Annotated in this window: 56 protein-coding genes (1 of these 56 running past the window's edge); 19 read left to right on the forward strand and 37 right to left on the reverse strand. The window is 52.0% G+C overall.

What is annotated here, in order from left to right; all coding sequences use genetic code 11:
* Nucleotides 1-214 precede the first annotated feature (214 nt).
* Both F3F93_RS09670 and F3F93_RS09675 read right to left on the reverse strand, forming a co-directional pair.
* On the reverse strand, nucleotides 215-1,342 hold the full coding sequence (locus F3F93_RS09670) for an aminotransferase class V-fold PLP-dependent enzyme (protein ID WP_176958979.1): 1,128 nt from the start codon (nucleotides 1,340-1,342) through the stop codon (nucleotides 215-217).
* Between the two features lies 1 nt (nucleotide 1,343).
* Nucleotides 1,344-1,829, reverse strand: a complete 486-nt coding sequence (locus tag F3F93_RS09675; RefSeq protein ID WP_176958980.1) for a YajQ family cyclic di-GMP-binding protein — start codon at nucleotides 1,827-1,829, stop codon at nucleotides 1,344-1,346.
* A 122-nt stretch (nucleotides 1,830-1,951) separates the two neighbouring features.
* Here F3F93_RS09675 and F3F93_RS09680 point away from each other — a divergent pair, with 122 nt between their 5' ends.
* From F3F93_RS09680 to F3F93_RS09730, 11 genes are all read left to right on the forward strand, one after another.
* The gene (locus F3F93_RS09680) at nucleotides 1,952-3,415 is read left to right on the forward strand and encodes a peptidoglycan DD-metalloendopeptidase family protein (protein WP_241697081.1); all 1,464 of its coding nucleotides are present in this window, start codon (nucleotides 1,952-1,954) and stop codon (nucleotides 3,413-3,415) included.
* 3 nt (nucleotides 3,416-3,418) lie between these two features.
* Complete coding sequence (locus F3F93_RS09685; protein WP_176958981.1) at nucleotides 3,419-4,396, forward strand: KpsF/GutQ family sugar-phosphate isomerase; 978 nt, start codon at nucleotides 3,419-3,421, stop codon at nucleotides 4,394-4,396.
* The gene (locus F3F93_RS09690) at nucleotides 4,396-4,962 is read left to right on the forward strand and encodes an HAD family hydrolase (RefSeq protein WP_176958982.1); all 567 of its coding nucleotides are present in this window, start codon (nucleotides 4,396-4,398) and stop codon (nucleotides 4,960-4,962) included. Before F3F93_RS09685 ends, F3F93_RS09690 begins: the two co-directional genes overlap by 1 nt.
* A gap of 10 nt (nucleotides 4,963-4,972) precedes the next feature.
* A complete protein-coding gene (gene lptC / locus F3F93_RS09695; RefSeq protein WP_176958983.1) occupies nucleotides 4,973-5,545 on the forward strand; it encodes an LPS export ABC transporter periplasmic protein LptC in 573 nt (190 codons plus the stop codon).
* A complete protein-coding gene (locus F3F93_RS09700; protein ID WP_176958984.1) occupies nucleotides 5,545-6,024 on the forward strand; it encodes an LptA/OstA family protein in 480 nt (159 codons plus the stop codon). The genes lptC and F3F93_RS09700 overlap by 1 nt, the downstream gene beginning before the upstream one ends.
* The gene (lptB, locus tag F3F93_RS09705) at nucleotides 6,021-6,752 is read left to right on the forward strand and encodes an LPS export ABC transporter ATP-binding protein (protein WP_176958985.1); all 732 of its coding nucleotides are present in this window, start codon (nucleotides 6,021-6,023) and stop codon (nucleotides 6,750-6,752) included. Before F3F93_RS09700 ends, lptB begins: the two co-directional genes overlap by 4 nt.
* 118 nt (nucleotides 6,753-6,870) lie before the next feature.
* Nucleotides 6,871-7,500, forward strand: coding sequence for a flavin prenyltransferase UbiX (locus tag F3F93_RS09710; protein WP_176958986.1), 630 nt, complete (start codon nucleotides 6,871-6,873; stop codon nucleotides 7,498-7,500).
* Nucleotides 7,497-8,129, forward strand: a complete 633-nt coding sequence (locus F3F93_RS09715; RefSeq protein ID WP_176958987.1) for an SH3 domain-containing protein — start codon at nucleotides 7,497-7,499, stop codon at nucleotides 8,127-8,129. The genes F3F93_RS09710 and F3F93_RS09715 overlap by 4 nt, the downstream gene beginning before the upstream one ends.
* A gap of 3 nt (nucleotides 8,130-8,132) precedes the next feature.
* Nucleotides 8,133-8,390: an accessory factor UbiK family protein gene (locus F3F93_RS09720; protein ID WP_176958988.1), complete on the forward strand. Its 258-nt coding sequence runs from the start codon at nucleotides 8,133-8,135 to the stop codon at nucleotides 8,388-8,390.
* A gap of 131 nt (nucleotides 8,391-8,521) precedes the next feature.
* Nucleotides 8,522-10,081 carry a YifB family Mg chelatase-like AAA ATPase gene (locus tag F3F93_RS09725; RefSeq protein WP_176958989.1) on the forward strand — a complete coding sequence of 520 codons (1,560 nt, stop codon included), beginning with the start codon at nucleotides 8,522-8,524 and terminating at the stop codon, nucleotides 10,079-10,081.
* 102 nt (nucleotides 10,082-10,183) lie between these two features.
* A complete protein-coding gene (locus tag F3F93_RS09730) occupies nucleotides 10,184-10,513 on the forward strand; it encodes a PilZ domain-containing protein (protein WP_176958990.1) in 330 nt (109 codons plus the stop codon).
* A 61-nt stretch (nucleotides 10,514-10,574) separates the two neighbouring features.
* Here the strand turns inward: F3F93_RS09730 and F3F93_RS09735 are convergent, their stop codons facing one another.
* Nucleotides 10,575-11,642: a cytochrome-c peroxidase gene (locus F3F93_RS09735; RefSeq protein WP_347239245.1), complete on the reverse strand. Its 1,068-nt coding sequence runs from the start codon at nucleotides 11,640-11,642 to the stop codon at nucleotides 10,575-10,577.
* A gap of 98 nt (nucleotides 11,643-11,740) precedes the next feature.
* Between F3F93_RS09735 and F3F93_RS09740 the strand changes: the two genes are divergently transcribed.
* The 3 genes from F3F93_RS09740 (at nucleotide 11,741) to F3F93_RS09750 (ending at nucleotide 16,085) form a co-directional block, all read left to right on the forward strand.
* Entirely contained in the window at nucleotides 11,741-12,160 is a 420-nt protein-coding gene (locus tag F3F93_RS09740) for a Fur family transcriptional regulator (protein ID WP_176958991.1), read from the forward strand.
* Between the two features lie 21 nt (nucleotides 12,161-12,181).
* Nucleotides 12,182-12,595, forward strand: coding sequence for a hypothetical protein (locus F3F93_RS09745; protein WP_176958992.1), 414 nt, complete (start codon nucleotides 12,182-12,184; stop codon nucleotides 12,593-12,595).
* Nucleotides 12,596-12,674: 79 nt separating this feature from the next.
* Nucleotides 12,675-16,085: a PAS domain S-box protein gene (locus F3F93_RS09750; protein ID WP_176958993.1), complete on the forward strand. Its 3,411-nt coding sequence runs from the start codon at nucleotides 12,675-12,677 to the stop codon at nucleotides 16,083-16,085.
* Here the strand turns inward: F3F93_RS09750 and F3F93_RS09755 are convergent, their stop codons facing one another.
* From F3F93_RS09755 to F3F93_RS09815, 13 genes are all read right to left on the reverse strand, one after another.
* A complete protein-coding gene (locus F3F93_RS09755) occupies nucleotides 16,086-16,502 on the reverse strand; it encodes a hypothetical protein (protein WP_176958994.1) in 417 nt (138 codons plus the stop codon).
* A gap of 19 nt (nucleotides 16,503-16,521) precedes the next feature.
* Entirely contained in the window at nucleotides 16,522-17,175 is a 654-nt protein-coding gene (locus F3F93_RS09760) for a hypothetical protein (RefSeq protein WP_176958995.1), read from the reverse strand.
* 36 nt (nucleotides 17,176-17,211) lie between these two features.
* Complete coding sequence (locus tag F3F93_RS09765; RefSeq protein ID WP_176958996.1) at nucleotides 17,212-17,553, reverse strand: hypothetical protein; 342 nt, start codon at nucleotides 17,551-17,553, stop codon at nucleotides 17,212-17,214.
* A gap of 18 nt (nucleotides 17,554-17,571) precedes the next feature.
* Entirely contained in the window at nucleotides 17,572-17,973 is a 402-nt protein-coding gene (locus F3F93_RS09770; RefSeq protein WP_176958997.1) for an OsmC family protein, read from the reverse strand.
* 88 nt (nucleotides 17,974-18,061) lie between these two features.
* A complete protein-coding gene (locus F3F93_RS09775; RefSeq protein ID WP_176958998.1) occupies nucleotides 18,062-18,262 on the reverse strand; it encodes a DUF2892 domain-containing protein in 201 nt (66 codons plus the stop codon).
* Between the two features lie 71 nt (nucleotides 18,263-18,333).
* Nucleotides 18,334-18,672 carry a rhodanese-like domain-containing protein gene (locus F3F93_RS09780; protein ID WP_241697082.1) on the reverse strand — a complete coding sequence of 113 codons (339 nt, stop codon included), beginning with the start codon at nucleotides 18,670-18,672 and terminating at the stop codon, nucleotides 18,334-18,336.
* Nucleotides 18,672-19,094: a rhodanese-like domain-containing protein gene (locus tag F3F93_RS09785; protein ID WP_176959000.1), complete on the reverse strand. Its 423-nt coding sequence runs from the start codon at nucleotides 19,092-19,094 to the stop codon at nucleotides 18,672-18,674. Before F3F93_RS09785 ends, F3F93_RS09780 begins: the two co-directional genes overlap by 1 nt.
* A 79-nt stretch (nucleotides 19,095-19,173) precedes the next feature.
* Nucleotides 19,174-19,572 carry a rhodanese-like domain-containing protein gene (locus tag F3F93_RS09790; RefSeq protein ID WP_176959001.1) on the reverse strand — a complete coding sequence of 133 codons (399 nt, stop codon included), beginning with the start codon at nucleotides 19,570-19,572 and terminating at the stop codon, nucleotides 19,174-19,176.
* Between the two features lie 143 nt (nucleotides 19,573-19,715).
* Nucleotides 19,716-19,934, reverse strand: coding sequence for a YgaP-like transmembrane domain (locus F3F93_RS09795; protein WP_176959002.1), 219 nt, complete (start codon nucleotides 19,932-19,934; stop codon nucleotides 19,716-19,718).
* 25 nt (nucleotides 19,935-19,959) lie between these two features.
* Complete coding sequence (locus F3F93_RS09800; RefSeq protein WP_176959003.1) at nucleotides 19,960-23,262, reverse strand: efflux RND transporter permease subunit; 3,303 nt, start codon at nucleotides 23,260-23,262, stop codon at nucleotides 19,960-19,962.
* Nucleotides 23,262-24,287 (reverse strand): efflux RND transporter periplasmic adaptor subunit, encoded by a 1,026-nt coding sequence (locus F3F93_RS09805; protein ID WP_176959004.1) that lies wholly within the window; start codon nucleotides 24,285-24,287, stop codon nucleotides 23,262-23,264. Before F3F93_RS09805 ends, F3F93_RS09800 begins: the two co-directional genes overlap by 1 nt.
* The gene (locus F3F93_RS09810; RefSeq protein WP_176959005.1) at nucleotides 24,284-25,660 is read right to left on the reverse strand and encodes a TolC family protein; all 1,377 of its coding nucleotides are present in this window, start codon (nucleotides 25,658-25,660) and stop codon (nucleotides 24,284-24,286) included. The genes F3F93_RS09805 and F3F93_RS09810 overlap by 4 nt, the downstream gene beginning before the upstream one ends.
* A complete protein-coding gene (locus tag F3F93_RS09815) occupies nucleotides 25,660-25,989 on the reverse strand; it encodes a metalloregulator ArsR/SmtB family transcription factor (RefSeq protein ID WP_176959006.1) in 330 nt (109 codons plus the stop codon). Before F3F93_RS09815 ends, F3F93_RS09810 begins: the two co-directional genes overlap by 1 nt.
* A gap of 95 nt (nucleotides 25,990-26,084) precedes the next feature.
* Between F3F93_RS09815 and F3F93_RS09820 the strand changes: the two genes are divergently transcribed.
* Together F3F93_RS09820 and F3F93_RS09825 are read left to right on the forward strand one after the other, a co-directional pair.
* Complete coding sequence (locus F3F93_RS09820; RefSeq protein ID WP_176959007.1) at nucleotides 26,085-27,002, forward strand: ATP-binding cassette domain-containing protein; 918 nt, start codon at nucleotides 26,085-26,087, stop codon at nucleotides 27,000-27,002.
* Complete coding sequence (locus F3F93_RS09825; RefSeq protein WP_176959008.1) at nucleotides 26,999-27,775, forward strand: ABC transporter permease; 777 nt, start codon at nucleotides 26,999-27,001, stop codon at nucleotides 27,773-27,775. Before F3F93_RS09820 ends, F3F93_RS09825 begins: the two co-directional genes overlap by 4 nt.
* Before the next feature lie 950 nt (nucleotides 27,776-28,725).
* On the opposite strand, the gene F3F93_RS09830 is transcribed toward F3F93_RS09825, so the two are convergent.
* Entirely contained in the window at nucleotides 28,726-29,256 is a 531-nt protein-coding gene (locus F3F93_RS09830) for a response regulator (RefSeq protein ID WP_176959009.1), read from the reverse strand.
* Between the two features lie 233 nt (nucleotides 29,257-29,489).
* Here F3F93_RS09830 and F3F93_RS09835 point away from each other — a divergent pair, with 233 nt between their 5' ends.
* Nucleotides 29,490-29,972 (forward strand): cytochrome c, encoded by a 483-nt coding sequence (locus F3F93_RS09835; RefSeq protein ID WP_176959010.1) that lies wholly within the window; start codon nucleotides 29,490-29,492, stop codon nucleotides 29,970-29,972.
* 175 nt (nucleotides 29,973-30,147) lie between these two features.
* Here F3F93_RS09835 and F3F93_RS09840 read toward each other — a convergent pair whose 3' ends face one another.
* The 10 genes from F3F93_RS09840 to F3F93_RS09885 form a co-directional block, all read right to left on the reverse strand.
* A complete protein-coding gene (locus F3F93_RS09840; RefSeq protein ID WP_176959011.1) occupies nucleotides 30,148-30,312 on the reverse strand; it encodes a hypothetical protein in 165 nt (54 codons plus the stop codon).
* Between the two features lie 39 nt (nucleotides 30,313-30,351).
* Nucleotides 30,352-31,809 (reverse strand): FAD-dependent oxidoreductase, encoded by a 1,458-nt coding sequence (locus F3F93_RS09845; RefSeq protein ID WP_176959012.1) that lies wholly within the window; start codon nucleotides 31,807-31,809, stop codon nucleotides 30,352-30,354.
* Between the two features lie 246 nt (nucleotides 31,810-32,055).
* Nucleotides 32,056-32,433, reverse strand: coding sequence for a fluoride efflux transporter CrcB (gene crcB / locus F3F93_RS09850; protein WP_176959013.1), 378 nt, complete (start codon nucleotides 32,431-32,433; stop codon nucleotides 32,056-32,058).
* A complete protein-coding gene (locus tag F3F93_RS09855) occupies nucleotides 32,430-33,746 on the reverse strand; it encodes a replication-associated recombination protein A (protein ID WP_347239246.1) in 1,317 nt (438 codons plus the stop codon). The genes crcB and F3F93_RS09855 overlap by 4 nt, the downstream gene beginning before the upstream one ends.
* Before the next feature lie 16 nt (nucleotides 33,747-33,762).
* The gene (locus F3F93_RS09860; RefSeq protein WP_176959014.1) at nucleotides 33,763-34,878 is read right to left on the reverse strand and encodes an outer membrane protein transport protein; all 1,116 of its coding nucleotides are present in this window, start codon (nucleotides 34,876-34,878) and stop codon (nucleotides 33,763-33,765) included.
* A 9-nt stretch (nucleotides 34,879-34,887) separates the two neighbouring features.
* Nucleotides 34,888-35,571, reverse strand: a complete 684-nt coding sequence (locus tag F3F93_RS09865) for an outer-membrane lipoprotein carrier protein LolA (RefSeq protein ID WP_176959015.1) — start codon at nucleotides 35,569-35,571, stop codon at nucleotides 34,888-34,890.
* Nucleotides 35,568-37,769, reverse strand: a complete 2,202-nt coding sequence (locus F3F93_RS09870; RefSeq protein ID WP_176959016.1) for a DNA translocase FtsK — start codon at nucleotides 37,767-37,769, stop codon at nucleotides 35,568-35,570. The genes F3F93_RS09865 and F3F93_RS09870 overlap by 4 nt, the downstream gene beginning before the upstream one ends.
* An 11-nt stretch (nucleotides 37,770-37,780) precedes the next feature.
* Nucleotides 37,781-39,439, reverse strand: a complete 1,659-nt coding sequence (locus F3F93_RS09875; protein WP_176959017.1) for a ribonuclease J — start codon at nucleotides 39,437-39,439, stop codon at nucleotides 37,781-37,783.
* Between the two features lie 96 nt (nucleotides 39,440-39,535).
* Nucleotides 39,536-40,117, reverse strand: coding sequence for an orotate phosphoribosyltransferase (gene pyrE / locus F3F93_RS09880; protein ID WP_176959018.1), 582 nt, complete (start codon nucleotides 40,115-40,117; stop codon nucleotides 39,536-39,538).
* Between the two features lie 300 nt (nucleotides 40,118-40,417).
* Nucleotides 40,418-42,937 carry a PAS domain S-box protein gene (locus tag F3F93_RS09885; protein ID WP_176959019.1) on the reverse strand — a complete coding sequence of 840 codons (2,520 nt, stop codon included), beginning with the start codon at nucleotides 42,935-42,937 and terminating at the stop codon, nucleotides 40,418-40,420.
* Between the two features lie 285 nt (nucleotides 42,938-43,222).
* Here F3F93_RS09885 and lptG point away from each other — a divergent pair, with 285 nt between their 5' ends.
* A complete protein-coding gene (lptG, locus tag F3F93_RS09890) occupies nucleotides 43,223-44,281 on the forward strand; it encodes an LPS export ABC transporter permease LptG (RefSeq protein WP_176959020.1) in 1,059 nt (352 codons plus the stop codon).
* A gap of 113 nt (nucleotides 44,282-44,394) precedes the next feature.
* Here the strand turns inward: lptG and F3F93_RS09895 are convergent, their stop codons facing one another.
* Complete coding sequence (locus F3F93_RS09895; RefSeq protein ID WP_176959021.1) at nucleotides 44,395-45,168, reverse strand: inositol monophosphatase; 774 nt, start codon at nucleotides 45,166-45,168, stop codon at nucleotides 44,395-44,397.
* Nucleotides 45,169-45,372: 204 nt separating this feature from the next.
* On the opposite strand from F3F93_RS09895, the gene F3F93_RS09900 reads away from it, so the two are divergent.
* A complete protein-coding gene (locus F3F93_RS09900) occupies nucleotides 45,373-47,493 on the forward strand; it encodes an ATP-binding protein (protein WP_176959022.1) in 2,121 nt (706 codons plus the stop codon).
* Nucleotides 47,494-47,500: 7 nt separating this feature from the next.
* Here the strand turns inward: F3F93_RS09900 and truA are convergent, their stop codons facing one another.
* The 9 genes from truA to miaA form a co-directional block, all read right to left on the reverse strand.
* The gene (gene truA / locus F3F93_RS09905; RefSeq protein ID WP_176959023.1) at nucleotides 47,501-48,301 is read right to left on the reverse strand and encodes a tRNA pseudouridine(38-40) synthase TruA; all 801 of its coding nucleotides are present in this window, start codon (nucleotides 48,299-48,301) and stop codon (nucleotides 47,501-47,503) included.
* A complete protein-coding gene (locus F3F93_RS09910) occupies nucleotides 48,289-49,005 on the reverse strand; it encodes a hypothetical protein (RefSeq protein ID WP_176959024.1) in 717 nt (238 codons plus the stop codon). Before F3F93_RS09910 ends, truA begins: the two co-directional genes overlap by 13 nt.
* Nucleotides 49,006-49,030: 25 nt before the next feature.
* Nucleotides 49,031-52,231: a FimV/HubP family polar landmark protein gene (locus F3F93_RS09915; RefSeq protein WP_176959025.1), complete on the reverse strand. Its 3,201-nt coding sequence runs from the start codon at nucleotides 52,229-52,231 to the stop codon at nucleotides 49,031-49,033.
* Nucleotides 52,232-52,264: 33 nt separating this feature from the next.
* Complete coding sequence (locus F3F93_RS09920) at nucleotides 52,265-53,302, reverse strand: aspartate-semialdehyde dehydrogenase (RefSeq protein ID WP_176959026.1); 1,038 nt, start codon at nucleotides 53,300-53,302, stop codon at nucleotides 52,265-52,267.
* Nucleotides 53,299-54,381: a 3-isopropylmalate dehydrogenase gene (gene leuB / locus F3F93_RS09925; RefSeq protein ID WP_176959027.1), complete on the reverse strand. Its 1,083-nt coding sequence runs from the start codon at nucleotides 54,379-54,381 to the stop codon at nucleotides 53,299-53,301. The genes F3F93_RS09920 and leuB overlap by 4 nt, the downstream gene beginning before the upstream one ends.
* A gap of 2 nt (nucleotides 54,382-54,383) precedes the next feature.
* On the reverse strand, nucleotides 54,384-54,842 hold the full coding sequence (gene nrdR / locus F3F93_RS09930; RefSeq protein ID WP_176959028.1) for a transcriptional regulator NrdR: 459 nt from the start codon (nucleotides 54,840-54,842) through the stop codon (nucleotides 54,384-54,386).
* Between the two features lie 31 nt (nucleotides 54,843-54,873).
* Nucleotides 54,874-56,133: a serine hydroxymethyltransferase gene (gene glyA / locus F3F93_RS09935; protein ID WP_176959029.1), complete on the reverse strand. Its 1,260-nt coding sequence runs from the start codon at nucleotides 56,131-56,133 to the stop codon at nucleotides 54,874-54,876.
* A 161-nt stretch (nucleotides 56,134-56,294) separates the two neighbouring features.
* Nucleotides 56,295-57,599, reverse strand: coding sequence for a GTPase HflX (gene hflX, locus F3F93_RS09940; protein WP_176959030.1), 1,305 nt, complete (start codon nucleotides 57,597-57,599; stop codon nucleotides 56,295-56,297).
* On the reverse strand, nucleotides 57,596-57,671 hold the final stretch of the coding sequence (miaA, locus tag F3F93_RS09945) for a tRNA (adenosine(37)-N6)-dimethylallyltransferase MiaA (protein WP_176959031.1). 845 nt of this gene lie beyond the right edge of the window; 76 of the gene's 921 nt are visible here — the last part of the coding sequence; the start codon falls outside the window, past its right edge — the gene reads right to left on this strand; its stop codon occupies nucleotides 57,596-57,598. The genes hflX and miaA overlap by 4 nt, the downstream gene beginning before the upstream one ends.

Here is a 57,671-nt window from a genome sequence, read left to right on the forward strand (position 1 = left end):
AGACTCTGCCTGCTGCTCGGGTTTACCAATCTGCTACGCGGTCGAAGCCTGGGCTATACAGGATAGGTTTGCCCGAAAAACGGATAAACCACCCGATCAAAGCCAATCAGGCGATGATCGGGGGATACAAATAAGCAAGTTTGCCAAAATTCGCGCTCGAAACAGGGGCGAGGAAAAATAATCAGGGGTTATTCAGAGCATCCCTAAGTTTGCATTAATCCAAAATTGGGCGCAAACGAACCTCAAAACCACTCATATCGGAATAGAAATGTGGGGAAAATCGAATGCCGCCAGAGCGATTGGCGCAGATCACACCTTCGGCCATCAGGTTACGATAGAGTTCTGCATGTCCATCTCTGTTCAACCCATGTTTACGGAATGTGACGATGCCTGCAAATCGCCCCTTCTCTGATGGGGAAATCAGTTCCAGTTCCACTTTCGAATCCACCCAATCTATAAGTTGCTGTGCATTATCTAGAATGGCCTTTTCAACCACATCCATGCCGATCTCTTCAAACAGGGAGAGGCTGGCATTAAGCGCATAGATACCGAGCATGTTGGGACTACCCGGTTCAAAGCGGCGTGCAGATTTGGCAGGTGTCCAATCCTCAGCGTCAAACTCCCCTGCCCGCTCGACCATATGCCAGCCAAATTGTGAGAGTTTGAGCTTCTCGCGCGCCTCAGGCCGGGAGTAGAAAACGGCCAACCCTTCCGGGCCAAGCATCCATTTATGGCCATCGGCGACCACAAAATCGGCATGGCAGGCCTGCGCATCAAATTCGATCGCTCCCAAGCTCTGAATGGCATCAACACAGAAGAGGACATTCTGATCGTGACAGAACTGGCCCAATCGATTCAGATCCATACGCAGGCCGGTGCCGTACTGCACGGAGCTTACAGAGAGCAGCCGTGTCTTCTCATCACACAAAGCGAGCATGGCAGCTTCCGGATCATCAACCGAGATGTCTGCCAGCCGCAGCTCAACGCCACGCTCTTTCAACGACTCCCAGACAATACGATTAGAGGGGAATTCCTGATTGCTGGTTACGATATTGTCGCCTGCCTGCCAATCCAAGCCATAGGCGATCAGGGAGAGTGCTTCGGATGTATTTTTACTCAGCGCAATATCATCGACTGAATCGGCGTTAATCAGTCGTTTAAGCCTGCCCCTAAGTTCACGCTCGACCTTCAACCACTCCAGATAACCAGCCGCACCTCGATGCATATTCTCATCGGCAAAAGCCTTAACAGCCTCAGCCGTTCTTTTTGGCCAGACCCCGACTGCGGCATGGTTAAGATAGAGAAGGTCTTTATCGAGAGGAAACTCCGCGCCGAGATTCAAATTAATCCCTGAAATTGGTGAATGAGAGAGGTCTGTCTGACTCCACGCCTTTTACCAGTGCCATGGCAGCCTGCAGGTCATCGCGTTTCTTGCCGGTCACGCGCACCTGATCACCCTGAATAGAGGCCTGCACCTTCATCTTCTCATCTTTGATCTTTTTGACGATCTTTTTAGCCAGTTCGGTGCTGACACCCTGCTTGATACTGATCTCCTGCCGTTTGGTGCCACCACTGGCATCCTGCGGATCGCCATACTCAAGACATGAAGGTTCAAGATTACGACGCACCAGCTTGGCACGCAGAAGCTCTGTTACGGTGTTAAGTTTATTGATGTCATCACCAACCACGGTGATACCTTTATCGCTCAGTTCGATGCTGGCCTTGGAGCCCTTAAAATCGTAGCGCGTGGTGATCTCCTTGACCACCTGATTCACCGCATTACTCATCTCCTGCATATCGGTTTCACTGACAATATCAAAACTTGGCATTTCTACTCCCTGGGAACAATATGGATCGGGCTGGAAACAGCCACCCTGAAAGCAAAATCATGCCCTCTGAAGCTTTGACAAGCAATGCGCCACACTTAAGATGCAGCAATCAGGAGGATTCTTTGCCGAACGCATTTCATAATGATTTTTCTGACCGGGTCTCATCGGAACAGCCAACCGGTTCGAATCGTCGTCGAAGAAACAGAAAGGGACGCTCTTACAGGCTTCCTGCGCGCCCCTCCCTGCCTAAACTGTCAAAGCTTTCTCTGCGCCTGCCAAAACTCTCATTGCAGGGAAAGATGCCATCGTTTGGCAGGCTGCCTCGCATCCCCTCTCCCGGCTGGTTCCCGCTTATCGGTGCCGGAATCGGCTTTGCCGCCATCATGCTCTTTGTCAGCACAGGCAGTCAGGATGTGGATGCCAATGTCTCTATTCCTCAGGAGGAGTGGGTCTCACCCACGCTGCTTCCTGAAGCTGAAGAGCTCATTAATAGTACAACCACCACCCTGAAAAGCGGTGATAATGCGATCTCGGCGCTTGTTCGCCTCGGCTTTGACCACTCGACAAGCCATTTTCTCATCAGCAAAGCCAATGCGGCCTATAAACTGAAAAACATTCGTGCCGGGCAAAGTTTTAAACGCGTAGACAGCAGTAGCAGCACCGATATCTACTACAATGTCAGTGGTGAAAAACGACTGCACCTTCAGAAAGAGAACAGCAGCACCGCTCAGTGGCAGGCTACACTTGATGAGCGCACTGTTTACAGCCGCGAACGTTTTGCCTCCGGAACCATTAAAGACAGCCTCTTTGCTTCAGCTGAAACAGCCGGCATGGATCAGCGCACCACCATGAATCTTGTTGATATCTTTGCATGGGATATCGATTTCGCCCGTGACCTGCGCAATGGCGACAGCTTTCAGGTGGTTTATGAAGAGCGCTATGATGATGAGGGCAAGATGCTGGAGAGCAGCATTCTGGCTGCTGAGTTCACCAATCAGGGCAATCAGTTCAGGGCCGTTCGTTACGAACAGGCCAATGGCAAAATCGACTACTTTACGCCGGAAGGCAAAAGCATGCGCAAGGCCTACCTGAAAGCTCCGGTTAAGTTCTCTCGCATCTCATCAACATTCAAAACCAAGCGTAAACATCCGGTGCTCGGTTATACCCGTGCCCATCGCGGCGTTGATTACGCCGCGCCAAGTGGCACACCGATTCATGCTATTGGCGATGGTTTTGTCACCTTTGTCGGCTGGAAAAACGGTTATGGCAACTTTGTGGAGCTTCGCCATAACAATCGCAACCACACCACCAGTTATGCGCATATGCGCAGTTATGCCAAGGGACTAAAAAGAGGTATGAAGGTACGTCAGGGCAAAATCATCGGTTATGTCGGCATGACCGGCCTGGCCACCGGCCCGCATCTGCATTTTGAGTTCCGCTCTCGTGGGCGGGCAGTCAACCCTTTAACAGTGAAACATCCACCGGCGCAGCCGGTGGCGACAACAGAGAGGCAGCGCTTTCAGGCACAAACCGCCCCGCTACTGGCCAGCCTGAAAGAGAACCCCGTACAGCTTGCCTGGGATTAAAAGATGAGTGTGACAGACAACGCGCAAGCGTGGCTTGAGAAAGCCACAGAAGTGCTGAATATTGAAATCGATGCCCTGGTAACCCAGCGCGATGCCCTGGATGAGAGCTTTGTGCATGCCGTTGATACCATCCTGAATATCGAAGGGCGACTTGTTGTGCTCGGCATGGGTAAATCCGGCATCATTGCTAAAAAGATCGCTGCCACCTTTGCCTCAACCGGCACACCGGCCTTCTTCGTCCATGCTGCTGAAGCACAGCATGGCGATCTCGGTATGATTACCGGCTCTGATGCCGTACTGGCACTTTCGCACAGTGGTGAGACCAGAGAGGTGTGCGGCCTGCTACCGGAGATCAAACGCCGTGGTGCAAAGGTGATTGCCATTACCGGCAATACCAGCTCTACGCTGGCTTTGCATGCCGACACTGTTCTGCATATTCCGGTTACCCGTGAAGCCTGCCCGCTGAATCTCGCTCCCACCGCCTCGACCACGGCCACACTGGCCCTTGGCGATGCGCTGGCGGTGGTAATCCTCAAACAACGCGGTTTTAAAGAGGAGGATTTTGCCCGTGTGCATCCGGCCGGCAGCCTTGGTAAAAAACTGCTGCGTGTGGCTGATGTGATGCATCAGGGCGATGAACTTCCGATGGTCCGGCATGATGCCAAGCTGCGTGAAGCAATCATGGAGATCAGCAGGCATCGGCTGGGTATTACCGGCATCAGCGACAATGGCACGCTGATCGGCTGCCTCAGTGATGGTGATCTGCGCCGCATTCTGGAGTCCGGCCATATGGATCTTGATGCGCCGGTTCGCGAACTGATGCACGCTAATCCGATGAAAATTGAGTCCGGCAAGCTGGCCAGTGTGGCGCTGCACCTGATGGAAGAGCAGAAGATCATGGTGCTGTTTGTCTATGAAGAGAAGCCGGAGAACATCGTCGGCATTGTGCATATGCATGACATTCTGCAGGGAGGCATATGATGGCTGCACACAAAGGCTTTGATTTCCCGTTTGAGAAAGCAGCCGATATTCGCATGCTGATCCTTGATGTTGATGGCGTCATGACCGACGGCTCCATCATCATGGATAAAAATGGCGATGAGCATAAAGCGTTTAATGTACGTGATGGCCATGGCATCAAAATGATCCAGCGGGCAGGCATCCAGATCGCCATCATCACCGGCCGCAGCTCCCCTGTTGTTCAGGCCCGCGCATCTGACCTGGGTATCGAATATGTGATTCAGAAGTGTCTGAATAAAGCCGAAGGACTGGCCAGACTGGAGCAGGAGTCAGGTGTTGCTGCAGCTCACTGCGCCATGATGGGCGATGATGTCATTGATCTGCCACCGATGTACAAGTGTGGCTTGAGTCTGGCTCCTTCCGACGCGCACATCTCTGTTGCGAATTATGTTGACTGGATTTCAGATAACCCGGGTGGAGGCGGTGCCATACGCCAGGCCGCTGAAGCGCTGCTGATCGCTCAAAACTGTTGGAATGAGATAGTTTTTAAACGTTACAACGTTACCCCGGAAGATTGCGGCTGGTAACCGGATACTGATGCAGCAACGAATATGGTCATGGGTGAAATGGGCAAGCCTCGCTGTTTCGGTGGGCAGTGTTGTGCTGGCGATAGCACTAATGTGGCTTGCCGGTCCTGCTGAGGTTGAGACAGCAACCCAAACAGTTGAACGCCCGAAAACCGAGGTGGAGAGTCCGGTTATTGTTGAGCGCAAGGATGGTGAAGTCATCTGGCAGTTACGGGCTGCAGAGGCTAAACAACAGCTCGACGGCATGATGCATCTGATTGATCCGGTACTTATACTCTTTACCCAGCAGGGGCGTGAAGTGACTATCGAAGCTCAACAGGCATGGCTTGAACCGATCGAGAGAAATATCCAGTTTCAAGGTCAGGTGAATGTCCGCTATGAAGTATGGACGATGTTAAGTGAGTCACTGGTTTATAATAGTGCCCTGGATGAGATTCATGTGCCTGAGAAATTCACCATCAAAGGCAAAACGATATCGGCCAGAGGAAAAGGTATGCGCTTGAATCGTAACAGCGAAAAGATCAATGTTGATCAGGGAATCTGGATTCAGGACAGCGATCCACAATGGCAGGGAGTGAAATAGTGATCCGAATTCTGGTAGTTACAGCTTTATCTCTGCTTCCGACCCTGCTTTGGGCAGGGCCGGTGGAGATCGCTTCCGACAAGATGGTTTTCATGCATAAAAGCGAACGCGCTGAGTTTATCAACAACGTGCACATGAAACGGGATGATTTTGAACTCTATTGCGACAAACTTGTCGCCTTCTATAAAAACAGCAAACTCGAGCGCGCCGAAGCCAGCGGTCATATTCGTCTGATTCAGAAAGAGATTACAGGAAGATCTGACAAGGCGATTCTCGATCAAACAAACAACACCCTTACGTTGATCGGAAATGCGGTCCTGGAGCAACCGGGTGGCCGTATTGAAGGCGAAACTATCGTCCATAACATGAATCGCGAAGAGACCTCTGTTCAGTCGGCTAAGGGGGGAAGAACACACATGACGATTGATGCAGACGAGCCGGGGAAATCTACCCTGCCAATACCGGATGTGACAAAATGAGCAGCGTCCATCACCTATCGGCACGTGGTCTGTGTAAAAGTTACCGCAAAAAACAGGTGGTCTCGGGTGTTGATATCGATCTCTTCTCCGGTGAGTGCATCGGCCTGCTTGGCCCCAACGGCGCGGGCAAAACCACCAGTTTTTACATGGTTAGCGGGCTGATCAGCGCCGATAGTGGCCAGGTTTCACTCGATGATCTCGATATTACCCGCCAACCGATGCATCTAAGGGCACGCAGTGGCATTGGCTACCTGCCTCAGGAGGCGAGCATCTTCCGCAAACTGACGGTAGAGGAGAACCTGCTTGCTATCTTTGAAACACTGGATTTACCCGACATACAGATTGAAGAGGAGCTGGAGAATCTGCTGATCGATCTGGGCATTGAGGGTGTAAAGAATCAAAAGGCCTACACCCTTTCAGGGGGACAGCGGCGGCGCACTGAAATTGCCCGGGCACTGGTAACCAAACCGCGCTTCCTACTTCTCGACGAGCCATTTGCCGGCGTCGATCCGATTGCTGTTGAAGATATTCAGGCCATCATTGCCGAGCTCAAAAACAAGGGTATCGGCGTGCTGATTACCGACCATAACGTTCGCGACACACTCTCTATTTGTGATCGTGCATACCTGATGAGTGCCGGTGAAATTATCGTCCACGGCAGTGCCGAAGAGATCATTGCCCATCCTGATGCCCGCCGCCTCTACCTTGGCGAGAGCTTCTCAATGTGATTCAGAAGATCTATCCAGTCAGGCAAGCGCTGAGGAGAGACCTCTTTTCAGGGCATTGCCCTTATGAGAATATCTTCTACAGTTTCAGATATCAGAAATTCCAGGAGATTCAGGCGAGATGAGCAGTTCAGCAGCAACAACAGAGGAGTCCATCATTGTCGCCCTGACCGGTGCATCCGGTTCCGCCTATGGTCTGCGACTGATTCAGCGACTGGCACAGGCAGGGATTGCTCAGCATATCCTCCTCTCTGATGCCGCCCGGATCGTACTCAAACAGGAGATGGATCTGGAGCTCTCCGGTGATGCTGATAACAGTGCCATTGAGCTTGCCAATCATCTCGAGATCTCCTCCTCCCTGCTTCGCTGTTATGCGCTCAAAGACTGGTTTTCTCCCACCGCTTCCGGCTCTGCAGGGATTCGGCGCATGGTTGTTGTGCCCTGCTCAATGGGCACGCTCGGCAGGATTGCCAACGGCATCTCCGACAACCTGATTGAGCGCGCTGCTGATGTGATGCTCAAGGAACGCAGGCAGCTTATTCTGGTTCCCAGAGAGACGCCGCTGTCGGCCATTCATCTTGAAAACATGCTCAAGCTCTCCCGTATGGGCGTGGATATCATGCCTGCCATGCCCGCTTTTTATAACCGTCCACAATCAATCGATGAGCTGATCGACTTCCTTGTTGATCGTCTGCTTGATCATTTGAACATACCTAATCCAGCGGCAAAACAGTGGGGCATCAACCGATGAGGAGCGTAGCCGCCGCAGCGCTGTTATCGCTGCTCTCTCTCTCCGGCTGCGTTGCTGTTTCAGCGGTCTCAGCCATTCCCGGTGCTCTTCTCGAGGTAGTGGCTAACCAGTTTGTCGGTGAAGAGAAAAGCTTCCCCCACAGCATGCGCAGATCACTGGCAGCAGTACAACAGTCCCTGTGGGAGTTGAAACTGGATATCGATGTGCTGGAGATCCAGCCCGATGGTGGTTACGGCGTAGGTTTTGGTAATGAACGTCTGGATGGTGAGATCACACTGAGAAAGCAGACCTCTCAACTCACTACCGTTTATGTCAAAGTCAAAGGCACGACGCGTGAAGAGTCTGTCGAACACGCCATCATTGAAATGATCGGCGGAAAACTGAAAAAACTGCCTGATAATGCCCGCTACAACGCCTCAAAATACAGTAACCTTCGCCTTAAACCTACAACCAGTTCTGCACGTATCGGCTGGTTTCGACCCGGAGCCAATCTGGAAGCGAGCAAAACCCAGAATAGCGAGTGGTTGAGAATTAAACTTCCTTCTGGCAAAAATGCATATTTGAAGGGCACCATTATTAACAGCAATAGCCAGTTGAAAAGAAAACCAATTTTGAGCCAATCGGAGTAACCCATGTCAAACAATCAGCTTCCACTTGATGATATTGCAGAAAAAATTGCTGGTGGCATTCGCATGCTAGGTGGCCTTAAGCAGGGCGCTGAAGCGCAGGTGCGCAGCATCGTCGAAAATGCACTGTCGCAATTTGATGTGGTCACCCATGAGCGTATGCAGGTACAGGAAGCGATGCTCAACAGAGCCAAAGAGGAGCTGCAGGCACTGGAGGCCAGAGTGGCTGAACTCGAAGCCCAACTGAAGAAACTGAGTCAGTAAGCAACCATCAACCTCATCTGTGGCCTCATAGAGCAGCACTGCTTATTCACAATTTCAAGCCTCTTTGCCACTAGAATCATCTTAATTTTTTACAATATGTGAAAAGTCGGTTTTTGGTCTACAATCAACATATGTTAGCCAGATTATGTTGTGCCTCCCTGCGTGGACTTGATGCCGAAGCTGTCGATGTTGAGGTCGATCTCTCGCGTGGCCTGCCAAGCTGGAGCCTGGTCGGACTTCCTGAAGGTGCCGTACGTGAGGCCCGTGATCGTATTCGCTCGGCAGTCGTCAACTCAGGTTTTGAATTTCCACTGCGTCGCATCACAGTGAACCTCTCCCCTGCCGACAGACGTAAAGATGGCTCCCATTTTGATCTCGCCATCGCCATCGCCCTGCTCAAAGCCTCAGGCCAGCTCTTTGAACAACCACAACTGCCACTACTGGCCGGCAACCGGAGCAAAATTTCAACTCAGGAGAGCCCCTTTCTGATTGGTGAGCTGGCACTTGATGGCCGTCTGAATCCGGTTAACGGTGTTCTCTCCCTGGCTCTGTTTGCACGCAAGCAGGGTTTCAGCGCGCTAATTCTTCCCAAAGAGAATTGCCGAGAAGCTGCTGCTGTTGAAGGTTTAACCGTCTACGCAGCCGAACACCTTCTGGCCGTTGTCGAACACATTTCAGGCAAGTTACAGCTGCAACAAACCTCAATTCAAGCTGAGACAGATGCAACGCAGAGAAAGGATCCGGATATGGCTGATATCCGGGGCCAGCAGCAGGCACGCAGGGCTCTGGAGATTGCCGCAGCCGGAGGTCATCACCTGCTGATGAGCGGGCCGCCGGGGGTAGGAAAAAGCATGCTGGCCAAACGACTGCCTGGCATCCTGCCACCGTTGACCATAGAGCAGTCGCTGGAGGTAACCCGTATCTACAGTGTTTCGGGAGATAACTCGCGATCTCCAATGAGCCTGCGCCCGCCTCTGCGGCAGCCGCACCACTCAGCTTCGGATGTCGCTATTATCGGTGGTGGCAGCAACCCCAAACCGGGTGAAATCTCTAAAGCCAATTACGGTATTCTCTTTCTTGATGAGTTGGCAGAGCACAAACGTGTTGTGCTTGATACGCTGCGGCAGCCGCTGGAAGATGGGTCCGTATCGGTAGCGCGTGCTGCCGACACCATTGAATTTCCCGCACGATTTCAACTGATTGCCGCCATGAACCCATGCCCTTGCGGCTACCTTGGTCACCCAGCCAGAGCATGCCGCTGCTCTCCATCCCAGATCAGGCGATACATGGGACGTATCTCAGGCCCTCTTCTGGATCGCTTTGATCTGCGTATTCATGTGCCACCGGTGGAACACAGGGAGCTCAGTCGCATGCAACCCGGAGAGGATTCAGCCACCGTTGCCGCCCGTGTTCTACGTGCCCGGGATATCCAATATAGCAGACTAGGCAGTGGTCAGGTCAATGCACGCATGGACGCCAGTGCAATTGAAATGCATGCCAAACCCGACGAAGATGGAGCCCGACTGATTGACCGGGCCATGAATCACTTTTCACTCTCTGCCCGCAGCTATCACCGCATCCTCAAGGTTGCCCGCACCATTGCCGATCTGGCAGCTTCGGATGAGGTTAATGCCACCCATGTCGCCGAAGCACTGCAGTACCGTGGCGAGGATCTGCTTAACATGCCGTAATAACACCCTCTTTCCTCCCCCATTTGGAGCTCTGCAAATGCAGAAAAACCTGCTAAAGTCGAAGTAAAGAAGCTATATATTGATCCACTATCGGAGATAGAGATGTCACTTGAGCAACGTCGAGATTCACGCAACCCGGCCCCTGAAGACATGCAGTATGGCAAAGGTTTTCTCTGCAGCAGTTTTGAGTGTTTCGAAATCGAGTTGGTAAAGGATATTTCAGATCACGGCATCGGCCTGATGGCCGATATCTATCTTGGCAAAGGAACTGCGGTGCAGCTGCAGATTCCGCGCAGTGAACATACGGAGCAGATCTATGGTCGCGTCGTCTGGGCCTCTCCAGTTGCCGAGATTCTGGCTGATGCTGAGATACCACTCTCCTACTGGATTGGGATAAGCCTGGAGCAGGGCTCTACGCACTCTGAATCGTAGGAGATAAAAAAAGGGGCCTCTAAAGAGGCCCCAGGTTCGTTCTGATCAATTTCAACGCTTTTTAGTCACTCCAGCTCAGAGCATGACCTGCCGGACGTGGCAGAACAGGGAAAGTCACTTCAGGAGCCTTACCTGTCAGCGTTTTCAAAAACTCCACAATATCGGCTGTATCGGCATCAGATAGCTCGGTATCCAGCTGGGTCCTGGCCATGATACGTACAGCCTCATCCAGAGTTTTAACCGCACCATCATGGAAGTAAGGGGCAGTCAGCGCGACATTGCGCCATGACTGAACACGGAAGAGATGATCATCCTCATCCTTACCTGTAACCGACTTCACACCGGCATCGGTTCCGTAAGTAAATTTCTGGAAGCTGTTATTGGTGAACAGTGGCCCCGAATGACATGAGGTACAGCCAACTTCAGCAGATTTCTGCATACCACGTTTGGCAGCTTCACTGATATCACCCTTGCCCTGTAGATAGAGATCAAACGGTGCATCCGGCGTAATCAGGGTGCGTTCAAAGGCCGCAATCGCCTTAGCCATATTATCATAGTTCAGTGAATCCTTACCAAACACCGAATCAAACAGCGGTGCGTAACCAGCTTCATTCAGACGCGCAACGACGGTGACTTCACCCATGCTGGCCATCTCTACAGGATTCAATGGTGGGCCTTTAGCCTGATCTTCCAGCAGTGGTGCACGGCCATCCCAGAACTGCGCGGACCAGAATGCAGCATTCAAAACGGTTGGTGCATTACGACCGCCACGCTGCCATTTATGACCGATGGAGAACTGCTGGTTATCTACACCACCGGTACCGAGGTTATGGCAGGAGTTGCATGAAAAGTTACCACTCTTGGAGAGTGCCGGTTCAAAATAGAGTTTTTTACCCAACTCCACCTTCTCTGCTGTCTGCGGGTTATCAGCCGGTACCGGAACGGAAGTCGGCAGTACTCCCATACCTTCAGGAATATCTGTCGGCAGAGCTGGTGCTGCTACCGGAGCAGTCGTTGCAGCCACAGGTGTAGCCGCCACAGTTTTCTCCTGGCTTGCATCCGAGCAGGCGACAGCTGCAAAAGAGACCATGGCCAGTAGTGCAGTTGTTATCAGTGATGATTGTCTCACGTTTCAACTCCTTTGAATGTAAATATGATTGATACCTTTAAACCCTACGAACTACTTTTTTGTTGTCAATTATTACTAGTTAGTAAACAATCCTAACTATGAATGAGACCTCCGCCACATCCGACCAGCAATCACTGCTACGAAAGCATGGCATGAAAGCTACGCCCCAGCGGCTGGCCATTGCCCGGCTGTTGCTTGCAAAGCCAACGCACACAACCGCTCAACAGCTCTGCGAACAGCTTAAACCTGACTTCCCATCCATCTCACAAAACACCGTCTATCTCACACTGGCAAGTTTCGAGGAGTCCGGCCTCTTACGCCGCTTATGTGCTGATGGCAAGACGATTTTCGATAGCAATATCACCCCACATCATCATGGTCTGTGCAGAGCCTGTGGTGTCATTGAAGATATTCCTGAAACGAAAAAAACAGTTCGTCCTGAAGTGCTACAGCAGTGGCATATTGAACATCATACTCTGACCTGGACAGGTCTCTGCCCTGCCTGCTCAATCGCATAGCAAGCATCAGGCAGTTAATCTATGATCTCTCCCACCGCTTTAACCATCGTCGCCTACGCTATCCCAGCATCGCTGATCAGCGGCCTGACAATCATTGTCGGCAGAGAGCGACAAATCAGCTGGCAGCTTTGGGAACCGGTGGTTGTCACCCTCCCCTTTCTGATGGTACTGGCCTATGTGGTACTCACCTTCGGCAGCATTCACCAGGGCGTTATGGAGATGGAGTTTCATCCCGTTGCCGTAGCCATGATTGCCGGTATCGGTGGTTTTCTGGCTGGCCTCTCCCTATTGCCAAGGGTTATTTTCAGCAACATCGATGTTCCGGGATTAACACTCTCGTCAGCCTCAGCCTTTCTGATCGGTCTTCTCTGCCTGAAAATGTTCTTCCTGATGGCTGCCTTTGCCAACCCTATGGCGCTACTCTCTCCTGACTGATTTCAACAGTGGCACAGATCCTGCTGCACTCGCAGCATTGTGCAGTAGATGCTCAATCTACTGATACTGAAGGGGGACCATGAAAGAGATCATCAATCAGCTCGCCTCACATGATCTTCTGCAGGATATTGTTGAAGGGGTTCCGATCCGTATTTTCTGGAAGGATCGTGATGGAGTATTCTTGGGATGCAATACGCTTGTGGCCAAAGATGCAGGATTGGACTCCCCGGATGAGCTGATCGGCAAAACCGATTTTGACTTTAACTGGTCTGATCAGGCTGAGGCCTACCGCGCTGATGATTTCAAAGTCATGGAGTCCGGGATATCCAGGCTTGCTTATGAGGAGCCACAAACCACCCCCAATGGCGCCACTATCTGGCTGCGCACCTCTAAAGTCCCTCTACGCGATGATCAACAGAACGTTATCGGTATTCTGGGGGTTTACGAAGATATCACCGCCGAAAAGCTTAAACAGTCAAAACTCATCGCTTCAGAAACAACCCTGAGGAACATCTTCAACAGTCTGCAGGATGCCTATTACCGTACCGACATTGAAGGTCATATCGTCATGGTCTCCCCTTCCGCAGAGACCATGATGGCATGTGCAACTGGTGAACTGCAGGGCAAAAGCATTGCCAACTTCTACGTGAATCCGGATGAACGGCAACTGTTTCTGGATGTGCTTCGCGAGGGTGGAGGCATTGTAAATAACTTCGAGGCCCAGATCAGAAGAGTGGATGGTGAAGTCATATGGGTCTCAACCAATGCTCACTATTTTCGTGATGAACATGGCAATGTCACCGGAGTTGAGGGCACCATCCGGGATGTAACCCGGCTCAAGCAGCAGGAAGAGGAGCTGCAGCTGGCCAAGTTCGTTCTCGACCATGCACCGCTGAATATCACTTATCTGGATTCGGATGCCCGTATCCGCTACATCAACAAAACGGGCTGTGAAACACTCGGTTATACGCAGGAAGAGCTTCTGCAGATGAGTATCCCGGATATTGATCCCCTCTTCCCTATGCAGGTATGGCATGAGCACTGGAAGGATCTGAAACAGAACATCTCTGTGCCCGTTGAAACAGAACATCAACGTAAAAATGGTGAGCGCTTCCCTATCGAAGTGATCGCCAACTACATCGAGTTTGGCGACAAGGCTTACAATGTCGCTTTCGACAGGGATATCAGCGAGCGCAAAAAGGCTGAAACTGTCCTGCAACGGTTCCGCATAGCGATTGATAACAGTGCCGATTCCATCTTTCTTATTGATCGTGACTCGATGAGGTTCATCGATGTAAATGAAGAAGCCAGCAGGCGAATGGGGTATTCACGGGATGAGTTTCTCGCCATGGGACCGAGTGACATCAAACCTTATGTCACCCGAACAGCGTTGGAAGAGACCTTTGACCGCCTGATCAATCAGAAAGATGAATCCGGAATTATCGAAACGATCCACGCATGCAAAGACGGCAGTGAGTTTCCGGTCGAAGTTCGACTGAAAACATTTAAGGAGGACGACAGACAGATACTGGTTGCCATCGCACGCGACATTAGCGATCAGAAGCTGGCTGAAGATAAACTTGAACAGGAGGCCAGATTCCGCAGCCAGATTCTGGAGCAGGCCTCTGAAGGTATCGCCCTCTGGCGAGCCAGTAGTGACGAAGGTGAAGCTGAATTCCTCACCTGGAATCGTCGTATGCAGGAGATTACAGGCTACTCTCGTGAGGAGATTAACGCTCTGGGCTGGCTGGAGACCATGTATAGTGACATATCGGAGAGAGAGAGGGCCCGCCTGACCATGCAGAAGGTCCTGCAGGGTGAAATCAATCACAGTACGGATTTCAACATTGTCACCAAAAGTGGTGAGTCCCGTACCATTCACATCTCTTCAACATCCATTCAACGTGATAATTCAGCGCTCTGTGTGCTGGCAGTAATTCAAGACATCACCGCAAGCAGGCGCCAGCAGGAGCTTCTGGAGGCCAGTCAAAAGCGTTTCAGTATGCTGTTCGACGCCTCCAGTGACGGCCTGTTCATTATTGATATGCAGGGTAACTTCATTGATATCAACAGAACTGCATATGAGCGGCTGGGTTATAGCAAAGAAGAGATGATGGCCATGAGGCTTACGGATCTGGATCCACCAGAGTTTGCGGCCAGGGTTCCGCAACGTCTGGCTCAAATAAAAAAACATGGCATGGCAGTGTTTGAAACAGCCCATTACCGTAATGATGGCTCCATCATGCCTGTGGAGATCAACGCCAGAATTATTGAGCTTGATGGAGAGATGGTATTTTTCAGCGTTATTCGTGATATCAGTGAGCGCAAGACGCTTGAAGGACAGCTGCGTCAGGCTCTGAAAATGGAGGCGATCGGTACACTTGTTGGCGGCATTGCTCACGACTTCAATAACATGCTGGCCGCTATTCAGGGTAACCTCTATCTGGCGACCAAGCAGATGCAGGATCACCCGGTGGCGGCCGACAAACTCTCAAATATCGAAAAACTTACCGCTCGCGCTACCGAAATGGTACAGCAGCTGCTCACCTTCGCCCGTGAAGGCAGCGTGGAGATGCGTGTCTTTTCACTCAACAGATTCATGGATGACGGATATAAACTGGCCAAAACGCTTATCCCGGAAAACATTGATCATCAGACCAGCACATGCAGTGAACCACTCCACATCAAAGGCGATGCCACTCAACTGCAACAGGTGCTGATGAACCTGCTCAACAACGCTGTGGATGCCCTCGCTGATACTGGCGAACCGATGATCCGATGCACTCTGGAGCCGTTTAAAGCAACGCGTCTGTTCAGGTTAAGGCACCCTGAATTGAGGGCATCCAATTTTGCCTGTCTGAGTATCAAAGATAATGGCTGCGGCATTCCCGGCGAACTGCTTGATAAGGTGTTCGAGCCATTCTTTACCACCAAAGAGGTGGGTAAAGGAACCGGGCTCGGGTTGGCGATGCTCTATGGCGCTGTGCAGACTCATCATGGCGCAGTGGAGATCGACAGCAAGGTTGGTAAGGGCACCACATTCCGGATCTACCTCCCTCTGATTAAAGGTGGAATCGAAACAGTGGCAGAAACGTCTGACGTTTTATCTGTTATCGAAAAAGGCCGAACTATCCTTCTGGTTGATGATGAAGAGAGCGTCAGAAGCACAACCAGTGAGGTGCTTTCGAGTATGGGCTACCATGTTATGGAAGCTGAAAATGGTGAAGTCGCCCTGCAACTTTTCAAGGAGAACCGGGGCAGTATCGATATAATCATCTCTGATGTCATCATGCCCAGAATGGGTGGGGTTGAGCTCTTCAAGGCAGTGCGCCAGCTCAATGAGAAGATGCCCCTTATTCTGGTCACCGGTTACGACAGAGATCATGTGCTGGATAAAGGCATTCAGATGCAGAATGCGCTGGTGCTCAATAAACCCTTTGATTTTGATGAACTTTCCCGATCTATACAGGCCAATATCAGAACAGTTTAACTACTCTGTCGGCCAGCCTGCGACATAGGCATCTCCGGAGAGTGCAAAGAGAAAGACCCGGCTCATCGCAAACAGAGCCGATATACTCAGGCTGGCGATCACATTCACCAGTAATCGGGCCGCCAGCGTATCAGCTTTGACCAGATAACGCGGCATCAGCACAAAACTGCCCACCAGCCCTGCCCCGATCACCTGCATAATCCAGAAGAATTGCCATATGCCTGTGCGCTCATAGAGCGCATCGATAGAACCGAAAAAGATATAGGCCATCGCAACAACGGTAAGCCACGGCACAAACAGAAAGATCAGTTCAAAAGGGTGGATAGTGTTAAACTCTCGCCCTTTGCTGTGCACCATAGAGGCAAAGATAACCAGCATCGCTGCATAGATCAGCAGTGACTGAAATAACGGACTCAACGACTCACAGCTCTCATCATCATAACCAGCCTCTCTGTTGCATGATTAATGCCAGTGATTCAAGCAGCATATTCACATTTTCAGGCAGAATCAAAAACAGCATCATGGCAAGCAACATAATCATCACTCCAAGCAGCACAATGCCGCCAAGCATCGCCAGCAACACCTTCCAGCCACCAATCTGGCAGTGAAAGCGCAGCCCCTTCCAGTTCAGAACAAGATTCCACAGCGCCATTACCGGCCCCAGATAGGGCCCCCATGCAATGACAAAAGGCGGTCCGCTATAGGCGCAGACCTGAAACACCGCCAACAGAGAGACAGGTTTGCCGGAGAGCCTGCTTAACGACCAGCTCAACCACATACTCCATAGCAGTGAAGAAGAGAGACCGATAGCCAGTGATACCGGCAGAATGGAGACAAAGATAAGGGCTCCGACGAGCATGTTCGGAGCCAGACTTGATGCGATCGCCCCAAAGGTGGTGGTCATCAGAATAGATGGGATAGCCAGATACATGGCCAGAAGCGTGGCACTATCTTTAAGATTTTTTGCCTCGGGAAGGCCTGTGAACATCCTTTTCGGAAAGAAGAGCCCGACCAGAAAGATGGAGAAGAAGACTTCAGCCAGTTTGTCACGGCGATAGTAGGTGAACTGAGGATTGAAACGACTACTCATGTTAAGTGAGTCTATGCAGCAGCGTGGTCACACTGCTCAGTCAGCATCTGGCTGGCCGCTTACCTTCTCACCCTCTTTGAGCATCGACAGCAGGGATGATGCAGTAGCCAGTGCAAGCCTGAGCTCAACGGTTCTCGGAGCCACCAGCGCGGTGGCAACCACATTGCCGACACCCATCGCCACCATCAGCCATATAATTACAATCGGTGCGTAACTTGTCTCATAGGCGCTACCGGAAAAAAGCTGAAAAAACAGCACAATCGGGATAAAGAAGAGAACGATAGTCACAACAGCCCAGGCAATCACTCTTCTGGCGCTACGACCATCCAGTTCACGCTGTGTCTCCGCTATCGCCTGCTCAAGTGTCTCTATGCTCATTTGATCAAATACTCCTGTTCATTGCTCGGTAGTCAGATTGATAGTGATATCGGGGGTCTGATGCAGTGTGGCATGAATCAGACATGATGATGCCACGCGCTCCACCGCCTTACGCCGTTTCTCAGGCAGCCCGGGCAGAACCACATCAATGGTAAACTCACCAATACGGCGTGGTGCATCTTCAGCAACACTCCAGTCGCAATCAACCTTGAGACCATCGGTATCAATGCCAGCCTGCTGACAATATTTTGCTACATAGAAACCGATACAGCCAGCCAGTGAGCCTGCAAAGAATTCAGGCGGAGTCATGCCGGAATCTTCACCCCCATTGCTTTCTGGCTGATCCATCACAATCGAGTGACCACGGCAGGCAATATCAAATGCCGCCCCACTTTTAAATGTCGCTGTTAATCTCGCCATATCTATTCACCATCCAGTTCTTTAAACAACTGCCTTCGCCTCATCCAACAGAGAGGTAAAACCTCTCTGCCAAATGATTTGGAGATCTTTACTTGCTACAGGTATTGATACCCAGCAGCGGATAGAGCGGGCAGAACTTAATCAGTGCAGTCAGTACAAATACGCTGCCTGCACCGATGGCGACGGCATTCCATGGGGAAGCCAGGCCACCCATATAACCAAAGGCGATCAGAGCCGCACCTGCTACCAGACGAAGTACACGATCGATTGTTCCAACATTTGCTTTCATTAGTTATCTCCTGATTTTCTATTGTGTTGATTAAACTTACCCCGGTATAACAATCTCTCTTTACCCTAGAGTCAATTGGCAGAGCCCTGTTCGGTGGGATAGCCACTGTTGCTCCAGGCCATGGTTCCACCACCGATATTGATCAGATTGTCAAAACCACACTGCTGCTCAAGATAGGTTAGAGCCTGGGCAGAGCGAGCGCCCGAATGACAGATGAGAAAAACATCCCCCTCTTTTGGGATCTCATTGGCTCTGGCCATGATGGTGTTGAGCGCGATCAGCTTTGCACCGGGCACATGACAACCACGGTACTCCTCGGGTGAACGCACATCAATCAGTGTAATAGGCTGCTTCTTTTCACGCGCCACCAGCCAGCGCGGATAGAGTTGGTCTACGGTTAGTGTATTCATCACGGCTTCACCACCGCATGATTGGCCTCTTTCCATGCCGTGATGCCACCCAGTACATTCTCTATATTGGTGTGGCCGGCTTTTGCCAGCATGCCTGCTGCATCTGCAGAACGACGGCCCGAGCGGCAGTAGAGGTAGACCTGCTTATCCTTAGGCACCTCATTGATGCGCTCTGCCAACTCCTGCACGGGAATAAGCACTGCACCCTCAATATGCCCTTCGGCATACTCCTCAGGTGTGCGCACATCGATAAAGACAAACGGCACAGCCGAAGAAGCACCCTGATTCCAGTGCTGGTAAGCGTGTTGTACTGCGGTGTTTTCATAACCTTCAACACTCTTCTCGCCAAATCCGCAGGCTGCTGCACCCATCGGCAACATCATCACCACCGTCAGTAGCAACCAGACTCTCTTTGTAATCATCTCTAACTCCTGTCGCTCTCTATGAGCAAATCTATTTATTCTCTTCTCTTCAATCGGTGACAATGTCACACGGGATAAATCACCTGACCGGAAGCCCTGCACTGCGCCATGCCCCCATGCCACCGGAGAAGTTGTACACCTCACTGTAACCGGCATTGGCAAAGGCAGTTGCTGCCATCGATGAGCGTGTTCCTGATGCGCAGATCACAATCACAACTTTATCTTTAGCAACCTCATGCATGCGTTCAGCCACCTCACCCAACGGAATATGAACTGCTGTGGAAGCATGCCCTGACTGCCACTCACCGAGCTGGCGCACATCAACCAGGGTATGCTCCCGGTTGCGCAGCTGCATATAATCAGCCGCATTCAACGACTTTACACCGGAGATCTTCGGCCAGATCACCCGCTGCCAGAGCATCCAGCCCAACAGAAGCGCGATGAAGATGTAAACCGCATTGTCTTGCATAAATTGCATCTATCTATCCTCACGATTCAGAGAGATCAGCTGTTTTAGCATCTCTCTGTAGATTTTTATCGGCAGGCGCAAACGACTTTCACGTATGGGGGGGGGGGGAGAAGCCGCCTGCGCCCGCCAATCTTGTTGACCCTTTCAGGCCCCTACTTCTCGCAGCAGGGTTTCATGCCGAGCTTGGCAAGAATGGTCTCCATCAGACACCAGTTGGTGAAACCCGACTGCAGCAGGTTCACACCGATAAATGCGGTGAACCAGAGCCAGCTGGGTTCAGTTAACACCACACCGTTATAGCGTGATGCCAGAAACAGGCTGAGCAGAATAAATGAGCCCGCAATAATGCGAATAGCGCGTTGAATAGTCACAAATCTTCTCCTTTACAGTTAATTTCTAAGAGGCTGGCTGTTCGGACTCGAATGGCCGATCTTTAAACCACAGGTAGTACATCAGAGGTGTAATAAACAGCGTTAAGATCGTTGCTGCCAGTGTTCCGAAGGCCATCGAGACACCGAGCCCGCCAAATACCGGATCGGTGATCATGATCGAGGTGCCGGCAATCACAGCCAGTGCAGTGAGCAGAATCGGACGGGCACGAACCGCCCCACCCTCAAGCACAGACTCTTTCACTGAGAAGCCCTGCTTGCGGTAATCGACAATGAAATCGATCAGCAGTGTGGAGTTACGTACCACGATACCGGCAAGTGCGATCATGCCGATCATCGAGGTGGCGGTGAACGGTTGACTGGTGATCCAGTGGCCGGGAAAGATGCCGATCATCGTCAATGCAGTCGGTGCCATCACCATCATCGGCAGCACGAACTGGCCGTAATAGGCCACCATCAGCAGGTAGATCAATACCAGTGCAACAATAAAGGCTGCCCCCAGATCGCGGAACACATCCAGCGTCAGACGCATCTCACCATCCCAGAGCATATGATAACCGAAGGTGTTATCCGGTGCGGTGTCGGTGAAACGCATTCCACCTGTTTTCACCTGCACGCCCGGCAGCATCTCCTGCTCATCGAGCTTGCCATCCATCTCCAGCAGCGGATAGACCTGTGATCCCTGTTTAGGCTCAGCCATCACATAGGTCACCGGATGTCCGTCTTTGGTGTAGATCGGTTTGGAGGCTTTGCCCTGCTCGATCACCGCAAAGGCGGAGAGTGGAACAGCACCATGCGAACCGGTTACATAGATGCGATGCAGATCCTCAGCATGAGCACGCAGCGCTTTCGGCAGCTGCACATGCAACTTCACCTGATGACGCTCTTCATCCATATGCACGGCACCAAAATGGTACCCCTGCAGGAAGTCGTGCAGTGCGGTGACTACCTGCTGCGTGGCTACGCCCAGATGTGCTGCCTTCTCTTTATCGACACGCACATTCAGCTGCAACTGATCATCACCTACCGAATCATCAATATCTGTCACGTCATAGGTATCAGCAAAGGTTTTACGCACCTCTTTGGCCAGCTGGCGCTGTGTCTCGTAATCAGGACCATAGATCTCAGCCAGCAGCGTTGAACGCACCGGTGGCCCCGGCGGATCTTCAACCAGTTTAATATTGGCATCAGGATTAGCCGCAATCAGTGGCGCCATCAGTTCTCGCAGCTCCAGCACAATAGCATCAGAGCGAATCGAGCGATCATGTTTATCCACCAGATTGACACGGATCTCGGCCAGATTGGCCCCCTGCCTGAGCACAGAACCACGCAGCATGCCGTTAAAATCGACAGGCCCTGCCTGACCTACAAAGGTTTCGTAATCCACCACCATCGGATGGGAACGCAGCAGATCACCCACTTCACGACTCACCCGATCACTCTCTTCAAGGGTTGCCCCCTCCGGCAGATCGATGGTGATATTAAAGGTGTTGTTATCCCCTTTCGGCAACATCTTCAGCTCAACCGTACCCGGTGTAAGTGGCCCGTTGATACCGGCTGGCCGGATAAACTGCCAGCCCGGCTGCATCATTGAGCCGACAAACAGAAGCAACGTGATGATCCAGAATATCCTGCGAATAGCAGGTTTCTCGATCAGAGGCACGGCATAACGCATATAGGCCCGGTAGACCCAGTCCTTATGCGAGTCATCAATGTGATCTGATGTGGATGTCTGTATTTTGGCAGGCAGAAAACGCTGTGCAATCCACGGCGTGAACATATAAGCGATCACCAGCGAGGCTGCCATGGCAACCGGTGCATTAAACGGAATCGGCCCCATATATGGCCCCATCATGCCGGTCACAAAAGCCATTGGAACAAAAGCCAGGATCACCGCGATGGTGGCGATAATGGTCGGTTTACCGGTCTCATTGGTGGCAATCACAATCAGTCGCGCTTTATCAGCGGCATCCTTCACACCTTTGTGCAGATGGCGGTGGATATTCTCGATCACCACAATGGCATCGTCGACCAGCAGACCAAGCGCCAGAATCAGAGCAAAGAGTGTGATACGGTTGATGGTCTGATCAGCCATCAGTCCGATGGCCAGCACCACAAACAGAATCAGCGGAATATTCAGCGTTACAATGGTCGCCTCACGCCAGCCGAGAAAGAGCAGCAGAATCAGAATCACAGTACCGATTGCGATACCCAAGTGTTCAATCAGCATATTTACAGCGGCATTGGCGCGCTGACCTGAATCACGCGTGATGGTTGCGACAACATTATCCGGGATAAAGTCGCCTTTAAGTTCATTGAGCTTATCTTCAATACGCTGGGTCACCACCACAGCATTGGTACCACGTTTTTTGGCCAGCGTGATGGAGACTGCAGGCAATTCAGGTTCGCCCACACCAGCATTGCCACTCACCGCGTGACCAAAACCGATTCGGTGATAGTTCTCTGCCTCAGCAGCACCATCGGTGATGGTGGCGATATCCTTCAGATAGATCGGTCTGTTCTGCCACTGGCCAACCACCAGCTGACCAACCTCATCGGCTGTTTTCAGGTAACCATCGAGCCATATTTTGGTCTGGCTATTGTTCCCCACAAGTGAACCAACCGGGCCACCGGCATTGGCCGATACCAGAACCCTGTGCAGCTGATCCAGTGGAATGTGGTAAGCGGCCAGACGCGCCGGATCCAGACGGATGCCGATCTCATGGTCACGGCCACCGATAATCTCGGCAACCGATACCCCTTCCAGTGGTGCCAGCTGATCACGAACACGCTCTGCCAGCCGTTTAAGGGCTAAGCCGTCCATATCCCGTGATGAGAGTGTAATTACCGAAGCCGGCACATCATCGACATCCACCGGTTTCACCAGAGGCTGGGTAGCCCCGGCAGGGATACGATCCATATTCTGCATGATGCGGTCATAGAGTTTGACCAGGCTGACCTCTTTGTCCTCACCCACTTCAAACATCACCGTAACAACGGCCAGTGAATCCATCGCCATGCCATAGGTGTGCTCAACACCAGTAATCTCGCGCAGCACCATCTCCATTGGCCGCACAATCAGATTCTGCACCTCTTCAGGGCTTGCCCCCTGCATCTGTACAAAGACATTGGCAGCCGGCACATCAATCTGCGGATTCTCTTCACGCGGCGTCACCATAAGCGCAACAGCACCGATCAGGAAGATCAGGATACTGAGCATCGGGGTCATGTTGGAGAACATCGCCGCCTTACCCAGACGCCCTGCAATATTCAGTGGTTCACCACTATTCAAAGATGGTTTGTCGCTCATTATTTGGCCATCACCTTCATGCCGCTCTGCAGTTGAGGCTCTCCACTCCAGAGGATGGTGTCACCTTCATGAAGACCGGCCAGCACCTCAACCTGATCAGCACGCTGCTGCCCCAGTCGAATCTGGCGATAGCGAGCAACCCCCTGACCATCAAGCACATAAATTCCATTAAGCCCGGCACGCTTGATCACTGCCACAACAGGCACCTGCAGCCCCTGACGACTACCTACCTTAAAACCAACCTGCGCATACATGCCCGGGTGCACATCTTCACGCGCCTGTAGTGCAATCTTGATCAGAAACTGATGTGAGACGGCATCGGCAGCCTGTACCACCTGGCGCACGACACCGCTAAAGGCCTGTTTAAGAGATGAGACCTCAATCTCAACCTCATCGCCGATGTGGATACCACTAACAAACTGATCAGAGGCATGTGTCTCCACCAGCAGGCTGGCGGGATCTTCCAGCACAAGGATTGCAGCACCCGGTGATGCCAGATCACCCTTACTCAAGCGCTTCTCAACCACCACGCCATCAACCGGTGAACGAACCTCGGCATAACCGAGCTGGTTACGCGCCTGCTCAACCTGTGAACGGGCTACTTTATAACGCAGATTCACACGATCCAGCTGCTGCTTACTCACAGCACCGGCTTTAAACAGCTCTTCATAACGATTCATATCAGCTTTGGCATCAGCCAGATCAGCCTCAGCCTGCACCAGCCCCTGACGGGCATTGACAGGGTCAACGCGAACCAGCACATCTCCGGCTTTCACACTGTCGCCTTCACGCACCGAAAGTTTGCGGATATAGCCTGAGATGCGTGAGGTGATTGAGACACGGTGATCCGAAGTGACGGTGCCACTGGTGACATAACGAACGGGCAGCTCTACAGCCACGAGAGTCAGAGCCTCGGCTTTAGCGACAACAGGTACAGCTGTTTGCCCGGCCTGATCATCGGAACCGCAGGAGGCAAGCATCAATCCTGCTGAAAGCATCGCTGCAGTAGCGAGAAATCTGTTCATTGAATCACCCCTTCATCAAGTGTACCGGTTGCCAGCAGCAGTGCAGCCTCTGCAACGGTGAGATCATATTTGGCGCGAATGGCCGCAACACGGGCCGAGTCAGCCTGTACCTGCGCATCAAGCAGATCGGAGGTTTTGGCCAACCCCTGCTCAAAACGCAGTGATTTAATGCGCAGTGACTCCTCGCTCTGCTTGAGTGCTTCACTCTCGCTCTCATAACGCAGTCGACTCTCAGCCAGCTGACGCCAGGCCTGTCCGATCTCATTATGAATCTGCTGTTTCATATCTGCGGATTTATACTCCAGCGATACAGACTCAGCCTGAGCAGCACGATGTTTCGCACGATCAGAGCCCCCGGCGAAGATATTCATGCTGACGGTTGCCCCCACCATGGTATTACGATTTTTCACGCCAAAGGTGGATGCGTTCCACTCCTGTGCCGCAACCAGATTCACATGCGGAAGAAATGAGGCGCGTGACTGATCAACAGCTGCCGAGGAGGCCAGATACTGCTCTTCAACCGCTTTCAGATCGGGACGATTGGCAAGCCCGTGATTGATCGCCTCCTGCAACGCGAGCACAGGCATCTTCAGCTGCGGATCCTCTTCGGTATTCAGGGTGACATCACCATTGAGTCCCATAACCCGCTCCAGCATCTCTTTACTGCTGGCAAAGCTGTTTTTCGCCTCTTCAAGTTTGAGCGTGGTGCGCAGCTGATGCACATTGGCATCCATCACATCACTCATAATCAACATACCACGCTTCTGCATTTCCTGGGTATCTCTGTAACGTTTATCAGCCGCAGTGACAGCGCGCTGCATGGCCGTGATCTGAGCTTGTGACTGCCGTACACGTGCATAGGCAGAGATCACCTGAAATACCACCTGCTGGCGCATAAAACTGTGTCCATAGAGGCTTGCTTCGGCGCGGTGCTCGGCAAGTTTACGCCCGGCCCATAGCGCGCCGCCCTGATAGAGCGGCATAGTGACACCGACACGGCTCTGATAGTTATTGATATAACCGGGGTTATTCATCACCGCCGGATTAAAATCAGCGGCAGTGATACTGCGCTGATTCAGCTTCATACCGAAATAGTCGCCCGGCGCATTGCTGCGCGCCACTCCGGTAGAGAGATCAACACGCGGCAACAACCGACCTGTTGCATCGGCAATACCCGCACTGGCCTGCTCCACCGACTGTGCATTGGCTGCCAGCATGCGATTATTGGAGAGCGCATAATCGACACTCTGCCTGAGCGTGGATATCTCACCGGCAGCAGCAGTGGCAGTCGTTACCGCAAGGGTGGCCGCCAGCAGCGACCCCTTTATTAAGTAATTAGAATTTACTGATATGTAAGGGCAAAAAAAGGCCATCAGCCCTCCCCTTTCGGGGCCACACACATCTCAGGGCAGTAGATGAACTTCAGCGCATGTACCAGATCGGCAAAAGCCGGATTGGCGATACGGTAGATCACTTCCTGACCACGTTTCTCATTCTCAAGAATGCCAAGCATACGCATCTTGGAGAGATGCTGTGAGAGATTGGACTGCGCTGCACCTGTAGCCTCAATCAACTCGTGGACACACATCGGCCGCTCCAGCAACAGGCAGAGAACAGAGAGACGCAACTCGTGCGCAATCGCCCTTAAACCCTGGCTGGCAGCTTTGATTCTATCTTCTGGGATCTGAGGTAATTCATTCATACCCCGTAATATATTCGATTCTAATTATATTAGCAACATGTAATATTATATTTTCTATGCATTGCAGTTGTAGCCGGATATGGGAGATTAGGGCTATGAGTCAAGCCGTAGTCAGCGCCAAATCTCTGCGCAAAACATTCGGACATCGCGATGTGGTCTGCGGTATCAATTTCGATATCCGACCCGGCATCTGCTTTGGTATTCTCGGCCCTAACGGGGCGGGAAAAACGACCCTGATCCGCATGCTGATGGGACTCTCCCCTGTCACCTCCGGTGACTATCACCTCTTTGGTAGTGATGTCTCGGATACCTCCATTCACAGTCGTGTTGGTGTTGTGCCGCAACAGGATAATCTTGATCCCGACTTCTCGGTACGGCTGAATCTGAAGGTCTACGCGGGCTACTTCGGTATCGACTCCAAAACGGCTGAATCACGTATTGAGGAGCTGCTCGAATTTGCCGCACTCTCCTCACGCGGTGATGATCAGGTAGCTACCCTCTCCGGTGGTATGCGCAGGCGCCTTATGGTGGCCCGTGCCCTGATCAATGATCCTGATCTGGTTGTGCTCGATGAGCCCTCCACAGGTCTCGATCCGCAAGCCCGTCATCTGATCTGGCAACGGCTGCGTTCACTGAAGGCAGCTGGTAAAACACTGATTCTGACCACCCACTATATGGAGGAGGCTGCCGAACTGTGTGATGAATTGATGGTGCTAGATCACGGTAATATTTTAACACGTGGTTCACTACGCGAGCTGATCAGTGAGCATGTGGAACCGGAGGTGGTGGCAATCCGCGGACTACACAATGAACTTGATGCCATTGAACTCTGTGAAGGACTGGATATCCGCCGCGATCATGTCGGCGATACCTGGTTCTGCTACGCCATTGATGCCCGTCCTCTGGTGGCGCGCTGTGCCGAGCGCCCTGAGCTCACCTTCATCCATCGCCCCTCCTCGCTGGAGGATCTCTTCCTTAAACTTACCGGCCGCGACATGAGGGAGGAGGCGTGATCCTCTTCCATCTTGCTCCAACCCGTGTGCTGGCTGTCTGGCGGCGCAACTTTCTCGTCTGGAAACAGCTGGCTGGTGCCTCAATGCTGGGCAACTTCGGTGATCCTTTCCTCTATCTGCTGGGGCTGGGTTATGGGCTTGGTGCCTACATCGGTGATATGGGCGGCATCCCCTACATGGCCTATCTGGCCAGCGGCATTCTCTGCTCAAGTGCCATGAATACCGCCACCTTCGAAAGTCTCTATTCAGCCTTCACTCGCATGAACCAGCAGGGCACCTGGGAATCGATGCTCGCCACACCGGTGCGAGTGCAGGAGATCATTGCCGGCGAGCAGATCTGGGCCGCCACCAAGAGCCTTATCAGTGGCACAGCAATCTTTCTTGTCGCCGGTCTGCTCGGTGGTATTCAGCAGTGGGAAACCGCCCTTCTCGCCCTGCCTGTGATCTTCCTGATCGGCCTGGCATTTTCAGGACCTGCACTGGCAATCTGTGCCATCTCCCCCAGCTACGATTTCTTCCTCTACTACTTCACGCTGGCTGTCACGCCGATGTTCCTCTTCTGCGGTGTTTTTTACCCCATTGATACCCTGCCAAACCCTGTTCAGCTCATTGCCCAGCTTCTGCCTCTGACCCACGCTGTGGCACTGATTCGCCCGCTGTTGACCGAAATGCCGCTGACTTTGCCGTGGCTGCATGTCGGCGTTCTTGCGCTTTATGCCGCAGGTGGATTCACCCTTGCAACCCGCCTGGCCTCCCGACGCCTTATTCGCTAACTCCATAGTATCGTTCATCAATAGCTCACAACCGGAGTGAAAAAAGCACAACAAAACAGAGCAGAAGACAGGTAAGATTAAAAAAAATTATTATTTTTCAAATATTTACAAGAATTAACCCTACTGAAAATGCTTGATTATTTTGCTCGGTTATTTTATGTTGGAAGACATGATCGTCCATGTGGCGGCTAAGGAGTACAACATGAGTGATTCAGATCAGGTAGGCGGCCCAATGGAAGCAATTATACTGATGTCCATTACAGGAGGTATAACAATCACTTTCTTTATGTTTCTAGGCGGCATTCTATAACCCCCAGGAGCACAACGTCAGTATAGTCCCGGCCGATTATGCCGGGGCTTTTTTTTGTCCGAAATTCATCCTCTCAGCCACACAAAAAAGGTTCATCGCGGAAGTCCGGGAAAACACTTTAGTAAACCAGAACTGACGGCGCGCCCTTTTGCCGTGATGGTGGAATTATTTGTTCATTTCTTTTGATTCGGACCATTATGGCCCTCACCCTTCGGGCTAACTTAAGTTCGTCCAAATGGGCTCCTGCCCATTTGCGCCTCTTCCCATTGAACAATAAATACTTCGGCGCATCTTGGAATGGGATTGAAAGACAATCCAATCTCACAGCTGGAACAGTGACGCTTGATCCCCCGCTAGCAGGCTGCCGAGACAAATGTTCAAAATCGGAGAAGAGCGGCGGAGCCGTGGCCGATTTTTAACATGCAGGATCGGGAACCCGAAGGGCTGACTGCTCTCCGGGGCGGCTTTCTTTCACCCCTTTCTTTACCGCTAAAGAAAGGGGGATGCTCTGCGCAGCAGAGTAGTAAAGTTGAATGTCACTATCGGGATCAAAAATATATGTTTCCCGCGATTCAGCGGCTAATCCGAAATATACCAAAAAAAACCCGGCATGCGGGGGCAGAAATCAGCTTAATCTGTATCAGTGCAGATAGTCGGAGAGTTTCTTGTTAAGACGGGATTCGGCAGCAGCGATATATTGAACATCCGTTGCATGAGGACAGGTCCAGTCTGCAACCTCATTCGCATCACAGCGACCCACAGAACCACAATCAAGATCGCTCGATGGCCCGCACTCCATGCACTCAGCCAATTTGTTGAGCACCTCTTGCAGAGATCCCGGATAGAAGGGTTTTGCCAAAGACATACAGGCCAGATTGTTAGTCTCTAAGCCGAAATCAGCCCCATCGCTCATGATAATAAATTTCATATCCGGGTTCTCAGGCGCCAGGCCTGCCATCATCTGATAACCGTTCATGTATGGCATCACTACATCCACAAAAGTAACAAATGGTTTCACGAAACCATCGCAGTTCACATGCTGAATATAGGTCAGAGCATCCGAAAATGATTGCACATCGTAACCAAACCGCTCTAACAGGGCCTCCATAAACTCCCGAATACAGGCATCATCATCAACAATATGAATTAATCGTTTGGGCAAATCGTTCATGATCATCACTCCTTCGGCTCGTACCAGATCGACAACATCTGTCCTTGCTTAGAAGTATCTACCGAAACAGTAAAAAAGGTGCGTGAACTAATTCACAAATCCGAAATTAATGACCATTTTTTCAAATGCATTTGAAAAGAATAGCTACGTTACTTCACCGCAGTCCTACTCTCCTGCCCCGTTTGATCTATACTAATAACAGGTAGAAGAGATTCAGGATTGGAGGTGCATGAATGCCTAAGGTTATGATAGCCGCAGCCCTGCTGTTTATTGCGCTTCTCATGCAAGCTTGCGCCACTGATCTGGATAGGCCGGAGCTTAAGAAAACCGGCAATGCAGAGATCCATGCTGTTTCTAATGCCATGCTCAGAACTGTCATGCGGAAGATCAGATCTCAGGCTATCGATCATGATGACGCATCAAGAAGTGCAGAAGAAGAGGCCGAATATTTCAGTGAAGCCGCCAGGATCGCTGACTCGATTGAAGCATCCGCACAATTTATCCCCAAGATAGGCAAACGACTCACGCTAAACCCTCAGGAGCTTGCGACATTTACAGCGCTTGGCGACAAACTCAGACAACAGGCTGAAGAGGTAAGATGGCTGGCCATTGCCGGAGGAGCTATGTCTCTACGCAAAAAAATGAATCAGACGATCGAAACCTGCAACAGCTGCCACGACCTCTTCCGGACTATGCCCAAGAGCGAAAAAGAGTAATTGCATAACATTTTCTGAACCACTGAGAGCATCAATATGCATTGCAAAAATTTTTGCCTCCCCATAAATCCTTTTTCATTTACTATAGAAGATAAGTCGGGGAATTGCTGAAAATAAAAAAGCCCCCTGCTTGCGCAGAGGGCTTTGGTGTTTCAGCGGTTAATACCCTTGGGTATCAGTGGTGCGATTTCGACATCAGTTTAAGCATCTTCAGATTGATGACGATAAAGCGGTAGAACTGCCAGATAACAGATGTCCGCATACTTTTGGTAAACCCGGTCGGGGCTGGTGGATAATAAGCCTGCTGATAAGGCTCCTTATTGGTTGGTTTATTTGCCATGTCATGCTCCTCAAAAAATATTTATAAATATCTATTCTATTAATCTGGTAGCAGTGACCAGCCCGGTTTCAGCTTAGCCTGATAGATGAAGGTATGATGCAGAATATACTTCATCCAGTGACCTGCCAAACCGATCTCACCGGTAGTAAGGTTAATATCACGGCCATGTTCCGGATATTTCTCAAAGTCCGGCACAACCGGGAACACTGTCATTGTTGCAGCTGTACCCTTAAACACATGTGAACCGGTTGAAGCCACACATGCCGCACCCATCTCTGCCATCGAGGCTGTATGGGTTGGCTCTTTGGCGCCATTGACCATATCACGAATACTCTGAGCCACAGCGATAGCCATGGTTGCAGATGGCATGCCTGTACGTGGTGGGGTTGGGCCAATGGGTGTGCCGTTGGCACTCTGCATCGGCTTACTGATCGGATGCGGTGGTGCAAAGGCGATACCGATGGCAAACATGTTTTTATAGGTTGGGTTCTGGTAGTTCCTTGGCCAGTCCTTGGCACTCCACTCCGCATAGGGGCGCGGTGTGTAATCAGCATCGACTTTCAGGAAGCCGTTGGGTGCAAAGATATTGGCTGTAATATCTTCGCCAGCCTTATCAAAGGCTTTAAGGCCAACACCGGCAAAGGGTGGAATCAGCATGGAGAAGTCAAACTCCTGCTCGTGGAAGGCGCCATCGAGTGTCTCGTAATGGATCAGGCCAGCTTCAACCTTCTTCACGTGTGCTCGTGTAATCCACTCAATGCCACGCTCAACCATCAGTGATTCAGCGAAGGTCTTGCCGTTGGTGACGTAACCGCCACGTTTGATATGTACGCCGCCCATGCCGAAGTCACCGAGCTCATACTCATTACTGATCCAGACAATACGGGCCATATCGCGCACGCCCGCTTCACGCAGAACGTGGTCAACGTTATAGATATACTCAAAGGCAGCACCCTGACAGGTACACATACCGTGACCGGTTCCGATCACCACGGTGCAGTGCTCACCGGCTTTCATTCTATCAATGGTCGCCTGCAGCTTCTCATTGGCCTCAAGTGCATGACCAGCGGTACATACTGATACAGTGTGTCCGTGATCCGGGCCTAACCCTTCAGTTGCAGCAAAGTTCAGTTTCGGGCCTGTCGCATTGATCATGTAATCATATTCAATGTTTTCCTGCTCTCCGGCTCTGCTCTCAAGGGTGTACTCAACCGTAATAAATGGCTTGTCGCTATCGGCACTACCCTCAGGATTGATTGAGAGCGCTTTGGCCTGGCGGAAATCGACATTGGTCTTTTTATAAACCTCAGCCAGATCGAAGGTCACATCGGCTTCAGTCATCTGACCTACACCTACCCAGATATTGGATGGAATCCAGTTCCATTTGGCATTGGGAGAAACCACGATAATCTCATGTTTCTTTCCTATCCATTTATCAAGATACCTGGCTGCAGTATGGCCAGATATGCCAGCACCTAAAATTACGATTCGCGACATGTTTCCTCCTTCTGTTTCCTCAACGTCATTAGTGATCGAATTCAAATTATCGCGTTAAGATATTATAATATTGTTATATGTCAAGCATCACGTTATCCTATGATTGTAACAGAAAAATCAGAACGTGCTTGAATGCGTGTGAATTCAGACCATCAGCTTGATAGAAGTGAGGTTGTTTTAAAGCTGTTTTGTGAACACCAGCTTCGTCACTCAACGCCTGTATTGACTTGTTGCCTTCTGAATACGTTAGAGGGTGCGTGCCAGCTGAATGCCCAACCATGTCAGGGTGAGACAGACAACCACCTGACCGATCACATTACCCAGGGCGAGTGCCAAAGCCCCCTCCTGCAACAGGCGGATCGACTCCAGTGAATAGGTAGAGAAGGTGGTAAATGCACCGAGGAAACCAACTGTCAGTGCCAAACGCACCAGCTCGCTGACGGTGGAGCGCTCAATAAGCCAGACAAAGAGAAAGCCGAGCAGAAAGCTGCCGATGGCATTCACGGCAAAGGTACCCCACGGAAAGGCACCGCCAGCCATGCGCTGGATACCCGAGGCCATCAACCAGCGCATCACTGCACCGGTTGCACCACCAATAGCCACTGCCACCAACTGTGCTGTCACTTTTTATCTCCCCTTCTCTCATTCAACCAATCTATTCGCTCTTTAAGTGTACGTTCAAAGCCGCGCTCGACTGGTTGATAGAACTGACCATGCACACCATCGGGAAGATGCTGCTGATGAACCACGCCGTCCACTGCATTGTGGGCATACTGGTAACCCACGCCATGCCCCAGCTCTTTCATCAGCTTCGTGGGTGCATTTTTCAAATGGGACGGCACATCCGTCTGCTGTGTCTCTCTGGCCAGCTTACGAGCCGCTTTCTCGGCCATGTAAGCGGCATTACTCTTGGGTGCAAGGGCAAGGTAGATCGCTGCCTCAAAAAGCCCCTGCTCCCCCTCTGGTGAGCCGAGAATCTCAAACATGCGATGGGCATCAAGCGTGATATTGAGCGCCTTGGGATCAGCAAGGCCGATATCCTCTGTGGCCATACGAATCAATCGACGTGCGATATAAAGTGGCTGCTCCCCCGCCTCCAGCATGCGTGCCAGCCAGTAGATGGCAGCGTCAGCATCGGAATCTCGCACCGACTTGTGCAGAGCGGAGATCAGATCGTAGTGGGCATCGCCATCGCGATCATAACGGGCAGCACGTCTCAGGCTCTGCGCCTGCACCGCCTGTTTATCCCAGTTTTTTGAGCGATCCGACTCAAACAGGGCATTAAGCGCATTGATCGCATAACGGGCATCACCATCACTGCCCTCAGCCAGCCAGTTCACTGCATCATCCGTCACCGCAAAAGCAGCTGACTGCTGCTGCAGGTAGTCCACTGCACGCTGCAGAATCGATGCGATATCGGCAGGCTCAAGAGCGTTAAGAACAATCACGCGGCAGCGTGAAAGCAGCGCATTGTTCAGGCTGAATGAGGGGTTTTCCGTAGTGGCACCGACCAGCACCAGTGTGCCATCCTCGATATAGGGCAGCAGCACATCCTGCTGGGCTTTATTAAAGCGATGGATCTCATCAAGAAAAAGTAGCCAGGTCTGACCCCGGGCTCTGGCCTGTTTGACCACCTGTTGCACTTCTGCTTTTCCTGCTGAAACTGCTGAGAGTTGCGTAAAAGGGATACCGGCGGCATCAGCCATCATCGTGGCCAGCGTGGTTTTTCCCACCCCCGGCGGCCCCCAGAAGATACAGGAGATACAGCGTCCCTCCGCCATCATTGCGGCAAACCATGAGTCGTTACGGGTCAACTCATGCTGACCTGCCACTTCATCAAGGGATTTGGGGCGAATGCGGTGCGCCAGTGGTACATTGATATCGATCTCTGAGCCAGCTCCGGCCTCAGGTTGAAGTAGTGATACCTGCTGTGCCACGCTACAGCCCTAAATCTTAATCAAAGGTCTTGGTAATAGAGAAAACCAGCGCCTGATTACGATCACGATAGGTTCCGGCATAGGCACCTGTAACAGTTTTCTTGTTATGGAAGGTATAGCTGTAGGCCAGATCCATATGGCTGTTCATGATCACACCGCCAATACCCAGACTAACGCGGTGACCATCCTGATCAGCCATGATCGGATTGTAACCGGCCACCTTGTTGGCACCCTGATCATAGGCGTAACCCAGACGCATCTGGCTACCCGGATACCAGGTCCAGGTGAGACCGGCCATGGCTGTGATGGTATCACGCAGCTGCAGGGTATTGGTCTGCACCGCAGCACCGGCAGCGGTGACATTCATATCTTTAAGCGCTGACCAGCGCGTCCACTTCACATCGGTTTCAAGTCGCCATACATCTGCAAAATCACGGGCAATCGCAAGCGTGACTTCATCAGGCAGTTTAAATGCAAACTCCTGATTCACCCCGCCGGATACCGTCACTTTGGCACCTGAACGATAGGTTGCACCCAGACTCCAGGCAGGAGCCGGCTTCCACATCAGGGCTGCGTGGCCACCGATAGTGGCATAATCATTATCATCAAAACTGCTACCACCCTGAGTAAGGGTTGCACGGGTGATATACCAGTCGATACCGGCGGCCAGAGCCAGAGAGCTATTGATGGCATAGACACCATTGAACATGGCGTGATCCACGGTCACTTTGGTAATACCTGAAGCCGCGCCAAAGGTGCTGATCCAGTCATTATTGATCTGATAGGTCGGCACAAAACCGAAACCGATGCCCCAGCGGCTATCCAGTGGCGCCCAGGTGGCATAGATATGACCACTGGATGGCGCTGTACCATTATTGGGACCGATACCGGCAGGAATTTTTACTGAGTTATCGCGGTAGTAGAGGCCTATGCCACCGGTAACGGTGACTCCGGGCTGCCAGGCGATACCGGCAGGGTTATAGAGTACAGCTGATGCATCATTGGCGGTAGCAGCAAAGGCATCGGCAACACCGGCTGCCGCAGCAGCGTTGCTGTGCTGGGCAAAACCACCGGCATGAGCCCATGCCCCACCCATCATTACAGCTGTAATCAGACAAATTAACTTTTTCATCAATATTCCTTATTCCCGGTTTGCTGAGCGCAGATCAAGCAGATCCACCCCTTCAGGCGGCGTAAAACTAAATAGATTTGGCGAAGGTGCAACGTACGAACATGCCGAGAGCCGCATGCGGTTGCTGTTGCCGAGCAGATCCTTGCGCTCAATAGAGACCAGATCACCCTGTTTATTGAAGCCCAGCCATACATCTGCAGAGTCCCGAATGCGAACCTGATAGCGCCTGATGGCATGTTCACTATCAAAGGCTTCACTCATCACTTCCACATCTTTGACCGAAACACGACCATCAAGCAGCTGCATAACAGCCGGATCAACCTGCTCCAGATCACTTAACCGTTCAGCCTGCATCAGATCAGGTTCATAGTGCCAGATCACCGATCCGTCACCGATATAGAGCTGCTCATAGGGCTTCTCATAAGACCAGCGAAAACGTTTGGGTTTAAGCAGTGCCACTTGCCCGGAGAAGTTCTGCCCCCCCCCATCACTGAACACCATCAACTGATCAAAGCGACACTGAAAACCGGGCAGATCGGCAAGCCGCTGGATACTCTCGGCAAAAAAATCGGCCGATGGTTTTTCATGGCCATCAAGATTCCAGACCTGCTCCACCTTGGCGGCGTGCAATGGCGTTGCCAGCAACAGCACGGCAAACAGAGTATTCACTGCAATAGCAATCAACGGTCTCATTCGAACACACCGCCACCATCAGCTTCAGAGCGGGCCAGCACCTTACGCATACCACCGGAGCCCGGCGCAGAGACCAACCCTTCACGCTCCATCTGCTCCACCAGACGACTGGCGCGGTTATAACCGATGCGCAGATAACGCTGTACCATAGAGACAGAACACTGCCCCTTCTCAATCACCAGCGCGGCAGCCTCATCATACTTCTCATCGTGCTCTTCGCCGCCCATGCCACCAGCCCCCTCACCATCAGCAGCAGTTGGCACCTCAAACACCTCTTCACGGTAGTCCGGCTCACCCTGCGCCTTGAGATGATCCACCAGATCAATCACTTCAGAATCCGATACAAAAGCACCATGCACACGTTTAAGATCGCGGCCACCACTTAAGAAGAGGCTGTCGCCATTGCCCAGCAACTGCTCAGCCCCCATCTGGTCAAGAATGGTTCTGGAGTCGATCTTCGATGAGACCTGAAACGAGAGGCGACTTGGCAGATTGGCTTTGATCAGGCCGGTAATCACATCCACACTCGGTCGCTGCGTTGCCAGCACCAGATGCAGACCCGCCGCCCTCGCCTTCTGGGCAATACGACAGATCGACTGCTCCACCTCTTTGCCGGCCACCATCATCAGATCAGCAAGCTCATCAATAACGATAACAATATAGGGCAGGCGCTCTGTATCTTCCTCTTTCTCGGCCGCCTTATTATAACCATCGATATTGCGCACTTTGGCATCACTCATCAGCTGATAACGGCGCTCCATCTCATAGACCGCCCAGGCCAGTGCCTTGGCCGCTTTATGCGGATTGGTCACTACCGGCACCAACAGATGCGGAATATCATCGTACACCGAAAGCTCCAGCATCTTCGGATCAACAAGAATCATGCGCAGATCCTGCGGTGTTTTCACCATCAGCAGTGAACAGATCATGGCATTGATCGCTACCGATTTACCCGAACCGGTTGTACCGGCCACCAGCAGATGCGGCATACGGGCCAGATCAGCCACCACCGGCTGCCCGGAGATATCAACACCGAGCGCAATCGGCAGGATATGTTTGCGGTTGGCAAACTCTTTACTGGAGAGCACCTGGTGAATCACCACCATCTCCCGCTCCTCGTTGGGAAGCTCGATACCGATCACATTTTTACCCGGAATATTACCGGCCACGCGCACACTCACCGCCGCCATGGAACGGGCCAGATCATCCTGCAAGGCGATGATACGGTTGACCTTGGTGCCCGGTGAGGGCTCCATCTCAAATTGTGTTACCACTGGCCCCGGATGCACGGCCAGCACCTGACCATCCACCTTATAATCAAGCAGCTTCTTCTCCAGCATGCGGGCAATCGCCTGCATCGCCTCAGGGTTATGGGACTTCTGCCCCCCCTCTCCCCGACCATAGATATTCAATGATGGCAGCTTAAATCCTGACTGACTGTTCTCAAAAAAGGCCAGTTCAGCCTGCTGCTGCACCTTGGCCTGACGTGATACATTGACCCTGGCCGGTTTGCTTACCTCAGGTTCAGGTTTGGCTTCGCGTTTAGGACGTGCCTTGCGAACCTCTTTGCGCACCTCACGCGCCTCCATGCGATCCTTGCGCTCTGAAGCTCTGGAGAAGAGCCCCTGCACGAGGCTTAACAGATAAAATGCCGTAAAGGCCAGCCCCTGATAACACTTCTGCAGAAACATCAACAGTGAGAGATGGGTAGCGGCAACAAGGCTGGCAAGCAGCAGTGTCAACAGCAGTACATCACGACCAATACTGCGCAGTGGCTCAAGCAGCGCATGATCAAGCATCGCCCCCAGAGCACCACCCGGAGTGGCGGGCAGCTGCAGAAGATCTACGGCAGAGCCGGCCGGAATATGGGCATGCATCAGTGCCGCCATCGCCAGCGCAACCGGCAACCAGAAGAGCGAAGTCCAGCTGCCCAGGTAGGGTTTATGACCCCAGCCGATACGTATGGTCAGCACCACCAGCAGCGCAACCCAGAGCCAACCTGCGTAACCAAACAGCTGATAGATAAAATCAGAGGCGTAAGCCCCGACCAGACCGGTCAGGTTTTGCGCAGCCTCGCCGGTTTCACGGTTCAGCGACGGATCCAGTGGCGAAAAACTGTACATCGCCAACACCAGCACAATCACGATGCCGGCGATCAACAGTGCCAGTGCTTCACGAACTAACAGACGAACATCCATCACTGCTCCTTTTACAGTGCCAGCACGATGGGCAGTACCATCGGTCTGCGGCCAATATGTTTTTTACACCAGCGGCGAAGGAAGATACGAACTTCCTCTTTGGCAGCATCCATATCGGCAAGCCACTCTTTATCCATCCCTTCAAGGAAGTGGCGCAACGCTTTACCGGCTGCCTCCAGCACCTCTTCACTGACATCTTCATGCAGCACGCCACGCGCTACAAGTTCCGGCTCACCGAGTAGTTTACCCTCATGTTTACTGAGCAGTACAAAGGCTGAGATCATGCCGTCATCGGCCAGAACCCGCCTGTCGCGCAGCACAATGCCATCGATTTCATCGCGCGCATCGCCATCAACAAACACAGCGCCGGCATGAAATTCCGGCCCCTGCCGCACGCCATCCTCATCGACGATCACGCTGTATCCGTTCTCTGCGATGATCGTATGCTCACTTTTAATGCCTGCAGCCACCGCCAGATCACGGTGCTCAATCAGGTTGCGGTATTCGCCATGCACGGGATAAAAATATTGCGGTCTGGTCAGCTGCATCATCATCTTCAACTCATGCGCCTGGGCATGGCCAGATACATGCAACGGTGCCTGCCCGGCATGTTTGATACGGGCGCCACAGCGGTAGATATGATTATAGAGACCGGCGATCACCCGCTCATTACCGGGAATATTACTCGAAGAGAAGATCACCAGATCACCATGACCAAGTTTGAGACCGGTAAACCTGTTCTGCGCCAGTCGTGCCAGTGCTGCACGCGATTCACCCTGCGAGCCGGTGGCAATGACCAGCAGTTTATTGGCAGGAATATCGGCAGTCTGTTTGATATCGATCAGCGTTCCGGCTGGCACATTCAACCGTTTAAGCGTACTGGTGATCTCCATATGCCGCTCCAGAGAGCGTCCGGCTACCGCTACTCTGCGGCCATTGGCTACAGCAGCATCAACAATCTGCTGGATGCGGAACATATTGGAGGCGAAGGTGGTTACAATGACCTTGCCAGAGCACTGGGAAACGGCCTGCGTCAGGGCTGGTCCAACGACCCGTTCCGATGGCCCGCTTCCTGATCTTGTCGCATTGGTGGAGTCGGAGGCCAGCAGCAGCACGCCCATGTCACCGAGCTGAGAGAAACGGTGGATGGCTGTGGTGCGGCCATCGATCGGGGCAGGATCAAGCTTGAAGTCACCGGTATGCACAATAATGCCGAGTACAGTGTGAATAGCGATGGAGACAGCATCCATAATCGAGTGGGTGACAGGAACCCCTTCAACTTTGAACGGGCCGACATCAATCGTGCTACCGTCATCCGGCAGAAGCCGAAGATCCCCTTTGTAACCGCGTTCGCTCAGCTTCGCCTTAATCAGCGCCAGCGTCACCTCGGAAGCGTAAACAGGTAGCGCCAGACGTGGCAGCAGGTGCGGCAGTCCGCCAATATGATCCTCATGGCCATGGGTAATCAGCAGCGCATGAATGTTCAACCCCAGCTCATGCAGGGATGAGACATCCGGCACCACCACATCAACACCATGTTGACCGGCATCAGGGAAACCCATGCCGCAATCGACAATCACGGCATCATCATCAATGGCATAGACCATCATGTTTTTACCGAATTCGCCGACCCCACCAAACGGGAAACATCGCAGCACAGGTTTACTCATTTAAACTCCTTATTTTTCTCTGCGGGCAAACGTAACAGATCACAGTGAGACTGCCGTGCCCTTCATCACAAGCACCCTTTGCAGGGTAGTATCTAATCAGGCTGCGCCACGGCTGCCTGGTTTCACAGGCGGCAGCAGGCCTTCTGCACACATCGGGCAGGCATCGGCCGCATAGGTCTCAACATCCAGACTGATCGCTGTTGCAAAAGGCACATCAAAGCGCCCCTCGGCATCGGGTGCACGATCAACAACCGCAAGCACCTTCACAGGCTCACCGCCAAACTGCCGTACAACCTCCATACACTCACGTACAGAGCCACCCGTGGTAATAACATCTTCAACAACCAACAGCTTTGCACCATCAGGAATCGAGAAGCCGCGACGCATCTGCATCTCACCCTCTTTGCGCTCGGTAAAGATAAACGGCTTACGCAGCAAGCGTGCAACCTCCTGGCCAATCACCAGACCACCGATAGCAGGAGAGACCACCATATCAATCTCATCAGCATCTACCCTGGTGATCAGCTCACCAGCCAGAGCGGTCGCATTGTCGATATTCATCAACACCAGTGCCGACTGCAGGTAGCGGGCAGAGTGCCTGCCGCTTGAAAGAATAAAGTGACCGTTTAACAGCGCACCTGCATCCTCATACATTGCCAGAATCTCATTCTCATTCATTGCTTCAATCCTTTGTGTCAGGTCAGCTCCGGAAAAAAGCTAACAGCTGCGAAAAATTTGCGGGAGTGTAACAGTTTCCCCGTCAACACAGAACCTTGCACCCTACTACGGTGCAGAACAGCAACTGTTATGGAAAATATATAAAAATGGAATGCTTTATTAAGGAGACTCCGAAAAACCACCGCATTGAAGTTTTTATGCATCACTTACAGTCATGCCATTTCGTTTCTGCAAAATGGTCAAGCCTGGATATCCGGGTATTTTTCAGAACCTCTATAACTACCTGAAGGTGATGATGTATCAGAGCCCTGGTATATCTTTGAGTATCTGACTCAGCAGTGATATCTGGTAAGGTTTTCTCAGCACCATCTCTCCAGTCTCCTCAATACGCTTCTGCAGTGTATCGGTTGTATCGTAACCGGTGGCAAAAATAATGGTGATATCACTGTTAATGTTGTGGATCAGGTCAGCGGTCTCCGGACCACTGAGCCCAGGCATCACCACATCCAGAATCACCACACCAATCTCACCCTGATGCATCTCAAACAGTGCTATCGCCTCTCTGCCACTGGTCGCACTCAACACCTTATAGCCCAGCCGAACCAGCACTTTACAGGCTGTATCAACAACCATTTCATCATCATCAACCACCAGAATGGTGTTACCGTGCCCGCTTGTCACAACAGTCTCTGTTGCCCTCTTCCCAACATCCCTGGGCAGTACCGGAATGTAAAGATGCATTGATGTGCCTGCGCCCGGCTGACTCTCCACCTCAATGGCTCCGCCATAATCCTTGATGGCACCAAACACCATCGAGAGCCCCAGACCAGCCCCGTCGCCCACCTCCCTCGTGGTAAAAAACGGCTCAAATATTTTTTCCAGACACTGCTCATCGATTCCGGCACCATTATCTTTAACGGTAATTCTGGCAAACTCACCTCCTGTCACCTCAGGGAACCTGCTTAGAAAAACGTGGTCTGCGACATAACGATCCAATGTGATGGAAATCTCAGGCTCCTTTACACCCTGCAGGGCAACCTTTGAGTTATTGATAAGGTTCAGCAAAATCTGCTGCAGCTGACTTCTATCCACATCAACAGAGATATCCTGATCAGCAATCACCTGATTCAGGATAATCTCTTCATTAACCGACAGTTGAAACAGCTCTCTGGATGCCTTCAAAAACGGTGCAAGTTCTGTCTCCTCCTTGCGCATGGTTCCTTTTCTGGCAAAGGTGAGCAGCTGTTTGATCATATCAGCGGCCTTGAAAGCCAGCGCCTCTACCGTATCCAGCTTCTCCACCGCGCTGGAGTACGCTTTGATCTCACTCTTGGCCAGATAGAGATTGCCGGTCATGCCAGCCAGCATATTGTTGAACTCATGGGCGATGCCACCAACAAGTGTACCGAGTGACTCCATACGCTGAGCCTGCTGGAACTGCTCTTGCAACTGCTCCTGCTCAGTCGCATCAAGGAAGACACCAATATAGTTTTTCACCACGCCATGTTCATCACAGATAGCCGTGACAGAGAGGTGCTCCGGATAGATCTCACCGCTCTTACGACGATTGACAATGCGCCCCTGCCACTGCCCTCGCTCCTGAATCGCCTTCCACATCTGCATATAAAACTGCCCATCCTGGTAACCTGACTTGAGCATACTCGGATTGCGACCAACAGCCTCAGCTTTACTATAACCTGTCACCCTCTCAAAAGCTTCGTTCACATCAACTATGACACCCTTGCAATCAGTAATAATCATACCGCCAATGGTGTTGGTGAACGCCTCACCATAGAGTTCAAGCCTTCGCTCTGCCTCGCGGCGAGCCTTTTCACTGCGACTTATCAGCAGATACAAGAACAGCACAAAAATAATCATAAAACCAACAAACAGAGCCATCGTTGAATAGAGCGTTCTACTTAAATCAATGTTATCCGTCGACAGATCCAGCAACATCATCAACTGGCCAATCTCTCTGCCTGATGCATCCAGAAACGGGGTATGCTTCAAACCATAATAGATATCGCCCACTGAAAAAACATGAGAGCGCTCATCTTTACGACCCAGAGACTCTTCTATAACCGGAACCAGCGGCTCTGCACCCGTCTCCGGATAGAGCACAACAAAACGTTTGAACAGTGACCAGTGATCGTTCTCGCTGTGAGCCGACAACCATGCATCCTTCTGCAGATGTGATTTATCCACTGCCAGTATGATGCGAAAAGGATTATCCAGCTCAATGCCTGCAAGGATATCTGTCAGCGCTATGCCCAGCTCCAGATAACCAACTCTTCGCCCTGCCAGATTCCAGGGTACCACCACACGCAAGGTGAGTGTGCCCAGCGGGCCGAACTCGATGCCTGCTGCTCGTTGCCCTGTTAACTCGGCCTGCTTTGCCGTCTCACGCTCTATAATATCACCGTAACGCTCGGGCTGATGCATGCGCAGTACAACCCGGCGATCCGCATCCATAAAATACATATGAGAAAGCTGATTATTCAATCGCAGTGTTTGAAAGTAGCCCGATGCCAGCTGTTCAAGCTGCTGCCGCCGCCCTGACTCAAGCGCTTTAGCAAGTGTCTCTGAGTCAACCGAACGCTGCAGCAGAAGCAGCACTGACTCCATCCAGCGGGTTCGGATGCCGGTCTCCGAGGTCAACTCAGCTTTGAGAGTACTGAAGTTGTCTTCAATATGCGCATTGAGCTCATCACTCTGCTGTTCACTTAACAGATTGTGCATGGCAACAGTAAGCAGCAGCAACGCAACCACGGTAATAGTCAATACTCTGGAGAGAATGGAGGGGTGCCTGATCTGCATCATCTCTCTTTTTTAGACCAATTTATCTCTTTATTCAAATCCCGGCTGTCGCAGTGCATGAACCGACACAGAACATCCTTCCCTTTTTTCATGTTCAACGCCCCTCATCAGACAACCCTGGAAGGGCTTATATGAAAGAGTTCCGTTCACCGGCGCAATCGGACAACATCGACGCCATAGATAGGTATTTTCCTTATCCATGGAGATCACGAACACCTGAATCCGGAAATTTCGTAATTCTTTTAATAGCCACTTTCACAATGATGCATGCATGCATAGTCTTGGCAGATGCCTGTCATCTTCCGATGGATCTTCTCCGGTTGCATAAGCCGCTCTCTAGTCACTCTGGCAGCGCTGCTCTCTATCTATGTGATCATCGAAAGTTTCGATAAGGCCCGTTATCTTGGCCACGGCCTGAACGGCGGCCTGATGATCGAATATCTGCTGTTAAAAATCCCCTTTATGGTCAATGAATTTATGCCGATTATCGTACTGATCGGTGCCAGCATCTATCTGATCGAACTCTCCCGTAACCATGAGATGGTTGCCATTCGTGCCGCCGGCCTGGGCATCAACAAGTTGCTGATGCCCCTGCTCACCGTCGCGCTTCTGGCTGCAACCTTAAGTTTTATTGTTGGTGAGTGGGTCACGCCTATCACCAACAAACGGCTCGATGTTATTGAGAATGTACATATCAAACAGCAGCAAAGCGCCAGCCAGGGTGTACAATGGCTTAAAGATGGCCAACGATTTTACCGCCTCATGCCCCTGAAAGAGGGTCGCTTTACCATGGTTGTCATTGAAACCGACAGCGAAGGCGGCTGGCTCAAACGCATTGATGCCGCCAGTGCCCGCTTTGCCAATCAGCAGTGGCTGCTCACAGATGTTCACATCACCACCCCGTCGCCGGAGCAGGGCACGCTACATGAACAGGTAGATAGTCTGGTACTGAACTCGAATGTCGGGCCTGAAACTGCCGAACTGCCCAAACCCCGTCATATGGAGTTTGCTGAGCTCTACCGCTATATCGCTGACCTGAAGCATGCCGGTTTGACCACCGGCACCTACACCTATGCCCTGCACCGCAAGGTCTCCGCACCGCTGGCAAGCCTGTTGATGGTGATTCTTGCAACAGCCCTATGCCTGAATACCGGCAGTCGTAACAGTCGGGTCTCCTGGGGCATTATCGCTGCCATTTCACTGGGGCTACTGTTTTATGTCATCGGCAATGCGGGTTACCTTCTGGCCGCAAACGAGCATATATCTCCAGCCTATGCTGCCTGGTTACCCACGCTCGTCTTTGGCGGCCTGGGCATTTACCTGCTGCTTAAGCGGGAAGGCCATTAGATACAATCGAACCATCAGGTAAAGAGCATCCCCTGGGGGACGAATTCACTCGAATTAACACGAATAAGAGGGGCAGTTCCGGTTGATTATCTTTAATTCGTGCTGATAAGTAATCAGGCGATGTTGATAAGTTTGCTGACATCCCTGTGCAGATGCGGATTGGATGCAAGGATATCGCCCTTCTCAAGATCAATGGTTGCACCAGCCAGATCAGTAGCCAGACCACCGGCCTCCTGCACCAGCAGATAACCAGCTGCGATATCCCATGGTTTCAGGCCCGCTTCCCAGTAAACATCCAGACGACCAGCCGCCACATAGGCAAGATCAAGCGCGGCTGAGCCACCACGACGGTATCCATCCATAGACCGCATGCAGCCATCCATACGGCGCTGAAACAGATCGATATGCTCTCGCTGGTAAGATGGCATACCTGAAGCAAACAGCGCATGCGCCAGCCGCTTCTCATTGGTCACACGCAGACGACGACGATTCACAAATGCGCCACCGCCATTTTTCGCCTCAAAAGTCTCATCACGAATCGGATCATGAACCACAGCCAGCAGTGGCTTGCCATCTTTCCATGCCGCAATAGAGACAGCAAAATGGGGATAACCGTGAATAAAATTGGTCGTTCCATCCAGAGGGTCAACATACCACTGGATTGATGCCTCGGGATTTACACGCTTACCCGACTCTTCAGCCACGATACCGTGATCGGGATAGTGCTGGCTGATCTCTCTGAGAATCAGTGATTCAGCACGCTGATCCACATCGGTGACATAATCCCGATCTGTTTTCTGCTGCACTGTAAAGCTATCTCGCTCATCAAATGCCCTGGCAATCAGATCACCGGCCCGTCTGGCGGCCCGAACAGCTACATATAACACGTTTCACTCCTGAATCAGCCGATCTGGGAATACACTCTATCTGACCGGTTCGCGAACCATATCAAGGATGAGATAAAAAGTACGCCAAAATTGTTGGCGGTGGCTCTCTCACCTTGCAGGAGCATGAAATAGAACTACACTCGTAAACATAGGAGCCACACAATCTGCCTCCTGCTAGAAGCATACCCGCTGAGTGGAGGGCTCATGCCAAACGTCAACAGCATCGCCGAATGGCTGCAGAACGAGGCCTATACTGGCAACAAACCGCTGGCTGAACTGCAGCTTCAACAGACCAGAGCCCGCATCCTGTTGACAGTCGCAAGTCTCACCTATGTGATTCTGCATGGCGAATATTTTACATACTACAAGGTAGAGGCTCTCAGCTTCTCTGCCCTCTATTTCATTCTCAACACATTCGCACTGATCACGCTGCGTAAGCGCCCCTTCTCCCTGCCCGCCACCCTTTTCTACCCGCTTCTTGATGTAGTAATTGTTACCTTCGGCATGCTCATTGATGGTGGCCATTCAAGCGGCGTCTACTTTATGTTGCTGCCGATTATTATCGGCAATGGCCTGCGTTTTGGTAATCCAATGCTGATCTATGCTCAGGTCTCATGCCTGATCGGCATGTTGTGCTCTACCGCCTATGGCTACTACACCCTGCAACTTCCAGTCGACTATACGCTGCTCTTCTGGCAGATATTCACGCTTCTTGCTGTACCCTTTTATGCCTATCTGATCGTGAAAAAGGTTGAAAAGGCGATCTATGAGAAAAACGCAGCGGAGCAGAGCTCATTTCAGCTTATCGACAAAGGGCCGCTGCCTGTTTTTACCTTTGAACTCGATGCCAAACAGGTTCCGCAAACCCTCTATGTCAATGCAGCGATGGTTCAGCTTTTTCACAACACTCAGGCCGACGTTCTGGATCAGCCGGCCGACAGACTGGTACTGCCCGAAGATAGCGATGAGATGATCAAATTCTGCCGCAGCGCATTTCGTGATGACGGCGATGAGATTCAACAACCATCAACCTCCTACCTGCGGGGTATGGATGCATCCGGGCATATCATCAAACTGATGGCCACGGCCATCCGCTTGCGCTGGCAGGAGCGCTGGATCGGTGTCTGTTTTCTACTGGATATTACCGAACGTGAAACACTGCAGGAGCAGATGGAGAGTGTGCACAGACAGGGTTATATGTCGACACTGGTAGCCGGTATTGTTCATGATTTCAGAAATGTGCTGACCAATATGATCGGCAATGCAGAAGTGTTACAGATGAACAGTTCAGACCCGGTTATCAAGCAACAGATTGAAACTATTATTGAGGCTGGTGAGCGCGGCAGTGAGCTGATCACTCACCTTCTTAAACTGAGCAGAAACAGTGAACGTAAGCAGCCCCATACCCGCACAGCCGGCTCGGCACTGTTGCAGCCGCTGGAAAATATTATCGGGCTGGCTCGCCTGCAGCTGCCCCTCAACATTCGACTGGTCAGCACCATCGATAATACGTTGCCGGATGTTGCGATCGAAATCATCGAGATCGAACAGATCCTGCTGAATCTGATCAACAACGCCATGCAGGCGATCAGAGAATCCGGCCTTATTGAAGTCAGCATCAGCAGTGAAGATGATCAGAAAGCAGCGCAAAAGCAGCTCTGTATCACCGTCTCAGATAATGGCGAAGGGATCAGTGAAGAGGATATTGATCGCGTCTTCAAACCCTTCTGGACCTCAAGGGCAGACAAGGGGGGCTCAGGCCTTGGCCTGACAATGGTACAGCGCATTGTTAAACGGCATCAGGGTAAAATCGATATCTCATCACCTGCCAATGAACAGCAGACCACCGTTCGCATCTGTATCCCCTCCTATAGAGCTGAAGAGAAGACTGTGACTTTCCCATCGGCGGTTGCCCCCTACCCCTCTAACGACACGCCATCAGTAGAGACGGCACCTCAACGTATCCTTCTGGTTGATGACATGCCCGACATTCTCAAGGTTCATCAGGCTATAGTCACCCGCCTGGGCCATCAGGCGGAAGCTGTCGAATCCGTTGATGCGGCGCTCACATTGTTTGCAGATTCTGGCTCTCATTTTGATATGATTATCACTGATTTTCGCATGCCGGGAAAAGATGGACTGGAGCTGGTGCAGGAGATCAGGAAGCGCAATCTGAGCATTCCTATCCTGATGGTGACCGCCTTTGGTGAAGATCAACAGCTGCAGCGAGCTGAAAGCTATGCCGTCACGCTGATGAACAAACCGGTTACCATTGAGCGCATGAAAGAGGGCATAGCCAAAGCAGTGGCCGCAAGTCAGACCTGAATCAGGCTTAGCTGCAGCCTATCAGTTCAGAAGCACTAAAGTCGTCATACAGTGCATCGATAAAATAGAGGCCGTGGGCGGGCGCTGTGGCAGCACCTCTACGCCTGTCCTGCAATGCCAATAGCTGCCTGAACTGCTCAGGCGTCTGTTTACCAAGTCCCACTTCGACAAGATTACCCACCAGATTACGCACCATGTGGTAGAGGAAACCATCGGCTGTCACCTCAATGGATACAGTGTAACCACTCCTGCTCACCTCCAGCTCACTGATTCTGCGAATGGCATGTGCGGCCTGACAGCCGGATGCTCGCAGGGAAGAGAAGTCATGCCTGCCAATGCAGTGCACAGCAGCCTGCTGCATCACCTCTATATTCAGCGTTCTGGGCATCCACCAGTGGCGCCAGCGATGCAGTGCTGAGGGAGTATTACGATTCCATATCTGATATCGGTAAGCGCGACCACGGCAATCAAAACGGGCATGGAAATCGGATGCCACACCCCTTACACCTACGACCCGGATCGACTCCGGAAGTCTACTGTTAAGACCATGCAGATAGGCCAGATGCGAGCGCTGCCAGCGTGCGGAGAGGACATCAGCATGGACTAAAATCACCTCAGCATGCACGCCACTGTCGGTGCGTCCTGCAGCGACAGTCGCAACAGCTTCACCCTCTACTGCCAACAGGGCTGACTGCAGTTCAGCCTGTACGGAAGAGGCGTTATCCTGCTGTTGCCAACCATGAAAGGCGCTGCCATCAAACTCAATGGCCATAGCGATGCGCTGCTTCTCAACCCCTACATCTGCCATGCAACCCCCAAACCCAACAGGCCAATCATTGCGCTTAGCCAACTGGCAATCTGCCATAATGACGCTGCCTGAGTTGGTGAATCCAACCCCGTCACTGCTGTTGCGGGCCAGCGTAACCAGAGCTGCTGTGACTGCACCTCTGCTACCGCCAGTGCAGCACTGAAGGCCGACACAAGCATTTGAGGCGACTGCGGCCAGGAGCTTCGCAACTTCCACTGCAACCGCAATGCGTGCAACAGATCACCCTCACTGCGGCGCAGTGGTGCAATCAGAATCACATAAGTGGCAACTGCCCTGCTACTGAAGGGCATCAATAACAGAGCTTGAATCCATTCATTGCGTGTCAGACAGAGGAAGAGCGTTATCGCTGCAAAGAAAATGACTGCCAGATGAACGGAGAGGTGCAACCCGAGCTGCAAGCCCTCCCATGTGAAAGGTAGAGGCCATCCCGGCAGAATAAGCTGGCCGGGTGAAAAGAGGAGGTGAAGTGCAAGAATTGGAATAATAAACCAGCGCAGCAGCCCGACCGATCGCCCTACCCTGTTCCAGCTATTCTCAATGACACGGACAAAAAGGGCGGCGATCAATATCAGCATGAATCCATACATTAGTGAAGATGTAGCCGTGGCAAGACTCAGCAGAGCCAAACCAAGAAGAGATCTTGAAATGGGATGCAGTGTGTAGAACAGGCTGTAATCACTCATGCGCTAGATCTGTTTTAAGTGCGTTTCAGGCCTTGTTATTCTTATCATCCTCATCGTCATCAGCAAACTCGCTAAGCAGATGATCAAGCTCCTGTGTTGCACAGTGATCAACTTCGATCTCATCCGTATCTTCACTGAGATGATCAACCTTATCAAAAGAGAGTCCCTCATAATCATCTTCGGAAGATGTACCATCACCAAAGGCAGCAAACTCACCAAGCAGGTGATCAAGCTGCTGCGTAGCTCCCGGATCTTCACCTGTCAGAGATGATTCATGAGCTGCAGCAGCGGGTGCTGCAGGCAGAGGAGGAGTTGTGGTGACCGGCTCATCATCCTGGTATGCGAATGAACCAAGCAGGTGATCGAGCTGCTGCGTAGCACCAGGGTCTTCACTGGTCGGGGCTTCATCATCGTCAATGGCAGCGAATGCGCTAAGCAGGTGATCAAGCTGCTGGGTCGCTTCAGGATCTTCTGTGCCCTTATCAACAGCATTCTCTTCAACAGCAGGAGCCACGGCATCAAATTCAACGCCGCTGAGCTGCTCATCACTGTTGGAAAACTCACTCATCAAAACGTCCAGATGCTGTGTCGCCCCGAACTGCTCATCATCGTCATCTGACTCCGAGGTCGCGGCAGGGATAAGCTCCTCGTCACCATCGAACATACCGTCATCATCACTGAATTCACCAAGCAGACTGTCCAGATGTTGTGTGGCAGTAACCTCCTGCTCATTATCAAGCCCGGCTGAATCCGACACTTCATCGTCGCCAGCTGGTGACTCCTCATCACTCTCTTCTGTGAACGCATTGAGCAGATTGTCCAGCTCCTGCGTTGCACCTATGGCTTCCAGATCCAGTGTTCCTTCATCATCAGGAAGAAGCCCGACAGAATGATCGTTCTCGATCTCATCATCAGAGAGCGAGATGCCCGTCTCCTCTTCCTCTTCAAAACCATCCAGAAGTGAATCGATCAGCTGGGTTTCACCATCGGCAGCAGTCAGGGCAATGGTTTGACCTGCAACATCCTCTTCATCAGCCGAAGAGGTTTCGACTTCGTCCTCGAAAGAGGCATCATGCAGCCAGTCCATCTCGGCAAATTCACTGACATCAGCAGTCTGAAACTCTCGAGTCTCTTGCGGAGCAGATGTTGCGGCCTTACCTATATCGTCATCACTTCCATCCAGCCCGGAGAAATCATAGTCCAGAACAGGCCCATCATCTGCTTCAATCGCTTCATCCGAAGCCACTTCGACTTCATCGACCTCAGACAGATCTGCCTGAGGCGCTTCAACGGCCACCGACTCATCGGCAAGACCAGACAATGCACCTGTGGCTGCTTTATATTCAGCAAGCGCGGCTCCACCAAGTGCTGCCAGTGCAGCAGCATTGGCCTTGTTGAAGAGAACAGCATCGCCTTTGGCAGCCAGCAGTTCGGCCTTGCGAATATGTGCCCCGGCATTCTCAGCATCCAAACGCAGCGCCAGATCAAGCTGCTGCAGTGCCTCATCCTCCATGCCATAACGGATATATACATCCGCCTCAGAGAGGTAGTCTATGCTTGGATCAGCCTCTTCCATGGCAGTGACATCAAATGGAACCATTTCAGCTGTGTCTGTATCAGTTAATTCATCAGGGAAATTAGCGATTGAGTCGAACAGGTCGGACTCTTTTTCAACGGCATCAACAGCTTTCTGCGCAGCCGCTTCGGTAACCGGTTCATCCTGGTCCATGCCATAGACAGGCTGCTCAACTGTATCGACCTTGTCCTCGATATCAGCCTCTGGAGCACTCTTCTGCTGCGCAACATCTGTAGCTTTATGCTCCATTTCAGGTTCAACCAGTGCAGCAGATGGATGGGCTGGTTCCCTGCGCATGAGCAACACAACCACCATCAGCAACACAACCACCAGAGCGATCAACAACCAGATGACCCAGTCCATGGCTCCGGCATCCTGCTGTGCGATACTCTGGGCTTTAGCTTTTTCCAGTTCGCCCTGCATGCGGGCCATGAGAATTTCCAAACGTTTCACATTGGCATCAGATGCGGCCGATGCTGCCAGATCCACCTTCTGGCTCAGGGCGGCAATACTCTGCTCACTCTGCTCGAGTTTCTGCTGCAACAGCTCATTCTGCTTCTGAAGCTCAGCCAGCAGTGCCGTTGTTTCAGCGATGGCTCTGCTCGCACCATCTTCAGCCGCAACTTCAGACTGCTGGTCAACTCCACCTGCTGCAACGCCATCCTGAGCTGTGGCTGCCTCACCGCTATCGGCAACGCCCGTATCAGCGGCCGCCACAGGGGCTGCGGGTGCAGCGGCGACACCATCAGCCTGCTCACCCATGCGGACTCGCTTGCTGTAACGGGTACGCTGAACTTCGGCTTCTGCTGCATAACGCGGCTGCTTATTCAGGTCACTCCACTGTTTCTGATGCTCGGTAAAAAGCTTGTACGCATCGTTGGCTGAGATTGACTCAATCTCAGCAGCAGTCGGCACATTCAGGAAGCGACCCTTCATCAGCAGGTTCATGTTACCCTTATCAAAGCTGGATCTGTTCTTTTCAAACAGAGCAGCCATCACTTGCGACATGCTATATCGCTGATCAACACGCAGACGCTGTGCTACGGTAGAGAGCATATCTCCACGAACAATAGGGCCGTAACGATCAGTTCTTGCCCAGCCCTCGAAATGTTGAGCTTCGGCAACAGCAGGCACTGCTGCAACTTCAGCTGCAGCCACTGCAGCCTGCTCTGTCACACTGTTATCCGCAGGAGCTACTTGATGAAGAGTAGGAACGGGAGCCTTTTCTGCAGCCTGAACAACATTTTTTGGCGCCTCGAGGAAGACCGGGTATTTCTTGAAATTGGCCACGCGACCATGTCGGATTTTTACAATCAGGTTAAAAAACGGCGCTTTAATGGCGGTGCGTGAGGTAAGTTTAACACGCACACCACGGGCATCACTCTCCATATCCGCACGAATAGCGTTGAGCTCAGGATCGCGGTAAACCTCGAAAATCTTGTAATCGGAAGCAGCTGCAATTTCAACAAACAGCTTGGAGACCGTCTCGTTGGCATCCATACTAAGTGGAATTTCAGCAAAGAATGGCTCACCCAGTCGTGAGTTAACCTCAATCTTTTCAAGGGAAGCACCATAAGCCACCCCCACCATAAGGTGCAGTGCAACAGCCAGCCAGACCAGCCGAAAAATATGCCCTACTTGATTCATCATGCTCCCCTCCATCATCTCGCAGGAGCTCGTCTCCTAAGAGTGAGGAATCAGAATTTCCGCTATCTGTACAGCATTTAGAGCCGCACCTTTACGTACATTATCGGCAACAACCCACAAATGCAAAGAATTCGCACAAGAATCGTCGTTGCGAATTCGACCCACCCAGACCGGATCGGTACCGGCAGCCTCGCTCGGCATCGGATAGTCCTCTGCAGATGGATCATCAACGACACAAACACCATCGGCATCGGCAAGCAGTTGACGCGCCCTGTCGGCGTCCATCGCAGCAGTAAAGGTGATGTTTACCGCTTCAGAATGACCGTAGAATACAGGTACACGTACTGTCGTTGCTGTGACGGCGATCTCAGATTCCATAATCTTGCGCGTCTCATCCATCATCTTGCGCTCTTCTTTGGTGTAACCATCATCCATGAAAACGTCGATCTGCGGAATCACATTAAATGCAATACGGGCAGGGAAAACATTCACTTCAGCACTCTTACTGCTGAGCAACTGCGTTGTCTGTTTGGCCAGCTCCTCAATCGCTTTGCCGCCAGCACCAGAGACGGCCTGATAGGTGGTCACCACCACGCGCTTAATCGGCACTGCATCATGCAGTGGCTTCAGCGCTACAACCATCTGAATGGTTGAGCAGTTCGGATTGGCAATAATCTTATTCTCACGCGCCATCTCAAGCGCATGCGGATTCACCTCCGGCACAACCAGACAGATATCCTCATCCATGCGCCAGGCACTGGAGTTATCAATCACATAACAGCCTGCCTCTGCAAAACGTGGCGCATGCACTTTGGAGGTGGAACCACCGGCAGAGAAGAGCGCGATATCGACACCACTCGGATCAAAGGTCTCCAGATCCTGCACAACATACTCTTTACCCTTAAACTCAATCGTCGAACCGGCACTGCGGCTGGATGCCACAGGAAAAAGCTCAGCAACAGGGAAGTTACGTTCGGCAAGAATCTCCAGCATGGTCTGACCGACCGCGCCGGTCGCTCCAACTACTGCAACCACATAACCTGCATCTTTTTTCGCAAGAAACTGTTCACTCACGCCAGAGCCTCCAGTGCTTCACATACGGCATCACCCATGCCGGAACAACTTACAAAAGCCCCACCATCAGCAAGATCTATGGTGCGCACTCCTGCATCAAGGGTATTTTCCACCGCCTGCTCCACCTTATCCGCCAGATCAGCACGATTCAGCGAGAAGCGCAGCATCATTGCAGCAGAGAGAATGGTCGCCAGCGGATTGGCCTTGTTCTGGCCTGCAATATCAGGAGCAGAACCGTGAATCGGCTCATACATAGCATAATCCACACCGATTGAAGCGGAAGGCAGCATACCGATTGAACCGGTCAGCATCGAGGCCTCATCAGAGAGAATATCACCAAACATATTGGTGGTTACAATGACATCAAACTGCTTGGGATTGCGGATCAGCTGCATAGCAGCATTATCCACATACATGTGAGAAAGTTCGACATCTGAATACTCTGCCGCATGCAGTTCAGTGACCACTTCACGCCAATATTCGGTGGCCTCAAGCACGTTGGCCTTATCAATTGAGCAGACCCGGTTGGAGCGCAGACGCGCAGCCTCAAAGGCTTTGCGGGCAATGCGCTGAATCTCGGAGGTTTTGTAGGCGAGTGTATTAAAGCCGCGTTTTTCACCGTTGGGCAACTCTTCAATGCCGCGTGGCTGACCAAAATAGATGCCGGATACCAGTTCACGTACCACCAGAATATCAACACCGCTGATCACTTCAGGTTTAAGGGTTGAGGCATTCACCAGCTGTTTAAACACTTTGGCAGGGCGATAGTTGGCAAACAGGCCGAGATCTTCGCGAATGCGCAGCAGCCCCGCTTCAGGACGCAACGGTTTGGCCAGCGGCTCCCATTTCGGGCCACCGACAGCACCGAGAAGTACGGCATCCGATGCTTTTACCAGCTTCTGTGTCGCCTCAGGATAGGGATCACCGGCCACATCATATCCGATACCGCCAATCGTCCCCTCTTCCCAGGTGGCATCAAGGCCAAAGCTGCGATTAAGCACCTCAAGTACTTTCAACGCCTCATCAACGATCTCTTTTCCGATACCATCACCGGGCAACACTGCAATCTTTACAGACATCTCTACTCCTTCTTTCCAACCACGGTTTTGACCGCCGCCAGAAAATCATCCACATCTTTAAACTCTCTATACACAGAAGCAAAACGCACATAGGCCACACCATCAAGCCTGCGCAGCTGTTCCATCACAAAATCGCCAACACTCTGGGCAGCAATCTCCGACTCACCCTGCTCCTGCACAGCCCGCAGCACTGCATTTACACCCTTCTCCAGCTCTTCAGCTGAAACAGGACGCTTTTCCAGTGCTTTCTGCATGCCGGAGTGAATTTTACTTATACTGAATGCCTGCCTTGCACCATCCTTCTTAACCACCAGCGGCAGCTTCAGCTCAGCACGTTCAAAGCTGGAAAAGCGTTTACCACATGCTTCGCATTCACGACGACGACGCACTGCGGCACCGTCTTCCACGACACGCGAATCCACCACACGGGTGTCATCATTGGCACAGTAAGGGCAATACATTCAGATGAACAACTATCCGCGATAAAACGTCTTACTTTTCGTAAATCGGAAAACGGTCAGTCAGTTTGCGTACATCCTCAAATACAGCAGCATGCACAGCCGCATCTTCCGGTGCATTCAACACCTTGAGAATCATCTCACCAATCAGAACTGCTTCAGCCTCCTGCATACCACGCGCAGTCACCACGGATGCACCGATACGGATACCGGAGGTAACAAATGGTGAAGCAGGGTCAAACGGAATGGTGTTCTTGTTGGTGGTAATACCGGCAGCTTCCAGCGCCTCTTCAGCCTGTTTGCCGGTAATGCCCTGTGGGCGCACATCAACACGGAACATGTGGCAATCAGTGCCACCGGAGACAATACGCAGGCCACCTTCAGTCAGGGTTGCTGCCAGTGCACGGGCATTAGCGATCACCTGCTTCTGATCAGCCTTGAACTGCTCACCGAGTGCTTCACCAAAAGCAACTGCCTTGGCTGCAATAACATGCATCAACGGACCGCCCTGAATGCCAGGGAAGATACGCGAGTTGATCTTCTTGTAGATCTCCTCATCGTCGGTCAAAATCATACCACCGCGTGGGCCACGCAGGGTTTTGTGGGTGGTGGTGGTGATCACGTGCGCGTGACCAACCGGACTCGGATAGACACCGGCAGCAATCAGGCCTGCATAGTGCGCCATATCCACCATCAGGATCGCACCTACAGAGTCAGCAATTTCACGCATGCGTTTAAAATCGATACCGCGCTCATAAGCCGAAGCTCCGCCAATGATCATCTTCGGACGCTGAACCTCTGCCATCTTCGCCATGACATCGTAATCGATCAGTTCGTTATCCTTACGAACACCGTAGGCGACAACCTCATAGAGGCGGCCGGAGAAGTTAACAGGAGAACCGTGGGTCAGATGACCGCCGTGGGAGAGATCCATACCCATGATGGTATCGCCGGGATTCAACAGCCCCATAAATACAGCCATATTGGCCTGAGAACCGGAGTGCGGCTGCACATTGGCATATTTAACGCCGAACAGCTCACAGGCACGCTGCTGCGCAAGAGCCTCAACCACATCGACATGCTCACACCCACCGTAGTAACGACGACCCGGATAACCTTCGGCATACTTGTTGGTCATCACAGAGCCCTGCGCCTCCATCACGGCACGGGAAACAATATTCTCACTGGCGATAAGCTCCAGTGTGTGCTGTTGGCGACCGAGCTCGGCGGCAATGGCATCTTTAACCACTGTATCGGCAAGCGGGGCATTAAAAAACTGACTGCGATCGGACATGAAAACTCCTGAAAAATAAGAAAAAGGCAGTGCTGTTACACCCCCTTTTCACGCTAATCCCGACTCATGGGAAGTGCGGGGCGCGTATTATGGCGAATCGAAGCTGTTACGTCACCTTCGACTTCTACCTGTGTGATCAATCAACGGGAGCTCCCCTTTTGCTACTGCAACCGGTGCAGCTCCCCATCGAGAACAAGGCGTCCTGCATCAGCAGGATTCATACGCACCACCACATCAACAACGGTTTCATTCACCGTTTTCGAAAGCACCGAACCGTGCTGGTAGCAGTAGGCTAAGGAGCGCCCATCGCTGAGATCAAACTTCAGATGCAGCTCATGCATCTGAAGCTTCAACCAGTCGGAGAGCAGATCGATCAGTTCATTCACCCCGTCACCGGTGATCGCAGAGAGAGCGATGCGGCTGCCTGCCACGGTCTCTGCCCGATAACTCTGCAGGCCGGGCATCAAATCCTTCTTATTCATCACCTCAAGAATCGGAGGCGCCAGATCGCCGACCAGACCAAGCTGCTCCAGTGTCTCATCCACCACCTTCGCCTGTTCAGCCAGCATCGGATCAGCGGCATCTCGCACATGCAGGATCAGATCAGCTTCGATCACCTCCTCAAGCGTAGCGCGAAAGGCATCCACCAATTCATGTGGCAGCTCCTGCACAAAACCCACGGTGTCGGAGAGCATCAGACGCAGTCCTCCGGGAAGCTCCAGCAACCTCAGGGTCGGATCGAGGGTGGCAAACAGCTGATCCGCCACATAGACACCTGACTCGGTCAGATGGTTAAACAGTGTCGATTTTCCGGCATTGGTATACCCCACCAGTGCCACCGTAGGGATATCCTTCTTCAGCCGCCCTGCCCGCTGTGTTGCGCGCATCTGACGCACCTTATCAAGATCCTTCTCCAACGAACGGATTTTGACCCGAATCATGCGCCGGTCCAGCTCAATCTGGCGCTCACCCGGCCCCCCCATAAAACCGAATCCACCACGCTGGCGCTCCAGATGCGTCCAGCTGCGCACCAGTCTGCCGAGCTGGTAATTAAGACTGGCAAGCTCCACCTGCAGAACACCTTCACGGGTGCGGGCCCGGGATGCGAAAATCTCCAGAATCAGGCCGGTACGATCCACCACCTTGGCATTCCACGCCTTCTCCAGATTGCGCTGCTGCACCGGTGAGAGCGGATGATCCACAAACACCACGGCCGCCTCGAGTATCTCAACCTGCAGACGTATCTCTTCAACCTGCCCGGAACCGAGCAGTGTGCCGGGCATCGCTCTGCGCACACCAAAACGAAAGGAGTTCACCAGCTCGCAACTGCTGCTCTCAACCAGCCTGACAAACTCTTCAGCACGTGCTTTCCATGCATACTCACCAATACGCCTGCTGGCCAGCTCCGGATGTACGCTGATGGCAATATCCGGTGCCTGCCTGGTATCGTTCATCTCAACACTCATCTTGTTTCTAGCTGCTCCATGATTTTCTCTTTCAACTGATCAGCACTGCCATGCATGGCAGTCGGTGTCTGG

Source organism: Mariprofundus sp. KV, from assembly GCF_013387475.1.
Lineage (GTDB): Bacteria > Pseudomonadota > Zetaproteobacteria > Mariprofundales > Mariprofundaceae > Mariprofundus.

What these genes read in the sequence shown, in the direction of transcription:
- F3F93_RS09875 (WP_176959017.1), bottom strand. Translation starts at nt 39,439, where the DNA reads ATGAGTAAACCTGTGCTGCGATGTTTCCCGTTTGGTGGGGTCGGCGAA.
- F3F93_RS09675 (WP_176958980.1), bottom strand. Translation starts at nt 1,829, where the DNA reads ATGCCAAGTTTTGATATTGTCAGTGAAACCGATATGCAGGAGATGAGT.
- lptB (WP_176958985.1), top strand. Translation starts at nt 6,021, where the DNA reads ATGAGCAGCGTCCATCACCTATCGGCACGTGGTCTGTGTAAAAGTTAC.
- F3F93_RS09685 (WP_176958981.1), top strand. Translation starts at nt 3,419, where the DNA reads ATGAGTGTGACAGACAACGCGCAAGCGTGGCTTGAGAAAGCCACAGAA.
- F3F93_RS09740 (WP_176958991.1), top strand. Translation starts at nt 11,741, where the DNA reads ATGAATGAGACCTCCGCCACATCCGACCAGCAATCACTGCTACGAAAG.
- F3F93_RS09790 (WP_176959001.1), bottom strand. Translation starts at nt 19,572, where the DNA reads ATGCAATTTATGCAAGACAATGCGGTTTACATCTTCATCGCGCTTCTG.
- glyA (WP_176959029.1), bottom strand. Translation starts at nt 56,133, where the DNA reads ATGTCCGATCGCAGTCAGTTTTTTAATGCCCCGCTTGCCGATACAGTG.
- F3F93_RS09690 (WP_176958982.1), top strand. Translation starts at nt 4,396, where the DNA reads ATGGCTGCACACAAAGGCTTTGATTTCCCGTTTGAGAAAGCAGCCGAT.
- F3F93_RS09845 (WP_176959012.1), bottom strand. Translation starts at nt 31,809, where the DNA reads ATGTCGCGAATCGTAATTTTAGGTGCTGGCATATCTGGCCATACTGCA.
- F3F93_RS09865 (WP_176959015.1), bottom strand. Translation starts at nt 35,571, where the DNA reads ATGAGACCGTTGATTGCTATTGCAGTGAATACTCTGTTTGCCGTGCTG.
- lptG (WP_176959020.1), top strand. Translation starts at nt 43,223, where the DNA reads ATGCCTGTCATCTTCCGATGGATCTTCTCCGGTTGCATAAGCCGCTCT.
- F3F93_RS09785 (WP_176959000.1), bottom strand. Translation starts at nt 19,094, where the DNA reads ATGATTACAAAGAGAGTCTGGTTGCTACTGACGGTGGTGATGATGTTG.
- F3F93_RS09860 (WP_176959014.1), bottom strand. Translation starts at nt 34,878, where the DNA reads ATGAAAAAGTTAATTTGTCTGATTACAGCTGTAATGATGGGTGGGGCA.
- F3F93_RS09820 (WP_176959007.1), top strand. Translation starts at nt 26,085, where the DNA reads ATGAGTCAAGCCGTAGTCAGCGCCAAATCTCTGCGCAAAACATTCGGA.
- F3F93_RS09765 (WP_176958996.1), bottom strand. Translation starts at nt 17,553, where the DNA reads ATGAGCATAGAGACACTTGAGCAGGCGATAGCGGAGACACAGCGTGAA.
- F3F93_RS09805 (WP_176959004.1), bottom strand. Translation starts at nt 24,287, where the DNA reads ATGAACAGATTTCTCGCTACTGCAGCGATGCTTTCAGCAGGATTGATG.
- F3F93_RS09830 (WP_176959009.1), bottom strand. Translation starts at nt 29,256, where the DNA reads ATGAACGATTTGCCCAAACGATTAATTCATATTGTTGATGATGATGCC.
- nrdR (WP_176959028.1), bottom strand. Translation starts at nt 54,842, where the DNA reads ATGTATTGCCCTTACTGTGCCAATGATGACACCCGTGTGGTGGATTCG.
- F3F93_RS09720 (WP_176958988.1), top strand. Translation starts at nt 8,133, where the DNA reads ATGTCAAACAATCAGCTTCCACTTGATGATATTGCAGAAAAAATTGCT.
- F3F93_RS09715 (WP_176958987.1), top strand. Translation starts at nt 7,497, where the DNA reads ATGAGGAGCGTAGCCGCCGCAGCGCTGTTATCGCTGCTCTCTCTCTCC.
- F3F93_RS09915 (WP_176959025.1), bottom strand. Translation starts at nt 52,231, where the DNA reads ATGATGAATCAAGTAGGGCATATTTTTCGGCTGGTCTGGCTGGCTGTT.
- F3F93_RS09885 (WP_176959019.1), bottom strand. Translation starts at nt 42,937, where the DNA reads ATGATGCAGATCAGGCACCCCTCCATTCTCTCCAGAGTATTGACTATT.
- F3F93_RS09870 (WP_176959016.1), bottom strand. Translation starts at nt 37,769, where the DNA reads ATGGATGTTCGTCTGTTAGTTCGTGAAGCACTGGCACTGTTGATCGCC.
- F3F93_RS09810 (WP_176959005.1), bottom strand. Translation starts at nt 25,660, where the DNA reads ATGGCCTTTTTTTGCCCTTACATATCAGTAAATTCTAATTACTTAATA.
- F3F93_RS09770 (WP_176958997.1), bottom strand. Translation starts at nt 17,973, where the DNA reads ATGGCGAGATTAACAGCGACATTTAAAAGTGGGGCGGCATTTGATATT.
- leuB (WP_176959027.1), bottom strand. Translation starts at nt 54,381, where the DNA reads ATGTCTGTAAAGATTGCAGTGTTGCCCGGTGATGGTATCGGAAAAGAG.
- F3F93_RS09800 (WP_176959003.1), bottom strand. Translation starts at nt 23,262, where the DNA reads ATGAGCGACAAACCATCTTTGAATAGTGGTGAACCACTGAATATTGCA.
- F3F93_RS09760 (WP_176958995.1), bottom strand. Translation starts at nt 17,175, where the DNA reads ATGAGTAGTCGTTTCAATCCTCAGTTCACCTACTATCGCCGTGACAAA.
- hflX (WP_176959030.1), bottom strand. Translation starts at nt 57,599, where the DNA reads ATGAGTGTTGAGATGAACGATACCAGGCAGGCACCGGATATTGCCATC.
- F3F93_RS09750 (WP_176958993.1), top strand. Translation starts at nt 12,675, where the DNA reads ATGAAAGAGATCATCAATCAGCTCGCCTCACATGATCTTCTGCAGGAT.
- F3F93_RS09725 (WP_176958989.1), top strand. Translation starts at nt 8,522, where the DNA reads ATGTTAGCCAGATTATGTTGTGCCTCCCTGCGTGGACTTGATGCCGAA.
- F3F93_RS09730 (WP_176958990.1), top strand. Translation starts at nt 10,184, where the DNA reads ATGTCACTTGAGCAACGTCGAGATTCACGCAACCCGGCCCCTGAAGAC.
- F3F93_RS09910 (WP_176959024.1), bottom strand. Translation starts at nt 49,005, where the DNA reads ATGAGTGATTACAGCCTGTTCTACACACTGCATCCCATTTCAAGATCT.
- F3F93_RS09835 (WP_176959010.1), top strand. Translation starts at nt 29,490, where the DNA reads ATGCCTAAGGTTATGATAGCCGCAGCCCTGCTGTTTATTGCGCTTCTC.
- F3F93_RS09900 (WP_176959022.1), top strand. Translation starts at nt 45,373, where the DNA reads ATGCCAAACGTCAACAGCATCGCCGAATGGCTGCAGAACGAGGCCTAT.
- lptC (WP_176958983.1), top strand. Translation starts at nt 4,973, where the DNA reads ATGCAGCAACGAATATGGTCATGGGTGAAATGGGCAAGCCTCGCTGTT.
- F3F93_RS09745 (WP_176958992.1), top strand. Translation starts at nt 12,182, where the DNA reads ATGATCTCTCCCACCGCTTTAACCATCGTCGCCTACGCTATCCCAGCA.
- F3F93_RS09840 (WP_176959011.1), bottom strand. Translation starts at nt 30,312, where the DNA reads ATGGCAAATAAACCAACCAATAAGGAGCCTTATCAGCAGGCTTATTAT.
- F3F93_RS09710 (WP_176958986.1), top strand. Translation starts at nt 6,871, where the DNA reads ATGAGCAGTTCAGCAGCAACAACAGAGGAGTCCATCATTGTCGCCCTG.
- F3F93_RS09780 (WP_241697082.1), bottom strand. Translation starts at nt 18,672, where the DNA reads ATGAATACACTAACCGTAGACCAACTCTATCCGCGCTGGCTGGTGGCG.
- F3F93_RS09775 (WP_176958998.1), bottom strand. Translation starts at nt 18,262, where the DNA reads ATGAAAGCAAATGTTGGAACAATCGATCGTGTACTTCGTCTGGTAGCA.
- truA (WP_176959023.1), bottom strand. Translation starts at nt 48,301, where the DNA reads ATGGCAGATGTAGGGGTTGAGAAGCAGCGCATCGCTATGGCCATTGAG.
- F3F93_RS09815 (WP_176959006.1), bottom strand. Translation starts at nt 25,989, where the DNA reads ATGAATGAATTACCTCAGATCCCAGAAGATAGAATCAAAGCTGCCAGC.
- pyrE (WP_176959018.1), bottom strand. Translation starts at nt 40,117, where the DNA reads ATGAATGAGAATGAGATTCTGGCAATGTATGAGGATGCAGGTGCGCTG.